This window comes from Nocardia sp. NPDC059229 (genome assembly GCF_042754165.1).
GTDB lineage: Bacteria > Actinomycetota > Actinomycetes > Mycobacteriales > Mycobacteriaceae > Nocardia.
Window position 1 is genome coordinate 111,351 of record NZ_JBHZAK010000013.1, and the last position, 54,203, is coordinate 165,553.

Here is a 54,203-nt window from a genome sequence, read left to right on the forward strand (position 1 = left end):
ATATATCCGGGCGCGACCGTCTCGACCCTTGCTTGGAGTGCACTCCAGCTGTTTAGGGTCGGAGAACATGAGCAAAGTGTGGTTCATCACCGGTGTATCAAGGGGTTTCGGGCGGGAATGGGCGCTCGCCGCACTGGAGCGGGGGGACCGGGTCGCGGGTACCGCGCGCGATCTGAGCACCCTCGACGAGCTGGTCGCCAAGTATCCGGAGACCTTCCTGGCGCTGCGGCTCGACGTGACCGACCGCGCGGCCGACTTCGCCGCCGTGCGGCAGGCGGCCGACCATTTCGGACGCCTCGACATCGTCGTGAACAATGCCGGCTACGGCCAGTTCGGCATGATCGAGGAACTCACCGAACAGGAGCTCCGGGATCAGCTGGAGACCAATGTGTTCGGCGCGGTGTGGGTGACCCAGGCCGCGCTGCCCATCCTGCGCGCGCAGGGCAGCGGGCACATCCTGCAGGTCTCCAGCATCGGCGGCATTTCCGCCTTCCAGAATCTGGGCGCTTACCACGCCTCGAAGTGGGCACTCGAGGGCCTGTCCCAGTCGCTGGCCCAGGAGGTCGCGCCCTTCGGCATTCATGTGACCCTCATCGAGCCGGGCGGCTTCGACACCGACTGGGCCGGTCCGTCCTCGCGGCACGCCACCCCGAATCCTGCCTATGACGGTTCCCGTGCGGCCCGCGCCGCCCAGCGTTCGTCGGTTCGCCGCGGTGACCCCGGCGCCACCGGTCAGGCCATTCTCGCCGTGGTCGACGCCGACGAGCCCCCGCTGCGCATCTTCCTCGGCGAGATTCCGCTGGCCATCGCCACCGCGGACTACGAATCGCGCTTGGAGACCTGGCGTAAGTGGCAGCCGATTTCGGTTGCCGCCCAGGGTAACTGAGTCGACGAACCCGACCCGGCCGGTCAGGCGGGCGGCCCCATCCTCCGGAGAGGCATCTTCGGCGGGGCCCGGCCGCTGACCGGCCGGCCTTGTCCAGCATGGCCCGAGCCTTCGCGATGCGATTCGTTGAACGGAGTCTCGCCGCCGGATAACTACAGTGAGTCCGATGACAGGTAAAGAGATGACGAGAAAGATCGCGACTCTTGCCGTGGCCCTCGCAGCGGTCGGCCTGCTCGGCGCTTGCAGTAGCAACAGCAGCGAGCCGATCCCGACCACCACCTCCGGTGCGGCGCCCACCTCGGCATCCGCGGCGGTCACGCCGGGCTCGCCCGCCGCCATGCTGGCCGCCACACCCTGGGAGACCACCTCCGCGACCGACGCCCACGGCGCCGCGGTCCCCCTCACCGACGACAATGTCAAGAACTACGTCGGCTTCGCCTACTTCAAGTCCGACGGCACCTTCACGATGTTCAACCTCGACGACACCCCGAAAATGCACGGCGACTGGTCCGTCTCCCCGGACGGCAAAACTCGCACCATCGTCGCGAAAAATGATGCGGGCCAAGAACAATTCACCCGCGTGGTCGACATCGTCACCTTGAACGACAAAGACTTCACCTACCGCGTCTATCCCACGGCCGACGACAAGACCGTCTACTTCGACATCATCCACACCCCGACGACCCACCCCGAGCCCGCCAGGTAATCCGCGCTCCGACAGCCGAATACCGCCCGCGTCCTCTCCTGATGGCGTGGGCGTTGCGGTCGATTCGCACCGCTGTGTGCCCTATCGGGACGTCGTTGCCGCCCAGCAATTCCCGTGCCCGGTCCGCCGGTTCAGGTCGGCGCGGAAGGATTCGATGACCGGGGCCAGCTCGGGAGCATTGGTGATCACGTCGACGTGTCCGCCCGCATGCAGGTGAACCGTCGCATGAGGCAGCAGGCATGCCATGAGACACGCATTGGCGACCGGGACGATGGGATCGTCGGTACCGGCCACGATCAGCGTGCGCTGACGGATGAGCGGCAGGGCGAACACACTGGTCCATACCGATCCCGCCAGCAGCTGATGCAGATAGCCGACGCGCGAACCCGCCATCAGCTGCCGGTCGAACAGCTGCGCGACCCGAGCGGAATCCGAGCGAGCGGTGCCGCCGTAGAGGTCGCCGGCGATCCGCGCAGCGTACTCGTGGTCGAGGAAGCGGTGCGGGGTGAGCATTTTCAGCAGCGTGCGCGGCCGGCCGGGGACCATGAGCACGCCGGTGCCGGTGGAGACCAGGATGAGGGCGCGGCACCGGCGCGGATGCTGGAAGGCGAACTGCTGGGCCAGCGCGCCACCCCAGGAGAGGCCGAGGACATCGACCTGCCCGTGGATGCCGAGTTTGCGCAGCAGCTCGCCCAGCACCGCGGCGAGATACGGAAATCCGTACGGCAGCGGCGAATCGGGCGAGCCGCCGGTGCCCGGCACATCGAACCGCACCACGGTGGTCCGGGGGTCGAGGGCGGCGACCAGCGGATCGAGCACCTCGAACGCGGCCCCGATCCCGTTGCACAGCACCAGCGGAACGCCCTCGCCCCAGTGCACGCGGACCCGAATCTGCTGTCCCAGTACGGGAATGAGCCGTTGCTCGACGTCGTCGGCGGGCATCGGCGTGCTCACGGGTAGAGCACCACGACGTCGGCGACGCAGGCGGGGCGGTTGCTGCCGTCGATCTCATAGGTGAGGCCGAACACCGCCTCCACGCCGGAGGTCTTCCGCTGGGCGGCATTCAGCGTCACCACCGCCCGAATCTTGGACCCCACCGGCACCGGCGCGGGGAAGCGGACCTTGTTCAGGCCGTAGTTCAGCGCCGCGGTGAGGTCGCGGATCTCGAGGACATCGGCGATCATCACCGGCGCCAGCGAGAGCGTGAGATAGCCGTGCGCGATGGTGCCGTGGAAGGGCCCGTCGGCGGCCCGCCGCGGATCGGTGTGGATCCATTGGTGATCGCCGGTGGCGTCGGCGAACAGCTGCACCTGCGGCTGGGTGATCTCGATCCATTCGGTGGTACCGAGCTGCTGTCCGGTCAGGCCGATCAGGTCGGCGGGTGAGTCGAGTCGTGTTGTCATGGTGTGCCTTTCAGTGAGTGAGTACGTAGGTGCCGGGGGCCGGGTCCTGTGCCGGCAGATCGGGGGCGCCGAGTGTCGCCGGTGCGTCCCTGTCCGGTCCGCTGCGTTCGGCGAGCCAGTGTGCGAAGTCGGGCCACCACGAATCGGCCTGCTGCGCAGTGTTGTCCACCCATGCGGCCGGATCGGCGTCGTCGGGCGCGCCGACGCGGTAGGCGGCCTTCGGATTTCCGGGCGGATTCACCAGCGCGGCGATATGGCCACTGGTGGACAACACGAATCGGCAATCCTTGCTGCCCAGCAGCCGGGCACTGCGATAGCAGGCCTGCCACGGCGAGATGTGGTCGGCGAGCCCGGCCACCACGTAGGTGTCCACGGTCACCCGCGACAGGTCCACGGGCGTGCCGAGCATGTGCACCCCTCCGGGGACGGTGAGCGAGTTGTGCACACCCATCAGCACCATGTCGCGGTGCAGGGCGGCGGTCATGCGGGTGGTGTCGGCATTCCAGAACAGCACGTCGAAGGGCGCGGGCGCGCGGCCCTGCAGATAGTTGTTGACCCAGTACCGCCAGACCAGATCGGTGGGCCGCAGCCAGGCGAACACCTCCGCCAGCGCGCGGCCGTCCAGGTAGCCCCGCCGCTGGGAGACCGCGATGGCCGTCTTGGCGGTCTCCTCGTCGATGGCGGCCGCGGCGAATCCGGCGCGGGCCTGGTCGAGGACGGTCACCATCAGGGTCAGCCCGGCCAGCCGGTGATCCTGCCCGATCTCGGTGAGGTGGGCCGCGGTCATGGCCGCCAGAATGCCGCCGGAGCACGACGCCTGCAGGTGGGTGCGCTCGGAACCGGTGATCGTCTCGACGGCGCCGAGCGCGTCGATGATGGCCTGGCCGTAGGTGTCGAAACCCCAATCCCGTTGCGCGGCGGAGGGATTGCGCCACGATATGGCGAACACCTGCTGGCCCTGCGACAGGAAGTACTCGATCATGCTGCGGTGCGGCGCGATATCCATGATGTAGTACTTGTTGATCACCGGCGGCACCATGAGCAAGGGGACCGTGTGCACCCGCGGGGTTTGCGGCGTGTACTGGATCAGCTCGAAGACCTCGGTGCGCAGCACCACCGAACCCGGCGTGACCGCGACGTTCTCGCCCACCGTGAAGGCGTTCGGCTCCACCATGGCGGGAACCCGGGGCGCTCGGGCCATATCGCCGGCGAAGCGCCGCAGCCCGCGCACCGCGCTCGCCCCGCCGGTGTCGACCAGCGCCTTCCAGCCCAGCGGATTGAGCAGCGGATTGTTGCTCGGCGACACCCCTTCGAGGACATTGTCGATCACGAAGCGCATCCACTGCTCGTCCTTCCAATCCAGATGCGCATCGGTGAGCAGTTCCTCGGCGGTGTCGCTGGCCGCCAGATACGCCTGCATGCTGCGCTTCAGGATCGGATTGCTCTGCCAGGCCGGATCGGCGAAGCGCTTGTCGGCCCTGGCCGGAGCCCGTTCGGACCGGCCGCGCGCGATATCCGTCAGTTCGTGCCGCAGCGCCGACACCCGCCCGCCCACCACACGGGGCCGCCGGGCCAGGTGCACGGCCAGCCGGCTCCAGGAATTGTTGGGCAGCATCCGACGGCCGATGCCGACTGCCGAGCCGGTCAGCAGTAGATCCAGCGGTGCGGCCAGTTCGTCGGCCTGTGCGGGTTCGGCGGCGTAGTCGGAATTGGTCACCATGAGTCACTCCTCGTGGAATTGGGGGAATTCATAGCGAGAAAGGTAGGCCGCCGGTGCGCCGCTGCCATTGTGTCGCGGAGACGAAGATGAGTCCCGGTCTTGTCCTCCGCGCGCGGCGGCCGCTCGCGATCTCAGCCCTGTGGGTGCAGCACGGCCGGGCCGTACCAGTGGCAGGCCAGCAGGGCGAGTTCGACATCGAGCCGATCGCCGGTGATCGGCCGGCCGCGGCGCTCGATGGCCCGGCCGACGCGGTACTTCACGGAATTGAAATGCAGATCCAGTTCACCGGCCGCGGCCTTGAAACTCGAACCGCTGCGCAGGAATACGCGCAGGGTCTCGCGCAGGCGTTCGTCATTGCCGGTGTCGCAGGCCAGATTTCCCAGCACCTCGCCCACCCACTCGCGGGTTTCGCCGAGATCGCCGCCCAGCAGCGCCGCCGCCGCGAGACCCGGTTCCCACGCGGCCAGCAGCGGATTCGGCAGTCCGCGGGCGACCGCTACGCCGTGGGCTCGCTCGGCCTGCCGATGGGACGCCCGGAAGCCGTCGAGGCCCGGCTGGGCCGGGCCGATTGCTATACCGGGCGGGCCGGACGAGGCGGAGACCCGGGCCCGAATGCACGCGACGGGATCGCCGGGATCCGCGCGATAGGGCAGCCAGGCCCACGCGCTGGCCGGATCGGTGGCGACGAACAGGGGATTCGCCTCCACGGTCAGCTCCTGCCCGAGCTCGCGGACGAACTGCTGCAGGCGGGGGATCTCGTCGTCCTCGGAGTCCGAATACCAGAGCACCAGCGCCACGTGATGCCAGCGCAGCGGATACCGGAGGGCGGTGGACACGGCGTCCGCGTCGATGGTCTTGCGGCTGGTCAGCAATTCGCGGACGCGTAGCGCGCGCAGGCTGTTCCGGCTCTCCAGCCACCGCTCGCGCTCGTCGTCGTAGATCAGCACGACCTGCTCGGTGATGCGGTCGATGTATTCGAACAGGATCGCCGTGATGCGCTCGATGGCGGTGACACGCTCGGCCGCCGGAATGTCCATGGTGTGCAGCTCGGTGAACACCATCTCGGTCATCCGGCGCTGCCCGAGCCGGTACGCACGCACCAGCGCATTGACCGGAATGCCTTGCTGTGCAAGACGTCTGGCGTACTCGACGGCCGCGCCGGGGGCCTGGATGCGGTCCACCGGAATGTCGTGGCGCATGGCCTGCAGCAGGGTGTCCACATTGGCCTCGACGCTCGCGCCGAGCAGGTCCACCGTGCGGATATCGCCACGCAGCACGACGATGTCGTCCTCCAGCGCGTCGCGAATGGCGGCACTCACCTGCGTCACCCTGGCGTTCAACCGGGTGGCGATCGCTTCCACATAGCGGCCCACCGCGACATCGCCGTCGCGCCGCGCAACCGTCACCCCTCCACGGTAGATCCGGGACCGCGCGGTGGCGGCGGATTCGCCGAGCGGGTTTGTCTCCCGGCGACAAATACGGCCCGGAACTTCGTTCACACACGACGGTGGCGCGGGGGCCGGCGATTTCTACCGTGGTGGCCATCACTTTTCCTCCCGCAAGGACATAACTCATGAACCTCCCGGCACTACCCGATCGCAGGGCCGCTGCCCGCCCGACCGCCCCCGCCCTCGCCGACGACTGGGCCGATCTCGACAACACCCGGTTCCTCGCGGCGGTGCAGCGGGCCGCCTCGACCCTGCGCGGCCACGGTGTCGGCGCCGGCGACGTGGTCGCGGTGCGGCTGCCCAATACCGCCGACCTGGTGGTGACGCTGTTCGCCGCGTGGCGGCTGGGCGCGGCGGTCACACCGGTGAATCCGGCGCTGGTCGCCGACGAGATCGCCTTCCAGGTGGCCGACGCCGGCGCGAAGGCGATGGTCACCGATGCGCCGTTCGATGGCCCCGGGTGCGCGGTTGTCCCCCTGGGCGAGCTGCTCGCGGGCCCTGGCATCGACGTCGAGCCGATCGACGCGGACCCCGGCGCGCTGGCCCTGCTCATCTACACCAGCGGCACCACCGGACGGCCCAAAGGGGTCATGCTCGACCACGCCAACCTGCTCGCCATGTGCGGAATGGTCATCGACGCGCTGGATCTCAACGAGAGCGACCACAGCCTGCTCGTCCTGCCGCTGTTCCATGTCAACGGGATCGTGGTGAGCGTGCTGTCCCCGCTGCTGGCGGGCGGCCGCACCACCGTCGCGGGCCGGTTCGACGCGGGCAGCTTCTTCGACCGGATCGAAAAGGCCAGGCCCACATACTTTTCCGCCGTGCCGACCATCTACGCCATGCTGGCCGATCGGCCCGCGGACGTCCGCCCGGACACCTCGTCGGTGCGCTTCGGCATCTGCGGGGCCGCCCCGGCGAGCATCGGGGTGCTGGCGAAATTCGAGGCCCGCTACGGCATCCCGGTCGTGGAGGGCTACGGCCTGTCCGAGGGCACGTGTGCCAGCACACTCAATCCGATTGCCGGACTACGTAAGCCGGGCACGGTCGGTCTGCCGCTGCCGGGCCAGCACATTCGCATCCTCGGTCTGGACGGTGACGACGCGCCGGTAGGGGAGGCCGGCGAGGTCCTGATCTCCGGCCCGAATGTCATGCGCGGCTATCTGAATCGGCCCGAGACCACCGCCGCCACCATCGTGGACGGCTGGCTGCACACCGGCGATATCGGGCGGCTGGACGAGGACGGCTATCTGGTCCTGGTGGACCGGGCCAAGGACATGATCATCCGCGGCGGCGAGAACATCTACCCCAAGGAGATCGAGACCGTCGTCTACCAGCTGCCCGAGATCGCCGAGGCGGCTGTCGTGGGCCGGCCAGACCCGGTCTACGGCGAACAGCCGATCCTGTTCGCCGCCCTCACCACCGGCGCTGCCCTGGACGCCGACGGCATTCGAGAACACGCCCGCCGGGGATTGGCGAAATACAAACTGCCGGTCTCCATCTCGATTCTCGACCAGCTGCCCAAAAACGCGGTCGGCAAGATCGACAAACCCGCGCTGCGCCGCCTCGACGCGCAAACGCTCTGATTCCCACCACTTTTCAGCAAGGAGCATCGTCATGGGATTCATCGAACCCGATCTGCCGGCCGTGGAGCCCGAGGACTTCCTGCGGCTGCCGCTCATGGAGCGCATGCGGATCCTGGCCGTCAACTGGGCCGAACACGGCTTCGGCTCACCGCGCATGGTGCACACGATCTACATCCTGAAGCTGATCGTGCTGTACGCCCTCGGCGGCATCGTCGTCGCCACCACCACCTCGCATCTGCCCGCGTTCTGGCACGTGAGCGAGTGGTGGAACCAGCCGATCGTCTACCAGAAGGTCATCCTGTGGACCGTCCTGCTGGAGAGCATCGGCATCGCCGGCTCGTGGGGGCCGTTGGCGGGCAAGGTGAAACCCATGACCGGCGGCATCCGGTTCTGGGCGCGGCCACGCACCATCCGGCTGCGACCGTGGACGTGGGTGCCGTTCACCGCGGGTGACCGGCGCGGCTGGTTCGACATCACGCTGTACATCGCGCTGCTGGTGAGCGTGGCAGTCGCGCTGTTCTCGCCTGGCGTGCACAGTGATTCGCTGTCGGCGGCGGTACCGGGCAACACCTCCGGCCTGGTGAATCCGGCGCTGCTCATCGCGCCGATCGTGCTGCTCGTCCTGAACGGGTTGCGGGACAAGACAATTTTCCTGGCCGCCCGTGGCGAACAGTATCTGCCCGCACTGTTCTTCTTCGCCGTGCTGCCCTTCGTCGACATGATCATCGCGCTGAAACTGCTCATCGTCGTCGTGTGGGTGGGCGCGGGTGTCTCCAAGTTCGGCAAGCACTTCTCGCAGGTGGTGCCGCCCATGGTGAGCAACAGCCCGTCGGTACCGTTCACCTGGTTCAAACGCGCGCACTACCGGGACTTCCCGCGCGATCTGCGCCCGTCCCGCATCGCCGATGTGATGGCGCACGTCGGCGGCACCACGGTCGAGGTGATCACGCCGCTGGTGCTGCTGTTCTCCACCAACCGCTGGCTCACGCTGGCGGCCGTCGCGGTGATGGTGATCTTCCACCTGTTCATCGTGTCGACCTTCCCGCTGGCGGTGCCGCTGGAATGGAACGTGCTCTTCGCCTACGCGACGGTGTTCCTGTTCCTGGGCTTCCCGAACTGGCACGGCTACGGCGTCTTCGACCTCTCCTCGCCGTGGCTGGCACTCGGGTTGATCGCCGGGCTGCTGGTCTTCCCGATCCTCGGCAATTTCCGGCCCGACAAGGTGTCGTTCCTGCCGTCCATGCGGCAGTACGCCGGCAACTGGGCCTCGGCGGTGTGGGCCTTCGCCCCCGGCGCGGAGGGCAAACTGGATAGGGTGACGCGCTCCGCCAAGAACCAGATCGACCAGTTCGTCGAATTCGGCTACGAGCCGGCGTGGGCCGAGGTGACCATGCAGCAGGTCGTCGCCTGGCGCACCATGCACAGCCAGGGTCGCGGCCTGTTCTCGGTGCTGCTGAAGAACCTGCCCGACATCGATGCCCGCACCGTGCGCGAGGGCGAATTCCTCTGCAACTCGGTGATCGGCTTCAACTTCGGCGACGGGCACCTGCACGATGCGGACTTCATCGCCGCCGTACAGCGCGAAGCCCGCTTCGAACCGGGCGAGGCGATCGTCGTCTGGGTGGAATCGCAGGCGTGGGGCAGCAAGGTGCAGCACTACCAGGTCATCGACGCCGCCCTCGGGGTGATCGAGCGGGGCACCTGGAAGGTCGCCGAGGCGGTGGCGGAACAGCCGTGGCTGCCCAACGGCCCGATCCCGCTGGCGGTCACCTGGACCCGGCCGCAGCCAGAAGTGGCCGGCCCGGCGGAGATTCGCGACCGGCAGCAGCACGGTCACGGAGCGCTGGCATGACCACCGCGACCGTCGTCGGCGGCGGGCCCAATGGACTCGCCGCCGCCGTGGCCCTCGCCCGGGCGGGCGTGCGGGTCACCGTCCTGGAGGCCGACCAGGAGATCGGGGGCGGCACCCGCACCGTCGAGGCCATCGTTCCCGGACTGCTGCACGATCACTGCTCGGCGGTCCACCCGATGGCCGCGGGCTCGCCGTTCCTGCGTGAACTCGGACTCGATCGATACGGATTGTCCTGGCGCACACCGGAGATCGACTGTGTACACCCCCTCGCCGACGGCCGGGCCGGCGTCCTGCACCGGTCGGTCGAGCGCACCGCCGCCGGACTCGGCCGCGACGGGCAGCGGTGGACGTCGTTGTTCGGCGCGCCCGCCGCCCGCTACGACGCCCTGGCCGAGGACATCCTGCAACCCCTGCTGCGGGTGCCCCGGCACCCGCTGACCCTGGCCCGCTTCGGCGCACCGACCCCGCTGCCCGCCTCGATGCTGGCCCGGTTCTTCCGGACCGAGGAGGCGCGAGCGCTGTTCGGAGGTGTTGCGGCGCATGCCTTCCGGCCGTTGCACCTGCCGATGACCTCGGCCATCGGCCTGGGCATCCTCACCGCGGGGCACCGCTACGGGTGGCCCGTGGCGGCCGGCGGCTCGCAGGCTATCGCCGATGCCCTGGCGGCCCTGCTCGCCGACCTCGGCGGCAAGATCGAGACCGGCGTCCGGATCGAGAGGGCCACCCAATTGCCGCAGGCCGACCTCACCATGTTCGATCTGGCCCCGGAATCGGTGGCCGAGATCCTCGGCGACCGGCTGCCGTCGCGAATCTCCCACGCGTACCGGCGATTCCGGCGCGGACCGGGTGCGTTCAAGGTCGACTTCGCGGTCGCGGAGGGCGTGCCCTGGACCAATCCGGACGCCCGCCGCGCTGGGACCGTCCATCTGGGCGGTCCGTTCGCCGAGGTCGCCGCCGCGGAGCGCGATATCCATGCCGGTCGGCTGCCCGAGCGACCGTTCGTCCTGGTGGGCCAGCAATATCTGGCCGACCCGCAACGCTCGGTGGGCGATGTCCACCCCGTGTGGGCTTACGCCCATGTCCCGCACGGCTATCCCGGCGACGCCACCGAGGCGATCATCGGGCGCATCGAGCAGTTCGCTCCCGGCTTCCGTGACCGCGTCATCGGCTACACCGTCAGCCCGACCGCCGAATTCGCCACCCACAACCCGAACTTCACGGGCGGCGACATCATGACCGGCTCCAAGGACATCCGCCAGCTCGTCTTCGGCCCGCGAATCACCTTGTCCCCGTATACGATCGGGATTCCCGGCATGTACATCTGCTCCGCCGCGACCCCGCCCGGCCCGGGTGCCCACGGCATGTGCGGCGCCAATGCCGCCGAGGCGGCCCTGGCTCATCTCGAATCCGTGTGAGGGCGGCGACTGCGCCGACTACCGGGAGTTCCGCGTCGAACCGTCGATGCGGGCGATGACCGCGTCGAGCGCCAGATCGATCGTGTAGTCGAATTCCGCCTGCTTGTCGAATCGCGCCAGGTAGGGAGCGGCTTCCGCGACGGCGGGCAGTCCCGACTGTTCGAGCGTCGCCCGGCGCGCGGCGATCCCGGCGATGTCGCTGGTCCCGTAGGTGGGGCCGGCATTGACTTCGCGCAGCAGGGTGCCGATGAGGGCGGCCACCATCGTCCGCATCAGATGGACTGCTTCCCGCGGATCGCAGCCTGCGGCGAGCAGTACTTCCAGGACGGCCTGGATCGGTGCCAGGCCCTCCGCCGATGCCAATTGCCGCGTAAGCACCAGCGCTGCTGCCGCGGGATGCAGCAGGGCCCGATCGCGGAACGCCTCCGCGATGGCCCGCAGGTCACCACGCAGATCGCCGCGACGGGCGGGCAGCTCGATCGAGCCCAGCAGATGCTCGGCCACCGCATCGAGCAGCCCGTCCTTGCCGTCCACGTAGTTGTACAGGCTCTTCGGGTCGACGCCGAGCTCGCGTGCGACCGCGCGCATGCCGACCGCGTCGATACCGTCGCCGTCGATCACCGTGAGGGTCGCAGCGACGATCCCCGCCCGGGTGAGCTGGCCGGACCCTTTCGGGGGCCGTCCCCGGCGCGTCGAGGCGGCTGGGCTGGTCATGCGGCCATTCTGCCGCACACCCTTGATCAAATCCACACTGTGGGTATATCGTCGCGACTCATAAAACCCACGCTGTGGATATTGGAGTCCGGCATGCGTTTTCCCCTGGGGCACTTCCGATGTGGTCACCGTCCATCAAGCCGACCCCCGCTTCCTGCAGTTCTTCCCGTCCAGCGAACTCACCGGCGCCTGGACCAACCCGGGTACCCACCCCACCTTCCACCACGGCCACCTCACTCATGGCCCTCAGCGTTGAGGAGAGACCAACCATGTCTTCACGATTCACCCTGCCGCCCGAAGCCGTGCTGCGCGCCCGGGAGAAGCTGGTCCTCGATCATTTCCACGACGAGGTGGCCCAGGACTGGGACGCCACGCTGTCGACGTTCCCGCACCCGCACTACGAGCTGATCGCACCGATGGTCGTCCATGACGGCGACACCGAGGTCCGCGACTACTACCGCGACACCCGCGTCGCGTTCCCCGACCAGGACCACGAGATCATCGCCCTGCGCCACAGCCACGACGCGGTGATCGTCGAATTCTGGCTGCTGGGAACCCATTTGGGGCCGCTGGGCAAAATACCGCCCACCGGATCGGCCCATCGGACCAGGATGACGGCCTATTTCGTGTTCGACGAGCATGAGCACCTGGCGATCGAGCGGATCTATTTCGACCAGCTCACCGTCCTCAAGCAACTGCTGGGCGGGCTGGACAAACACAAACCCCGCGACCTGCTCACCCTCGCGCGAGCCCTCGCCGGTGCCGCCGCCACCGGCGGCGAACCCGACTCGCGCCTGCTGAACACCACACCTCCGGACCTCGGCGACTGACTCCCGCTATGGACTCGAACGAACGCAAGGAGAAGACCACAATGCGTGCACTCATCGGCGGCAAGGGAACCGAATGGGCCCGTGAGGACCGCGAGCTGCCAGAGGAGTTGGGCGCCATCCGCATTCAGGTCATGGCCGCCGGTCTCAACCGTGCCGACCGCTACGCCCTCGACGGCAGCTACACCGCCAATTCGCAGGGCGATGGGCCCTTCGTCGCCGGCATGGAGGTCGCCGGAGTCGTCGAGACTTCCAGCCTGCTCGCACCGCACCTGCCTGTCGGTACCCGGGTCATGGGCATCACCGCCGGAGCCCCCACAGCCATGACGGCGATGCTCGAGGCACTGGGATGAAAGTCCACCACCTCAACTGCGGCACCATGCATCCCCCATGCACCCCCACAGGTTTGGTGTGTCACGTCCTGCTCCTGTAGACCGACACCGGCCTCGTGCTGGTGGACAGCGGGCTGGGTCTGCGCGATGCCGCCGACCCCGCAGCCCGATTCGGTCCAGCACGTTTCTACGTGCGCCCCAGGTTCGATGCGAACGAGTCTGCCATTCGGCAACTCGAGCGTCTCGGCTTCGACCCGCGTGATGTCCGCGATATCGTGCTGACCCACTTCGATGCCGACCACACCGGCGGAATCGCCGATTTCCCTTGGGCCAGAGTGCATCTCACCGCCGATGAAGCGAACGCCGCCCGGCAGCCGGCAGGTTTCGTCGAAAAGGCCCGCTACCTGCCCACCCACCGCGACCACCACCCGACGTTCGTGTGCCACACCCCCGGCGACGGCGATCCCTGGTTCGGCTTCGCCGCCGCCAAGGAACTCACCGAGATCACCCCCGGCCTCGTCATGATCAGCCTGCCCGGCCACACGCGCGGCCACGCCGCCATCGCCGTCGACACCGGCGAACGACGGATCTTCCACGCCGGCGACTCCTTCTACCACCACGGCCAGATCGACGGCCGCACCCCGGTGCCACGAGCCCTGACCGCAATGGAACGTTTTGTCGCGCACGACATGAACGCAGTTCGCGCCAACCACGAACGCCTCGCCGAGCTGTGGACCAGACAGTCCCCCGACCTGCTGCTGATCAACGCCCACGACCCTCTCCTGCTGCGCCGTGCCCAGCAGCTCGACACCGACGCCGGGCGATGACGTGCCGTAACCGACCACCTGGGCGACGCCCCCGTCATCGCGAAACAGAAACCCCCGCACCGGAGTAGAAGGAATGCGCTGACACACCGCCGTCATGCCGCTGCCGGCCTGACGGTGATGTCTGATTCTCGCCAGCTGCACGGGTGGGGTGTTCGTAGCGTCGGGAGCATGGAAACGGAACTGATTGCCGTTGAACGGGTTACGGGCCTGCGGACGCCGGTGGTGTGGTTCATGGCCGTCGCGGCGGCGTTGGGGACTGCCGGTATCTATCCGCTGCAGCCGGCCATCGCGGCGGTGGCCGGGTCGTTCGGGGCATCGCTCGCCGAGGTCGGGGGAGCGTTGGCGTGCGGGCCGGTGGGGTACATGGTGGGGCTCGCGCTGCTGGTGCCGCTGGTGGACCGGGTGGCGCCGCGGACTGTGGTGGCGGCGCAGTTCTGCGCGCTGGGGGTGGCGCTGGCCGGGGCGGCGGCGGTGGGGTCACCGTGGCTGCTCGGCCTCGCCATCGGCGTGATCGGGGCCGGCTCCTCGGTCGGGGCCCAATTGAGTTCGGTGGCAGGCCGATTCGCGGAACCGGCGCGGCGGGCGACCGTGCTGGGCGTGGTCACGGCGGGGATCTCGGCGGGAATTCTATTGGGGCGCATCGTGGGCGGCTGGCTGGCCGATGCCATCGGGTGGCGCGGCATGCTGCTTCTGCTGGCGGCGGCCTGCGCGGTGGTGGCGGTCGCGGCGCGCGCGGTGCTGCCCGCCGAAACCGGGAACGCCGGCACCAGCTACCTGGGGCTGCTGCGCGGATTGCCGGGGCTGTACGCGCGGTTCCCGGTGTTGCGGCTGGCTGCCGGGCGAGGTGCGTTGTGGTTCTTCGCCTTCTGTGTGGTGTGGGCCGGACTGGCGGTAGCCCTGTCGGAACCGCCGTTCTCGTATTCCGCCGAGCGCATCGGGCTCTACGCCTGCGCCGGACTGCTCGGCATCGTGGCGACGCGGGTCGCTGGGGCTTGGACCGATCGGGTCGGGGCGCGCCGGGTGATCCTGGCCGGGCTCGGGCTCGCGGCCGCCGCGACCGTGATTCTCGCGACGAGTCTGTCGAATACCGTGGTCACGCTGGCGTGCCTGGGCCTGTTCGATGCCGGATTGTTCGCCGCGCAGGTCGCCAATCAGAGCACCGTACTCGCCATCGATCCGGCCGCGACAGCTCGTTTCAACAGCGCGTACATGCTGGTGTACTTCGTCGGCGGCAGTGCGGGCACCGCGTTCGGCGCTGCCGCGGTGAGCTGGTTCGGCTGGGCGGCAACGGCTCTCATCGCCGTCGGCGCGATCGTGGGTGCGGCCGCGATCACCGTGTCGGTGCGCGCGGTCCGCTCCTGACGCTCCCTTCGACGCGGGTCAGGTGGCAGGCGTCGTCGGTGCAGGAGCGTTGCAGGCGTCCTCGTGAGATCGTCTGGATCAGGCCGATCGCCCAGCACATGGGACAGCCGCGCAGGGCCAGGACACCGATCGGCAGCAGTAGCAGACTCGGTACGCCGAAAACCGGTGCCAGGGCGACCGATCCGGCGAGCAGCCCGAATCCGATGACTCCTCGCGCCAGATGGGCAGGAATGGACTTGCTGGCGAAAGACCTTTCGCCGGAGGTGAGACGACTGTTCATTGCGCTGCCGCCTCCTTCCAGGCATCCAGCTCGGAGCGCACGGTGGTGCGGGCACGGTGCAGCCGAGACTTCATCGCCGCCGTGCTCAGCCCGACCGATTCGGCCACCACACTTCCCGGCAGCCCCTGAACATCACGCATGATCAGTACCCGGCGCTGATCGGCGGGCAATGCTGCGATGGCGGCGGCCACCCGCTCGATCTCCAGCCGGGCCAGCACATCGTCCTCGGCCGAGGCGGTGCACGCCTCGGCACTCGTTTCGGAGCGCCGGGCCATGTCCGCGACTCGCCGCAAGCATTCGTTGCGCACGATCCGAAACATCCAGGAGGCCAGCGCACCCGTGGCCCGCAGGGTTCCGATCTTGCGATACAGCACGATCATCGCCTCCTGCGCCGCATCCTCGGCATCCTGGCTGCTCGCGCACAGCGAATACGCGAACCGCCGCACATGCGGATGCGCACCGGAAACCAACGCCGCAATCGACGCCTCATCCCCGCCCTGGGCCGCCACCACAATGTCCGCCGCAGGCCACGAGGACGGCGTGCCCCTACCCACGCGACCGCTTCCGATTACGCAGGAACAGCACACAACTACAAACCGACACAGCCGCAACAACCACGGCAACGACCACTACGGTCATGAGAACCCTTCCTCCACGTGCCGACCTCGATGCCCGCACCCCCATAAGAGCAACCAACCGCGAAAAGGATTCACCACCCACCCGATTCGACCTATCCACGCCGAGGGGCCATGAGGCTCAGCGCCGCCGCCCCTCCCGCCGCTCCCGCTGGCTGTCCAGTCGTTGCTGGATCCGTGGCCATAATCTCGGGGTTAGGAAGCGTTGGAACCCTGCGACCAGTAGCCCGGCCAGTCCGCCCCACTCGTGTGCGGGGTTGCTGTCACTGTCGGCAGCGCCAGCGCTCAGTCCTCGATTCCGGGAGGGCCACAGCCGCCGCGACACAGTGATCACCGCAATGCCCAACAGCGCGATGAGTACCAGCTGCAACCACATTCGGCGCTCTTCTCGGAGGTATCGGTACAAGGCGGCGCTGTCCATTTTCACCGATGGCTATCGGCGGTTCAATCGCCCTGAAGCAGGAGCTGGGGCGGCGATGATGGCCTATGTGCCGGCGATGAAGAAGCTCACCCGTCGTATGCCTTGCCGAGCATGTGAGTTCGGTGGAAGGTAGCGACCAATCCATCGGATCCGTCGCGACGAATCAACCGCGCAGATGGCGACGAATCAACCAGTAGTTGCCCGACCAATCAACCAGCATGACCCAGCGGCCGCACGGCTCGTGGGCGGGTGCGAGCGGGCAGGCCTGATCTGTTATGGCGGGCTGCCAGGCTTCAGCGTCGGGGCATGTCAAAGATTCGTCAAACCGGGCCCGGAGGTATTGCCCGGGGTTGGTTGATGGGGTGATATCGCAGTTGTGACTGCAACTGTCGGCCTTCGTCGCGTCATGCGCGTGGCTGTCGACGTTGCCCGGTACCGAGTCGAGCGCATGCCGTCCGCTTTGGAGCTCTTCGGCTTCCAGAGTGAGGACGAGCCGCCGAGTCCGGCCTAACTGGTTCGTCATATTCCTTGCGGCGCAGCGTATCTGCGCCGAGGTGTCGCCAGTGTCAGTGCGACGTTCCACACCCTCCCGCGAGTGTCATCGCGAACCTCGCGTGTGCTTCCGCGCCTCGGCGCGGGCCACCCCCTCATGATCGGAGAGCTATGTCCGCAACCCTGTCCAGTGCCCGTACCGTCCTCGTGACCGGGGCCGATACGCGCCTCGGTTTCGCGACGGCGCAGCGGGTGATCGCCGACGGCGATACCGTCATCGCGCACATTCTGGACAAGAACCACGCCGACGAGACGATGCAGCGCCTGCAGGCCACGGCCGAGCCCGGCCAGGTGCGCATGGTGCAGGCCGATTTCACCCGCCTGGCCGAGGTCGACGAACTCGGCCGCACCCTGGCTGCGGAGTTCACTCGCCTGGACGCGCTGATCAATGTCGCGTCCATCGCGGCTCCCGATGCGCGCACTCACACCGAGGACGGGCACGAATTGACGCTCCAGGTCAACTATCTCGCGCCGCACCGCCTGACCATGGCGCTGATTCCCGCGCTCGAAGCGGCCCGGGGCCGGGTCGTCGCTGTCACGTCGAGGCTGCATGCCGCCGGGAATATCGACTACTCGGATCTGGACCGCAATCGCGGCATCTACACCCCATTCGCGATCTACGCGCAGTCGAAGCTGGCGCTGACCATGTTCAGCCGCTCCCTGGCCGAAACCGGGCCGGACGGACTGACCTCGGTCAGCGTGCATCCGGCCGACTTCGAGATCGACCTGCCGCGCCTGCGCAGCCACCGCACCGCGCCGCTCGACAGCGCCGCAGCCCTACTGGTGCGGCTGGCCACACCTGGCACGCCGGTCATGAACGGTGGCTATTACGAGGGCACGGTGCCGACGAAAGCTGCTGCGCTGGTCCGTAATTCGCGTGCCCGCACGCGGCTCGCCGCATGGAGCAACCAGCTCACCCACACCGCCTGATCCAGTCAGGGATCCGCTGGGAGGAATACGTATCCAAACGCGCCAGTAAGAAGCGCGCCCGCCGAAAGAAGAAGGCGAATCACGGCCACAAGCCCGGCCGGCGCTGACCGACCTCCGGCGTAGCCCGTCACCGGCATGTCACGGTGCGCCGAGGACAGGAGCCGCCGCGATCCCGAACGGGCCGCGGCGGCTTCGTCATCACGCCGTATAGATCTTGCAAAGAAGCAGGTCGACAGCGCCAAGGGTGCGTCAAAGCAGCTGTTGCCACTGCCCGGACGCGCCTATCTTCCATCTTCCGTCCGGAGGATTTCCGGGCAACGAGGAGATGGTTCGATTGGTCGGCGATCACGATGACCCGATGCTGCTGGACGAGCTGGCAACCCATTGCCATGTCGTCGAGATCCTCGACATGCTTTCCGAATCTGGTTGCAATACAGCACTTCTGCAGAGGTTTGTGCCGGCGCAGGGCGCGGATCTGGCGTCGGCTCTCCGCCTGATCGCGGCGCATGGACTCCTCGTCACCGATGACCACGGCAGTTGGGACGAGCCCCTGACGATTCCCGGGCCGCTGCGGCTGACCGACCGGGGCGAGGCGGTCGCACGAGCGCTGTCGAACACCGCCGCAAGCAGGACTCCTCACGATGGTGGCCGGCTCGCAGAGCATCGCTCGGTCTTGGGAAGAGCCGCCGGCCGAGTGCTGAGCTTGCGGCGCAGCAGGGCGGGAGGGCTTGCCGCGACGTCTCGAGCCTGACCGTGGCACCACGGTCGCGTTGGCCGACACCCGTTTCGGCCCTTGCAGTGGTCACCGCCGCGCTGGAATGAGGGCGTGTCGGACGTTGTGCCTACGAGCCGGTAACGTCCGGCACGATTCGCGGGCATCCGCACGGCCGCCCGCTCGGAGGAGGTACCACTGTGACCGAGCAGCGACCTACGGGGGCAACGGGTGACACCCCCGCGACGCAGTCGACACCGGGCATATCCGCCGCGCACGACACGGCCCGGCTGGCGGTCATCGTCGGTGCGCTCGGTGTGGTGTTCGGCGATATCGGCACCAGCCCGATCTACACCCTGCAAACGGTGTTCGACCCCGGTGACCCGCATCCGGTTCCGGTGAGCCGCGACAACGTGTTCGGTGTCGTGTCGCTGGTGTTCTGGTCGGTCATGATCATCGTCACCGTCACCTACGTCCTGCTGGCGATGCGCGCCGACAACGAGGGTGAGGGCGGCATCATGGCGCTCATCACGCTGCTGCGGCGCTGGGTCGCGCCGGGCGGGCGGCGCACCGCGCTCGCGCTGTCGGCGCTCGGAATCTTCGGTGCGTCACTGTTCTTCGGCGACAGCATGATCACCCCGGCGATCTCGGTGCTGTCGGCCGTCGAGGGTTTGAAGGTGGTGCAGCCCTCGCTCGCGGAGCTGGTCGTGCCGATCACGGCGGTGATCATCGTCGGGCTGTTCCTCGTGCAGCGGCGCGGCACCGCGGCGGTGGGCCGCATGTTCGGGCCTGTGATGATCGTGTGGTTCGTGACCATCGGCGCACTGGGCGTCACCGGCATCGCCGCGCATCCGGAAATCCTGAAGGCGCTCTCACCCACCTATGCGCTCGGATTCCTGTTCGGCCACTTCGGAATCGCGTTCTTCGCACTCGCCGCGATCGTGCTCGCGGTCACCGGCGCCGAGGCGCTCTACGCGGATATGGGGCATTTCGGCCGTCGCGCCATCACCCGTGGCTGGCTGTTCCTCGTCTTCCCGGCGTGCGCGCTCAGCTACCTGGGACAGGGGGCGCTGATCCTCGACGACCCCGCCAACGCCAGCGCCCCGTTCTTCCTGCTCGTCCCCGGCTGGGGACGACTGCCGATGGTCATCCTGGCCACCGCGGCCACGGTCATCGCCTCGCAGGCGGTGATCACCGGCGCGTATTCCGTTGCCGCCCAGGCCGCCCAGCTCGGCTACCTACCGCGGCTGCGGATCGCGCACACCTCCGAATCGACCATCGGGCAGATCTACGTGCCGTGGATCAACTGGCTGCTGATGGTGTCGGTCCTGACGCTGGTGTTCGCGTTCCGCAGCTCGGCCGCATTGGCCTTCGCCTTCGGTATGGCGGTGACCGGCACCATCACCATCACCACCCTGCTGTTCTTCTATGTCGCACGGGCGAAATGGCATACGCCCATGTGGCTGATCGCGCTCGCCGCGACCCCGCTGCTGATCGTCGACCTGCTGTTCGTCGCAGCGAACCTCACCAAGCTCGTGCACGGCGCCTGGCTGCCGCTGCTGATCGCCCTGACCGCGTTCACCATCATGACCACCTGGCAGCGCGGCCGCGAAATCGTCACCGCCGAACGCGAACAGCGCGAAGGATCACTGCGCGTGTTCATCGACCAGTTGCAGGACGGCGTACCGGCAACGGTCACCGTCCCCGGCACCGCGGTATTCCTCAACCGCGGCAAGGAAACCGCCCCATTGGCCATGCGCGCCAACGTCGAGCACAACCACGTACGGCACCAGCAGGTCGTATTCCTGTCGATCAAAACCGAACCGGTCCCGAGGGTTCCGGTCGACCAGCGCATCACCATCGACCACCTGGACTACCGCGAAGACGGCATCATCCACGTCACCGCCAGCTACGGCTACATGGAAACCCCCGACGTCCCAGCCGCACTCGCATTGCTCGACCCCGCCGAAACCGAAGGCCCGCTGGACTTGGCCCAGGCTTCGTATTTCCTGTCCACCATCGAACTCCGCCCCGGCCCCGAACCCACCATGGCCCGCTGGCGCAAACGCCTGTTCATCGCCACCAGCCACATCACCGCCGACGCGGCGGAGTACTTCGGACTGCCCAGGAACCGCACGGTCATCATGGGCTCACAGATCGAGGTGTAGGCGGCCCCACGTGCGTCACGCGGCCGGCCGCCCCGACCAATCATCGTGCTGCCCTTGATGTTCGATCAGATCCATCAGGGTGTCGACGGCGGCGAGGGAGGACCACTCATCGCGACCGGCGAGACCGGGATGCCGGTCGGACCGCGCGATGTACACCTCCTCCGTCGGCGACCACTGCACATGGAACGACGACAGGCAGACTTCCCCGCCGATGATGCCCATAACCTCGCCTCCAGCTTCGACATGGCCTGAGCTCCCATTGGATATCCAACCGGAAGGCGCCCCTCGGTCCTTGACGCTTCCATCACCGGCGCGCGCACGAAATTGTCGAGTTCTTAGCAGCGGCAGCGCAGTCGAGGCGAATCACGGTGCCCCGAGCCGTTCGTGGCGCAACAGGACGACTTGGTCGTCCAGCACCCGCGATCCGGTCAATCGCAGTACCGCCCCGACATTCACATCGGTGAAAACGGGCTTGCCGCCGCCGAACAGGACCGGGTGCACGAAAATGTGGTACTCGTCGATCAATCCGTCGCGAGTCAACGACGACGCGAGTTCGGACCCGCCACACAGGAGGAAGTTCCCCTGCTCACGAGCCGCCGCATCGGCCAGGGACCCGGAGTCGGAGAACACGCGAGTATTCCACGGCGCAGTGTCGAGCGTGCGTGATACGACGGCCTTCGGCTTGGCCAGCCAGACCGGCGCGAAGTCGGCATCGCCGGGATGGAAGGCGTATTGCCCGGCGCGGGGCCAGTACTCGGACATGAAGTCCCAGGTGACCCGGCCGTAGAGGAAGGTCCCCGCCGTGCCGGCGAGTCCGCGCCAATACGCATCGACGTCGGAATCCATGGTGGGCCAGTAGAATTCACCGTTCTGCCCTTCTATGTAGCCGTCCAGGGACTGGTGGACGACATGAACGATCTTCCCCATCGGGTTGCTCTCCCTTCAGACTGCGATGATCAGCTGCCGGTGTCGTCGCCCATGGCGCGCTCGATGGCGTCGACCAGCCGCTTCCGTTCGCGGTTGACCCACGCGTCCTCCTGGTAGTTCCGTGCGAACGTCTCGATGAATTCCACCGGGTCGTCGCCGACGACCTCCCGGATCGGGGTTCGATCCGCCGCACTCTGCTCGAAAAGGTCGGCGAGGTCCTCGAACATGGCAACGCTGCCGCCCGGCCCGTACACCATCAGGTACCGCTCGAACGCGTCGATCGCCGTGCGGTAGTTCGCCGGAAGCCGTCGGGCGCGCTCCTTGTACTGCCGCCACCGTCGCTTGTCGCCGAGGTCGCCGATCACCTTCGCGGTGAGTTTCGAGATATCCATGACTATTTGCCGCCTTCGTGAAGTTGTTCGAGCCGTTCGGAAAGGAAGTTCCAGCTTCTGCGGAACTCGTCGAGATAGTCCTGCCCCTGCGCGTTGAGGGTGAACACCTTGCGCGGCGGCCCCTTCTCCGAGGCGACCTTCTCGACGTCGACCAGGCCCTTCTTCTCGATCCTGATCAGCAGGGCGTAGATGGTGCCCTCGGCGATATCGGAGAACCCCTGGTCCCGCAGCCACGCCGTGATCTCGTACCCGTACGCCGACCGCACGGACAGGATCGCCAGCACAATGCCTTCCAACGTGCCCTTGAGCAGCTCCGTCATCTGCTTGCCCATGGATCACCTCCTCGTACTACTCAGTGTCGCTGACTACCAGTAGATAGTAACACTGAATAGTGAACCTGCAACGGTGATGTGGATGCTGCTCGTCAAAACATCACGATGACGCTGCTCGACGGAAAGCGGAAGCCGGTCAAGCGATTCCACTTCATGAAGGCATGGCCGTCGGCATGGAAGGGGCCGTCCCTGGAGGCCGGAAACAGCGGCCCGGCCGTCGAACAGGTGACAATCACCTACGAGGACTCGAAGGTCGAGAACATCTGAATTTGTCCCGAGCCCGACAGCCGCGATTTCCAACAGCCCTGAAACGACGACCGCCCGCGACCTCTGCCGAGGTCACGGGCGGTCGTTCGGGAGGGGAGCTGATGCGAACCTACCCGAATCGGCGCACCCTGGATGGTCAGGCGCACAGGGCGCGGGTGGACGGAACGACGTCACCGATCCAGCGGTGGAGTTGGGTATCGTCGGCGGACTCCGGCCAGTACACGAAGGTGTCGAAGCCGGTTTCCGTGGCGAGATCGGCCAGAATGCGGGCCCAACCCGCAGCGTCGGTGCGAATCGGTTCCTCGCCGCGGAGCGTGACCGGCCCCGGAATGTCGGTGATCGTTCCGACGAGCTGTGCCATCCGGGTGATGTCGGCCGGTTTACGTCCCGCGTCGATGGCGGCGGCAGAGATGATGTCCTGTGTCGCTTGCCATTTCTCGTACGGCAGGTAGTGCGGGATGGGCGCCGCCCAGCCGTCGGCGATGCGCCCGGTGAGCGCGTTGGCCTTGGGGCCGACGCTGCCGAACCAGATCCCGACCGGATGCGCGGGCGCGGGTCCGGACTGCACGCCCTTCACGGTGTAGTGCGTGCCTTCGACTTTCGCCTTCGTCCCCGGATGCCACATGGCCCGAATGATCGCGGTGGCCTCCTCGAGCGCCTGCAGCGCTTCGGGATTCGACCGCATCGGGCCGCCCATGGCGCCGATCGCCGGCCAGAAAGCGCCCGCGCCCAAGGCGAGTTCGAATCGTCCGCCGCTGAGGAGATCCAAGGTCGCAGCCTGCTTCCCGAGCATCGCGGGCCCGCGCAGTGGCAGGCTCGCCACATCCGGAAACACCCGCAGCCGTTCGGTTTCCGCCAACACGGTGGCGATCACCGCGAAGGTGTCGGCCAGCCCGCCGGAGTACGGGTGGTCCTGGATGCCGAGCAGATCCAGGTCTTCCCGGTCCGCCACCCTGGCCATCGCGCGCAGCTGAGGCAGCTCGGTCACCGTCGGCGCCAACTGAATACCGAATCGTAGGTCCACCCCGCGATCATGCCAGCCGTGTCAGTGGACGGTGACCCTCGTAGTGCGTGGACGTGTCGTTCGATTGAGGTTCTGGCCCGCAGGGTCGTCGAGTTTCCAGTCTCGGCAGGAGATGCCGGGGAAGTAGGGGGCAGGCTATTGGTCGCCGGGACGGACGGGCAGGAGCCGTTGGCGCTCGGATATCAGGTGGTCGTAGGAGTCTCGAACGTGACGGACGAAGCGGTCGCCGGGGTGACGGACCAGCGGCGGTGCGATGACGCCGTCGGATTCGGCCGCCAGGGCTACTTCCAGCGATGCGACGTGGGCACAGAAGTCACGGAGGGGGGTTGGGAGAGAGGGCTCCAGAAGGAGATCGGCGTGGTCGAGGATCAAGTCGCGCATGGCGCGGTTCGCGGGCATCAGGACGTGGTCGCGCCACCGGCGCCAGTCCGGGTTGTCCCGGTCGAAGCGGCGCTGAGCGCGAGGTGGCAGCTGGGACTCTCGCAGTGACTCCCAGACGTGTTCGTTGACGTCCACCAGGGTGCGTAGCGGAGCGTAGAGCTCGGCGAGTTGACTGCTGATGCGCAGCAGTCTGGCTTGCCGCCGCTCCTGACTGATCAAGCCTCGCTGGGCCAAGACGAAGGTCAAGCCCGCCGCGAAAATGCTCGCGCAGGCCGCGATCACCGCAGCCGGCATGTCAACTCCCCACCACCGTGATCGACAGGACGATGCCCGCCGGGTTGGAGGTCGGGAAGAACAGGTGCCCGTCCCGGTCCGACATCTTGAAGTGCGCGACGGAGGAACCCTCCAACATGTGTGCCTTGCACGCGAGCGCGATATCGACCTCCTGGCCCGCAGGCGTCTCGGGAATCGGAGTGAGTCGCGGGGTGGACACCTGGCCGACACCGCCGAGCGCGCCGATCCGCTTGAGATAGCGCTCATTCCAGTTCACGGTCCCGGCGTTCTGGATCCGCCACACCTTGGTGAACGTCTGCCCGGGCGACATCAACGTCCCATCCGGAATGGTGACATCCGCGATCCACTCGGTCCGGTCGCCCGGCAGTGGGTAGGCGGGTGCCGCCACGGCGGGCGTCCGGTAACTCGCGCGGCGCCGTCGCTCGCGCTGCTCGTAGCGGAGGTCCTCATAGTGCGCGTTGAGGATGTTGTTCGCGTCCAGCGCGGCGTCCCACACCTGTACCAGGGCCTCGCTCGGCACATGTTGCCCGCGCTCGGCCTGGCCGATCGTTGTCGCCGAACATCCTGCGGCCTCGGCCATCTCACCGACGGAGAACCCCTTGAGATGCCGGAGCTGGCGCAATCGGTTGGCGACGGCCGGGGCGGGGGCGAGAGCAACCTGGGCATGCGGTCGGAGATCACGCTGCTGATGGAGTTGCTGCACAGCGACCGCGAGGTGTGGCAGCGCAAACTGCTTCCGGTGGTGTTGCCCGGCCGATCCCCGGCCGAGATTCCCCTCTTCCTGCAGCCGCGCACCGCTGATCACTATGTGGTGCGGGACTTTACGGTCACCGGCGCGGAGGATCTGCTCCGCACGATCACCGCGCAGGAACCCTATCCACGGCCCGGTGTCAATCCCGTGGTTGTGCGACTGCGGCCGAGGAGCCGATGACATAACACGATGCTAATGACGGGTCGCCGACCATGGATCGGGCAATCGTGCAGTCTTTTTCGGCTCTTTCCAGTGCATTCCAGCCGGTATCGCACCACGCCCACGCCGCGTGGCTTCATGGGACGGTCCAGAAGGGAGTAGACAATGGCCGAGATTTGTCCACAGTGTTCCAAGCGGACCGGAATGGATGTCGGAGAGAAGGACAAGCAGGGCTGGCAGAAGTATGTGTGCCAGTGGTGCAAGTTCGAATGGAAGGCATTCGCGCCGTAACCGCCTGCCGGACACCGACTCAACCGTCGGTGTCCGGCAACGCTTCCAGTCGTGCGCGGATCTCGTCCTGCCGCTGCCGGTCGCGCAGCACGGTGTAGCCGGCCAGCGCCTCATTCCAGTGCATGCGCGCCGCGGGCCAATTGGCCTGGGCCGCGGCGATCTCACCCAGCCCGTCGTAACCGCGGGCCTGCTCCAGCATGCTCCCCGACCGTGTCGCGAGTTCAGTGGCGCGGGAGAACATTTCACCTGCCTGCTGCAAGGCGTCCAGCTGCCGGTAGGCGCGCCCGAGCACGTTGTAGGCCATCGCCTCGTCGACGTGCAGCTGCTGGGCGTGGAACACCTCGAGCGCCTCCCGCGCCATCGGCACCGCCGCCGCATACCGGCCCATGGCGATTTCGATCGTGGCGCTGTCGCGCAGCAGGATTGCCACATTCCTCGGCTTGCCGTGGGCGGTCAGATAGTCGAGAGCCATGGCGCTCTTGCGCCGAGCTTCCGCCGGCTCGCCCGCCACGAAATCCGCCCATGCCTCGTGCGCGAGTGCGATGTGCTCGCCATAGGCGTCGCCGATCTGTTCGAAACGGGCACGAGCCCGCCGGTACAGTGCCGCGGCGGCCGCCACATGACCGCCCGACAGCTCGGCGAGCCCGAGGTTGTTGCAGGTCACCGCCTCGGCATAGGCATCGGCCGACCGCTCGGCGGCGGCCAGCGCCAGCTCGTGGGTGCGCAGCCACAGGTCGATATCGTGCGTGATGAAGGCGAATTCGCGGATCCCGAACGCCAGCTGCCAGCACTGCTCGTCGCGGCCCAGCGCGTAGGCCGTGGTCGCGGCGGCCAGCAGGTTGTCCCGGTCGGCAGTCAATTGCGCTATCGCGAAACGGTATTCGCGCATCGGAGCCGCTGTGTCCCGCACCGACGGGGCCATGGCCGCACGATGCCGGGTGGGGGTGAGCAGGCGGTCCGCCGCGTCCGCGGTCGACAGGTAGTGATCCACCAGCCGCGCGCGGACCCGAGCGTGTTCGTCGCGGGTGAGCGTGGTGTGGGCGCGCTTGTGCGCGAAAGATTTGATGAGATCGTGGAATTCGTAACGGCCCGAGCGTGGGGACGCGAGCAGATTGACCTCGATCAGGTGCCGCACCGAGCGGCGCGCCACACCGCTGTCGACCTCGGCCATGGCGGCGACCGCCGCCAGGTCGAAGTCGGGACCGGGGTGCAGTCCGAGCAGGGTGAAAACACGTGCGAGCTCCGGAGCCAACCGCGCCACCGAGTACTCGAACAGTGCTGGGAGATCGCGGTCCCCGTCGTGGAAGACCTCGATCCCGTCATCGTCATCGGCGGTGCTCGGCCACGTCTCGGTGTGCACGACCGCCGCTGCGATCTTGATGGCGACCGGCAACCCGTGGCACCGGCGGGTCATCGCCACCAATTGATCCTCGGATGGCCGGCGGTCATCGGGCAGGTCCGCGATGAGCTCGCACGCCAATTCCGCCGAATCATTGACCGACAGCGGCGTTATCGGCACTCGGCGGGCATCATCGAGACCGTTGAGATTGCTGCGACTGGTGAGCAGCACCCGACTGTCACCGTGGGTGGGCAACAGCGGCCGCACGTGCGCGGCGTCGAGGACGTTGTCCAGTACCAGCAGCAGGCATTTGTCGGCCAGCAGCTCACGCAGGGCGACCAGCCGCTCTTCCTGGTGAGCCGGCACCGATTCCGGCGGCGCCTTCAACTGACGCAGGAGCTTGCCCGCCGCCTCGCCCGTCGACATGGCCGGGGTGTCGGCATATCCGCGCAGGTCGAGAAACAGGCACCCATCGGGAAACTCCTTCTCCAGGCTGCGGGCGGCCCGCACCGCCAGCGCGGTCTTGCCGACACCGCCGACACCGCACAGCACGCACACGGTGCTCGTCGCGAACTCCGCCTGCGCCGAGCTGGTAAGCACGCCGAGAATCTGCGCGAGTTCCGCCTTCCGGCCGTGCAATTTTCTTATATCCCTGGGTAATTCGCCGGCATACAGGCCTAGCGATGGTTGCTTCACACCGCCTTCGCGACGGGTTCGCCGCGCGATCTCGGCGGCGTCGCGCAGGGTCTGCAACTGCCCGATGGCGGCTCCGTCGAGTCGTAGTTCGAGGAGCATCGATTCCAGTACCGAGGCCGATGGCAGCGTCGTTCCCTTGAGATAGGCGTAGACGCTGCCGACCGAGATGTTCAGCCGCTTGGCCAGATTCCTGCGCTTCACGCTGGTGCCGAGCTGCTTCTCGGCGCGCAGCATCGCCTGGTTCAGTGCGGTGACGAAATCCTCCAGCGCGACATCCGGATCGACGGCTCGTCGCGATGTTCCGGCCATCGGTCACCTCCGCGCTCCTGTGGCGGCACCGTGCAGTTTATTCAAGCGGTTTCCAGATGTCCAGGAACTGCACCACCGCGCGTGATGCAGTTGTACGCAACAACATTCGCGACCGGAAGGAAGTCATCGTGAAGCGCGCCGCAGTTCTCGCCGCCCTATTGGCCACCGGATCACTCGCTCTCGGCGGCTGCTCCAACTCCCACGGTTCCGCCTCGACTCCGTCCGGTTCGATGCAGTCCGCCACGGGCGGCGAAACGACCTGCAAGGATTTCCTCGCCGCCGACAAAACGCGCAAGGAATCGATTATCGAATCCTATTTGCGCAGCACCGGACAGAGTGCGAGCCGGTCCTCGATCACCGCGACCCGGTTGTCCGCGGAGGCGTTCTGCCGCACCACCGGCAAGAACAAACTGGTCCGCGATATCACCACGGGTTGAGACACAGAGGGTGCTCAGGAGTTCATGATGGAAGCTTTGTTCGTACTTTTCGTTGTCGCGTTCGTCGCCGTACTGATACTCGGGTTCTTCCTCAGCGCCGGCGCTCGAAAGCAGGTCGACACCTATGCGAAAGTGCCCTACGCCCAAGTGATCGACGTGGTGCACGACCACTTCGGTTCGGTGTGGTGGCGCGCGGTCGACGGCCCGGGGGATATGAACTTTCGAGTGCGGGGGTTCGGGCTGAGTTCGGTGGGCAGTGACAAACCGGTCCTCTCGGTCAAGGTAACCGCGATGGACAACGGAAACATCAGCGTCGCCGCTTGGATGTCGTCGTGGTCGCAGCGAATGGGAATCGTGGGGTGTTGCGACCGCGTGTACTTCAAGCGGCGCACGCTGATTCAGAAGATCGAAGCACTCTAGCCCGAACCAGGCAGGACATTCCCATGGATCCACAGCCCCTGTCCGGGGACACCCGCCCCGACTGGAATTCGATAGCGCAGGACTACCTCGATCGCGGCGACGGATTCCAGGCGCATATGGCCGCGCGGGAGGCGACTCATCAACGGCCCGGCGACGCGGAGGCGTGGTACATCCGTGCCCAGGCCTCCCTCGAACTCGACAATGGCAATGACGCCCTGTTCGAGATCACGGAGGCGATCCGATTGCATTCCGGCGATCCGCGGTTCCACTGCGTACTCGGCGATATTCATTGCGGCGCCCGCGATTGGACGCGGGCCCGGGCCGCGTACGAGCGAGCACAGGCTCTCGATCCGAGCAGTCCGCTGTACGCCATCGGCATCGCGAACACCTATGCCGACAATCTGGAACTGGCTATTCCCATCTACGAGAAGGCCGTTCGCGAATACCCGGGTAACGCGTACTTCCGGGAGCACCTCGCCGCCGCGCTTGCCGACTCGATCACCGACCGGTGGAGCGAATTCGCCGACGGTGGCCGCTGCATCACCAATCAGGCGCAGCTCGACTCCTCCTGGAAGGTGCTCGAGCGGATCGCGGACCTCGATCTCCGGGCTGCGGAATTCTCGGAGGTGCGCACGCACATCGCGGAGATCCGGCGGTTGGTGGAACGTGCAGCGCAGGTCAGGTGGTACGGATCGGATCACATCGTGGCGTATCTGGTCGCGACCGCAGTGTGTGTGCTCACCTTTCTGATCGCGGCCGGCGCGGGCGACGGGGGACTGGGAGTGCTCGGCCTGCTGGGCGGGGTCGCCATTGTCACCGGCTACGTCCTGCGGCATCGCATGCCGGAGTGGAAATGGACCCGGCGCAGCGTTTCTCAGAGTGTCCGGCGTACCGGTCAGCAAGATCCCGACCGTTAGGTATTGAGAAACCAACGGCAATACCGTAATTAAGCGGACAAATCAGACGCGACTGAAAAATGAGGGGTTTCCAATGGGTCACCGTGGCGTACGCTACGTCCGTACTACCGGTGATAGGCGTTGAGGGCGGACACAATGGGTGGTGGAGAACGGTTTTCATCCGAGTCCCATGGCGAGTCGCCGAGAGTGTTCGTGACGTATTCGCACGATACGAAGGAACACAAGGAACTGGTGCGGCAATTCGCGACCTTTCTCCGTGAAGACGCCGGTATCGACGTGCACCTGGATCTCTGGTACGACACCGAGCGACGCGATTGGTCCAGCTGGGCGATCGATCAACTCACCAGGGCGGACTTCATTCTCGTCATTGCCTCGCCCGAGTACAAAAGGCGGGCAGAGGGTTCGGCCGCACCGGACGAGGGCCGCGGCGCTCAGTTCGAGGCCGCGATACTCCGCAATGAGCTCACCAGAAATCTCTTCGAACAGACCAGGCGGATTCTTCCCGTGGTCCTGCCCGGGCGCTCGATCGATGAAATCCCCATCTTCCTGACGGGGTACTCCGCTACCCGCTACGTGATCGAAGAATTCACCGTCGACGGCATCACCGACCTGCTCGTCGCGTTCACCGGAGAAGGGGAGCATCCCCTGCCGACCCGCGGCGACTGGATCGGCTCCCCATTCGCCAGAAGATCGCGCGCGACACCGGTATCCGGACCGGTACGCCGCAAGGCCAGGCTATTGACCACGGTGCTGGATCCGTCGAACATCGGTCCCGACTTGATATTCGGCGGCGCGGATCTGGATGCCGAACACTATGGCAACAGCATCGTGCACCGCTGCAACGCCTTCTGCGGTGATCCGAGGAGCGCCGTCGAATACACGCTGGGCCGCCGGTACCACGAGTTCGAAACCGTGGTCGGCATTCTCGACAATGCCAAGGACGCCAACCAGATCGGATACTTCCAAGTCTTCCTCGACAACGAGCCGCAGCCACAGGTCCGCGCGACCCTCGGCGAACCGATCCGACTCCATTACAACGTGGAGCGAGTACTGCGAATACGCTTGGTCGCCTACCGTCCGGATACGGTGGAGAATCCGATAGTGGCAGGTATGGCTTCCGCCGTCGGTCGCCCGATTCGACTCCCCGAACTCGCATGGGGTGATCCGACGCTGTTCGAATGAGCAACTGACACAATAAAACTGGATCGCCACGATCGAACGTAAGGCCCGGAGTATGGACGAAACCCGTCAGCCGCGGATCGGAACAGTCGAACGCGAGCGCGCGTTCGAAGCCCTCAAACAACACCTCGCCGCGGACCGCATCAATCTCGCCGAATTCGACGAGCGGGCGGCGCGCATTCACGCCGCTGCGACGCAGCCCCAGATCGACTCGGTCTTCGCCGACCTACCCGCGCTGTCGAAGGGTCCGGGCCGCTGGAAACGATTCGCGGTACCCGCCGCCCTCGGCGGCGCAGTGCTGGTACTGGTCGGCGCCGTCGCGATCGTCGCGGTGGACCGCTCGCACCCGCAGGCCACCCGCACGGTAGTCGTCACCACCGTCGTCGGGCCGGCCGCGAGCCTCCCCGCCACGACTGCGCTGACGACATCGACCACGGTGACCTCGACGTCGCCGATCACCCGCACCTCCACCACGCCCACCAGCGGAGCCTCGGTTATCCCGGTCCCCGGGGTGCAGTACCTGATGGACCTGCGAAAGCTGGACGGCGCAACCTATCTCAACTTCAACACCGGCCCCGCCGAGGTGTCGGGCACCAGCTACACCCGTTCGATCATGCTCGATCCGGACGGCCGCCATCTGGCCTTCGTCGAATACGACCTCGCCCGGAAGTACGCGCACCTCGACGGTGTCCTGGGCGTCCGTGACGACGCGACCCCGTCCGGCATGGCCATGCGTTTCCAGATCTATGCCGACGAGGTCCTCGTCACCGACTCCACCGTCAAACTCGGCGACACCGCCCCCATCCACATCGACTTCGACCGCCCACTCCGCCTGCGCCTCCAGGTCACCAACCTGAACCCGGGCGGCGACGCTTACGCCATCTTCGGAGACCTCCGAGCAACCGCTAATTGACCCGGTCGACTACACCATCCCGAGCCGCAGCGTCTCGCCACGTTGAACGCAAAGGAGGCCGCTCCCATTGGGAGCGGCCTCCTCGATGTGGAGCTAAGGGGAATCGAACGCCTGACCTTCTCGATGCGAACGATGATCTTGTCTGTTTTGCCCGGTTTGGGTGGTGTTGGGTGTGCTGGCACCATAGCTCTGGCCAGGCATTCGGACGTTGGTGGCATCGGGTCGGATTGGCGGTCAGCGAAGCTACTGCGGACGTCCTGCGGACGAACTCCCTCGATCCTTCATTTCAATTGCCCTGTGGCGCTTCCTTCTTCGGCGCCCGAAAGACTGGACGGGCCACGGTTGCGGGGCCGGCGTCGCCCCGCGCTGGCCGGTTCGGTCAGCGCGGTATGCGGCAATGTAGGACGTCGGGTGCCGAGTAGTCGACCGCCGGGTGATCCCACCGTTATGGTCCTTCTCGGTACCCATCCACATCGCATCATGGCGTGCACTCTCACCTCTCCATGAATAGAAGAATGGCCCTGACCATATGAAACGGCCAGGGCCATTCTTGTGTCTCAACCACACAGTCGGGGTGACAGGATCGGAACCTGTGGTGAGTCGATGATGGGGTCGCCGCCGGAGCAGCCCGTCCAGGCCAGTCTCGGCACATCGTCCCGACGCTACCTGCCGGACGAGGCGCGGGCACGGACCCGCGGGGTCAGTTGTTGTTCTGGAAAAGCAGCCTTCCGATCATGTCGCCGATGGCGTGGCCGGAGCCGGCGGCGCTACCCGAGCCGTACCCGCTGATGTCGGAGTTCTGCTGGGTGCCGTTGTTGATCGGCTGCAGCTGCACATCGGCACCTGCGGTGCCAGCGTTGGTCACGATGGCGGCGGCGATAGCGGCCGTCCCCAGCGTCATGCGGACGAGTGTGTTCCTGACGTTCATGGTTACCTTTCCGTGCCGCCCGTGGGCGGCGAAAAACGATCTTGAAGTCAGCGTTAGTGACGTTGGTCAGCAAGGCGACGCGTGGAACTGCTGCGGACACTCTGCGAACTGTCGAAAGCCCTGACAAGCCAGGGCTTTCGACAGGGTGTTACTACTTCTGAGCCGAAAGGCTGCTGAGGAGACCGCCGATCACCGGAATGGAACTCGCGCTACCGGTTCCCGTGCCGGTGGGCTGGGTGCAATTCGACCCGGCCGGAGCGGACTGCACCACGGTGACTGCCAATGGCCCTCCAAAGGGGGTGCCGTAGCCGCCCTGGCTGTATGGGGCCATCATGAGCTGCCACTGCCCTGCCGCAGGTGGCGTCCACTGCACAGTCACGTCCTGGCCGGCGACGTACTTCACCGGGGCGGAGACGGTTGTCGACAGTCCGCTGCCGGCAGACGGTGTTTCCACCAGTGCCCACTCGTTCAGAGCGGTCTCGACGGCAGGCATTTGCGCCCACAGTGCCGCAGCATCTGCCGCAGGCAGCGTGACAGCATAGGTGGTGCCAACGCAATACGCTTGCGACGGTGTAATGGTCATGTCTGCTGATGCGGTCGTAGCCGAGACGATGGTGGCCACCCCCATCGCCACTCCTGCGGCGATACCGACGGTCGAACGAGCAAGGACCGACATTTTCATACTTCACTCCCCAGTTGTCGAAAGTCCCCATGTACCAAGGGGACTGGCGCAGCCTATCGGAAGTGACTGACATCTATTTCAGAGTGATGTTGCACGGGGTGGGGGATGCGAAACCAGCCGTCCGCGCCAGGCGTGAGCTCCCTCGATCCTTCCTTTCCGATCATCCTCACTGGACCGCGATGCCGGAGTTGTTCCTCGGCGCGGAGGGCTCTGCCGCCGGCGCGCACGACGTTGACGGTTGCGGCCTTGCGGTGGCGCGGCGAGGCTGTGTGGCCGCGGCAGTGGCACCCGCGACTGAGCCGACAAGCTGAAACGCGCACAAACCCGGCAAGCGCTCAGCCGTGCAGGGGACCGATGTAGGTGCCCGGGTGGGTCGCGCCTTGGGGCCATACCGTGATCGAGCCCAGGGCGGTGGGCCAGGCGGCATGCAGTTGGGTGGTGGAATCGGGTGGGGTGACGATGATTTCGGTGGGGGTATCGGTGCCGGTTACGTAGGTCAGGGTGCTCTTGGCCTGACCGCCCCCGGGCAGGTGGACCGGTTGGCCCTGTTCGGTGGTTCGGGGCAGCGAGGCGCGGCCATTGTCGCCCACCGCAGCCAGGTCGACTCCCGGGAAGCCTTGCAGAACACAGGATTCCTGGGACAGGTTCGTCAGCACGATACTTGCGGTGCGCTGACTGCCGGTGGGCTGTCCGAGCTCGGGCTGCACGGTGAGGCCCAGCCGTGAGGCCCCGCACCACGGCTCTTCCGCCTGCGCCTGTCCCGCCGCCATGCAGGGGACTACCGCCCCGGCCACCACCAGCACTGCCGAAGCCACTGCCCTGAAACGCATTTGCCGATCCTTCCGCGTCATCGTGATCGACAGTGATCTTGCGGAAGGAACCTTATGGACGACTAATGATCCGTTGAACGCTGCCCTCCTCGGTGGAGGCGGCGCCCGACTCCGCTCAGATCACCGACCGGATGTCGCCGCCGCTCACCCGGATGGTCGCGCCACTGATGTAGTCGGCGTAGCCGCTGGCCAGATAGGCCACGGCACCGGCGATTTCCGCGGGTCAGCCGAACGGCCGGCGTCATTGGGTACGAGTTGCCGCCGCGTCGGCGCGCCAACTCCGCACCGACGCCGCCGAACGCCTCGGGCGGACGCCGCGCTCAGGTAGCGCGGCCGGGCGAAGTCACCACCGCCGCCGAAAGTCGCAGAGCCGCATGCGGTTCTGCGGTTCTGTGGAGCTAAGGGGAATCGAACCCCTGACCTTCTCGGTACCGCCGAGGGTGACTACCGTGCCCTACCGCCGACTGTCAACGACAAGCCAGAAAGGTGTGATGATCAGGTACTACGTCAACTCTTGACGATCTTCGGCAACCGAACATGGATTCGATTGTTCAAGGCGCTCACCTGATTTGATGTGACTTAGTTGGACGCTCTGATAGCTCCTTTGTCCGGCGTGTTGTCATGCAGACACGCCGGGTGGGGAATCCGGATAGTGATCATCTGGCTATCGGGTGGAAGGGCGGATTCCCGGCTTGGCTGGGCTGTCGGAGCAGCCGATGGCCGTTGCCGTTGCCGTCGCCGAGCTGGCCGCTGAACTCGACCGGGTCGACGGAGGATGCGGACCGGCTTCCCTTGCGGGGGAGACATTTTCGGTGCGGTGACCGGCTGATCTGGCGCCGGGGAGTGGTTGCGGCTGCCAGTCATCTTTTTCGTCGGATTGCGGGTATGCGTCCTCTACAGGTGTGTAGCCTCCCTGGCGGAGGGAGTGCAAATGATGAGTAAAGTCGCATCTTCTTGTGGCGCAGGGGGTTCAGCGGTCGGCCGTCGGCAACTGCGCTCGGTTCTGATCGCGGCAACGGCCGCACTGTGCCTCACCGGCACCCCGGCAGCGGTTGGCAATGCGGATCCGATCCCGATTCCGCAGAACGACCCGTTCTACACCCCGCCGTCGGGCTGGGAATCGACGGCGCCGGGCACCATCCTGAATTCGCGGCCGGTCGAGGTGGCCTCGATGCGGCCGGAGGCGGAGGACGCCGATGCCTGGCAGTTGCTGTATCGAACGACAGATAACGCGGGCCGGCCCATGACGACCGTGACGACGGTGCTGCGCCCGCGAACCGGGCAGGTCAAGGGCTTGATCACCTATCAGGCTGCCGAGGATGCCTCAGCCCCGCAGTGCGCTCCCTCGTACGCGCTCCGGCAGGGAGCGGTCCCGCTGGACCACAAGTACGACGCCTCCTTGGATTTCTTGCAGATCGACCAGATGTTGTCGTCCGGTCACGCGATTTCCGTACCCGACTGGGAGGGGTCGAACGGGGCGACGATCGTCCCGAAGCAGCCGGGTTACACCGCGCTCGACGGCGTGCGCGCGGCCGAGGCATTCACGCCGCTCGGCCTGTCCGGGACCGATACTCCGGTTGCTGCGGCGGGCTATTCCGGCGGGTCGTTGGCCAGCGTTTGGATCTCGCAGCTGCAGCCGACCTACGCTCCCGAAGTACGACTGGTCGGTGTTGCCCGGGGCGGTGGGGCGGGTGGGCCGTCAGAGCCTGTCGGCCCTTATCTGCAGTCGCTCGACGGCGGTCCGTTCTCCGGTTTCCTGCTGTCGCTCCTGCCGGGCATGATGCGCGCCGATCCACGTCTGGCGGCAGCTTTCGACACGTATCTGACGCCTGCCGGGAAAGCGTTGATGGCCGCGGGTGACAACGAATGCTCGGTGCCGCTCGTGGAGAAGTATCCGTTCCTGCACATGGACGACTACCTGACGATCCCCTTCTCGCAAGTGTTCGAGCAGGTACAGGCGTTCTTCGACGAGACGGACTACGGCATCACGGCGCCGACCGTGCCGACATTCCTCTATCACGCCGTGAACGACGAGATCGTCCGCATCGCATGGGTCGACCAGGCGGTGGCGAATTGGTGCGCATCGGGGGCGCCGATCACCTATATGCGGGACCAGATGAGCGAGCACCCCAGTCTCGAAGTCGCTGCGACTGCTGCGGCCCTGCGGTGGATCGATGACCGTCTGGCGGGGCAGCCCGCGCCGGACGACTGCTCGATACGCACGGTGCCGTCGATGGCGCTCGGCGGCGCGTAGCGCGCGACGCTCCTGCCGATCCGGGCTCGGCAGCGCGGCCTACTTTGTGCTGCGCGGCTGACCGGTTGCCTGGGGAGCGCCGGCCGTAGGGGCGAGCGGCAGACTGGTGGAATGCACACGCTGGCCGAGTATCTGAAGACGCGACGTGGGGCGATCGGGCCCGGGGAGGTCGGGTTGCCGGTCGGGCCGGGGTTGCGGCGGACGCCGGGGTTGCGGCGGGAGGAGTTGGCGGCGCTGGCGGGGATGAGGTCTTCGTTACACACTCCTTAGCTCCGCCTGGGCCCGCCGGGCAGTATTGGTCAAGAGTAAGCGCCGGTCTGCTGTGGGCTCGCGGCTCTTCGGTGGCACACTGGCTCCGGTGAAAGATGATGTGGCAGTGGCGCTAACGGCGTGCAGGCATCTTGCTCGAACCTTTTAGGCATTGTTTTCGAGTTTTCCTGAGTACCAACAGTTTTCACTTGTTGGTTCCGAAGGAGTCGAGGCAATGCCCCGTTCGAAAAGTTCCCTGGAATACCCGCTCGAGACAGCGCCCGAGGGTGCGGCGCTGGTGACCGTCGGCAAGGCATCGGCCTTCCACCGGCGATTCGATGACGGCGAGCAGGTCGTGATCGTGCACTTCGGAAACGACGTGCATGTACATGTGCCCCACTGCGAAGACATTGCATTGCAAGCTGACCTGAATGAGGCGCTCGCCGAGTTCGTTTCGGGCGACGGCGCGGCGGTGGCGTCATGAACGACCCCCGCAAGATTTGATCGCGCCGACGCGATCCAGGTGTTGTGGCCCATGGGCGGCCCATATACGGCCGATTCGATCGTGTCCGCTGCGGCTGCTATCGGCGACCTGTGGCGATTCCTGCGTCAGCTTCGTGAGGTGCGGAGGTGGATGCGCTCGCCCTGTTTTCCGAAGAGGCTGAGTATTTCGACGCTGCCGCCTCCGGTGGCGCCGAACCAGTGCGGGATCTGACAGTCGAATTCGGCTGCTTCGCCGGCTCCCATGGTGAAGTCGTGATCGCCCAGTTTCACGCGGAGTTGTCCGCGGAGCACGTAGAGCCATTCGTAGCCTGCGTGGGTCCGCAGGTGGGGCTGTTTGTCGTGCGTGGGGATGGTCATCTTGTAGGCGCGTGGTTCTCCCTGATGTCGCGACAACGGGATCAGGACTCGGCCACCTGTCCTCGTGGGCTGCTGCGGCACGCGCGGATCGAGTATCCGCGGTGCTGAGACGATCTCGTCAAGGGGGATGCCGAGCGCTGCGGTGATCGGCAGGAGGAGTTCGAGGCTCGGCTTGCGCTGAGCTGATTCCAGACGCGACAGCGTGCTGGTCGAGATGCCAGTGGCTCTCGCGAGGTCGGCCAGACTGACGCCCTTCTTCTCGCGGGCGTGCCGCAGGCGAGGAGCGATCTGTTCGATCACGGCACCGACGCTGGGTTGCTCGTCCATGGGATGCAGTCAACCAAATCTGTCCCGGAATCAGCAACGTTGTTTGTCGATATCGATCGAATTCTCGATCCTGTCAGTGGAGGTGATCCGAATGGACGCAACAACAGATCCAACCAATGGATCAGTGTCAGAGGTGCTTTGGGACACGATCATCGTCGGTGGCGGGGCCGCCGGATTGTCGGCCGGGGTTGTACTCGCGAGGGCGCAGTTCGCGACCTTGGCCGTTGATAGCGGTGCGCCCCGGAACGAGCACGTCGACCACATGCACGGGTACTTGACCCGGGACGGCATGGCGCCGAGAGAGTTCGTCGCGACCGGGCAAGCCGAGCTGACCCGTTACGGCGGGAGGCTCATGCGGGCGTCGGTGACCGACGCGCGGCACGCGTCGGACGGCGCCTTCGAGCTGCAGCTCGATGACGACCGCACCCTGCGCGCTCGGTCGGTGCTGGTCGCAACCGGACTGACCGACGAGCTACCGGACATCCCGGGCCTGTCCGAGCGGTGGCCATCCGAGGTATATCACTGCCCCCACTGCCATGGCTACGAAGTGCGGGGACGGACCATCGCCGTGATCGGCAGCGAGATGGGAGCAGTATCGACACATCTTGCCTCGCTGATACGCCGCTACAGTTCGTCGGTGACGTTCTGCGTCAATGGCATCGAGGTCGGTGCCGCAGAGCGGCAGCGCCTCACAGCGTACGGCGTACGCCTGATCGACGCACTCGTTACGCGCGTCGTGACGAGTGCCGACACCGCGTCCGGGAACTCGATGGCGATCGAGCTCGACAACGGCGAGAAGGTCGGGTGTTCGGCCATCTTCGTGGCACCTCGGCCAGTGCCCCACGACACGATCCTGACCACGCTGGGCGCGGCCAAGGACCCGGTGAGCGGACTTGTTGCCGTCGACTCCCAAGGCGCCACGAGTTGCGCCGGGGTCTGGGCGGCCGGGAACGTGGTCAACCCCCGAGCTCGAGTCATCGCCGCCGCGGGCGCGGGCTCGACTGCCGCAATTGGAATGACCAGCTGGTTGCTCGACCAGGAGCTGTCCGCTGCCGTCGCGGCTGAACTGCTCGATGTCGGGGGCGCGAGCTGATGGTCGACACCGACACAGAGAGGTCTCGAACCAGTCGCTCCGAACGGCTGCCCATCGGTGTGTACTTGCTGGGTTTCAGCCTGTTCGCGATGGGAAGCGCGGAGTTCTTATTGGCCGGCGTACTACCTGCGATCGCCGCCGATCTGGACACCACGCTCTCCTCAGCCGGGCTTCTGATCACCGCGTTTGCGCTGGGTGTGGTGCTCGGCGGGCCGCCGTTGGCTGTGCTCGGTCTGCACTGGCCTCGCCGGACCGCGTTGGTGATAACCCAGAGTGTCTTTGCAGCCAGTATTGTCATCGGACTATTCGGAAACTACCCAGTTTTGCTGCTCACCAGGGTGATTTCGGGTATCGCCTATGCGGGCTTCTTCGCTGTCGCGTCGGTGACTGCGATCAGCCTGGTGACGCCGGACCTGAATGCCCGCGCTTCTGGAGTCGTGGTCAGCGGACTCAGCGTGGCAATGGTCGCCGGCGGTCCCGCAGGCACACTGCTCAGCCACTTCACCGAATGGCGCGGCGGCTTCTGGGCCGTGGTGGCCCTCACGGTCGCCGGGATCATCGGCTGTCGCCTCGGACTCCCCGCAGTCGACTCGAACACCAACCCGACCACCGGGCCGAGCGTGGCACGCGAGCTCGCCACGATGCGGAAACCGATCCTGTGGGGCATCTACGCGATCACGATCCTGACCACGGCGGCATACATGATCACATTCAACTACCTGGCAGCCATGCTTGCTGATATCACCGCCGTCCCCGAGGTTTGGATTCCGGCGATCCTCGCGCTGTTCGGGGTCGGAGCGTTCGTCGGTCTGTCCATCGGCGGCCGCATCTCCGATCAGCGCCCTCACCTCGCGCTGCTCACCGGAGCACCGGCCATCGTGGTCCTGTCTGTGGTGATGACTATCGCAATCCGGCAAGTCTGGGCGGTGGTACCTACGGTATTCCTGATCGGCATCGCAGCGTTCGTGCTGAACCCCGCCGTATACGGACGCGTCTTCGCAATCGCAGCCGATGCCCCGACCCTCGCCGGCGCCACCACCGTGTCAGCATTCCAACTGGGCATCAGCATCACCCCCGTTCTAGCAGCCGCTTCACTGACACAAGGGGCCACTCTCACATCGGTGTGCGTGATCGGAGCCGCTCTCGCCGCGACCGCTATACCCCTCATTCTCCTTGACCGGGCCCAGCAGGTCCGCTGAACGAAACGCATGGCGGCCGACACAACCTCAGCCGCCATGCTTTCGACGCACAGCGGGCCGCCATGGCCCTCATCGAAAATCCTGCCGGTGATCGAGGCGTCCCGGACTCGCCACGACCTCGGTGACGCGCCGATGGTCGCCGCCGCGGACGCGGGTATGTTGTCCGCCGGTAATTTGAAAGAACTCGACGAGGCCGGGGTGAAGTTCATCGTGGGGTCGCGCACGGTGAAGCGCCAGCGGATCTGGCGTCGCATTTTCGTTGGCACGGTGACTGTTTCACCGACGGGCAGATCATCGATACCGTCACCCCGAGGAACACGAAGAGTGTGGCCAACGACCGAGGATCAGCGTCGAGCCCCAGGACCCGCCATAGAGCAGCCAGCGGTCGATGCCGAGGTGGGCGCGAAGCCGCTCGATATCGGCGATCAGGTGCTCGGTGGTGTTCACGGCCATGTCCGTGCGGGGGTCAGCGGCGCTCGGAATGCTCTGCCCGCAACCGCGTTGGTCGAACTGCACGATCCGAAATACCTTCGGATCGAACGACTTCCGCTGCCGCGGGCTGCTTCCGCTGCCCGGCCCGCCGTGCACCACCAGCGCCGGCTGGCCCGCAGGGTTGCCGCTGGTGCACCAGTACACCTGGTTTCCGTCGCCGACCTCGAGCAGGCCGTCTGCGTACGGGTCGATAGGGTAGCCGTCGTCGAGTTCGGTGACGGTGGAGATTTCGTCGGCCAGCGTTTCGCGGGCGAGGAACGCTCGATGGTGCTGGACCGCGCCGCGTGCCTGACCAATAGCGGCGATGGTCACTGTGATTCGGTCGGAGATGTCGAATCCGGCGTCGCGGCGTGCTTTCTGGACCACGCGCACGACGTCACGGGCGATTCCCTCGGCGATCAGTTCCGGCGTGATCCGGGTGTCGAGGGCGATGGTGATATCGCGCTGAGTGTCGACAAGCCCTTGCACCGAACTCGGTGTCGATCATGCCGAATCTGGTGTGTCCTCAAGCGAATTCGCCAACGGTGTCCATTTTGGGTCCAGTGCCTCGAATCCGTGGGGCGTTGAAGTCGTGGATCACTTGCCGCACATAGGCTTCCGACGCCTGCATCAGGCGCCCTGGCATTCATCGGCCATGCCGACCTGCGGCAGTTCGGGGCCGTGGCCGCCATCGCCACGACGAGCGCGTGGGCAATCGGGTACGCGGTCGCACGGCATCGCGCGTACCGCACGGACCTCGCCCGGCACAAGCGCCGGCTGGTGCACGCCGAGTTCGTCGAACAGCGGCCCGAGATCGCCCGTGAACTGCACGACGTCATCGCCCACAGCATGAGCGTGGTCTCCATCCAATCCGGGTACGGGCTCTACGTGCTCGATCGAGACCCGGCGAAGGCGCGCTCGGCCCTCGACTCGATCCAGGCCACGAGCCAGGCCTCGATCCGCGAGCTGCGGAACCTGCTCGCCGTGCTGCGCGCGGGGTCCGGCGACGGCGGCCCCGACGGCCTGGTCCCCACGCCCCGGCTCGCGGACCTCGACACCGTGATCGGCCGAGCATCGTGCCCGCGGCTACCTCACCCATGTTCAGGTCGAGCACTTGACCCGTGAGGTTACCGAGATGTCCACGGTCATACGGTTTCTGGCCTATACCGGGCTGCGGTGGGGCGAGATGGCCGCGCTCAGAGTGTCTGACTTCGACATGCTCCGCCGCCGTGTGAACATCCGCGAGGCCGTCGCCGAAGTAAAGGGGAGAGCGGTGTGGTCCACGACCAAGACCCACGCGCGCCGCTCGGTCCCATTTCCGAAGTTCCTGGCCGACGAACTTGCCGCTCTAATGCGCGGCAAGGGTCGAGACGCTCTCGTATTCGCCTCTCCGCAGGGCGCGGTGTCCGGGTGTCCACATATCGGAAGCGCGTATTCCGGCCCGCGGTCACCCGCCTGCGAGATCCGAAGAGAAAGGGGTGCGCGGCGAATCCCGAGGCGCCGCAATTCCCGTACGTCTCGCCGCACGATCTCCGGCACACCGCGGTGTCACTGGCGATCAGCGCTGGCGCGAACGTGAAGGCCGTCCAAACCATGCTCGGTCACAAGTCTGCGGCCATGACTCTGGACACGTACGCCGATCTCTTCCCGGACGATCTCGAATCCGTCGCCGAGGCTCTCGACGCCGCTGCTCGGTCAGCTATCGCGGCCGCTGCGGACGGGTACTGATAACCAAGATCACACGTAGTTCCGAAAACGAAAACCGCCCATGATCTCTGCCGAGGTCACGGGCGGTTCTCTGTGTTGTGGGCCTGACGCTCCACAACCCGAACACCCTGACCGCCGACGGACCGGAGATCCGGATCAAGCCGGTGGGTACCCGTCGCGTGGCCGTGGGTGGTGATCGGTAATGGCCACCGACTACCGGGATCAGCAGGGCCGCGGGTTGTGGGTGCAGTGCGCGTGCGTGGCGTTGGTGTGCCTGGGCGCGGCTTACGTCTCATACCGGCACGGGCGCATGTTCGCGCTGCGGTTCGGGGCAGATGAGGCCACAGCCCGGATCTGGCCGCTGATCGTGGACGGCATGATGACCGTCGCCACGATCGAACTCTGGCAGACCCGAGCCGGTCGACATCGGCGGGTTGCATGGCTGGCGTTCCTGTTTGGGGTCGGATTGTCGTTGTGCGCGAACCTCGACAGCGCGCCGCTAGTGAGTGGGCTCGGATTGGTAGTGGCGGGGTGCCCGCCGCTGGCGTTGCTGCTGTCAGTCGAACTGCTCAACCGAGCCCTCCTCCAGCGCCGCGCCGAGAGCGGCTGCGAGACGAGACCCGCATCCGAGACTCGAGACCACGGCCGTCCAGAATCGACCGATACCGCGTCTCGCTCGGGAGTTACCTTGACCGCCGAGCAGAAGATGTGGGCCTACTACCAGGAGCAGCTAGCGAACGGCCGGACTCCCTCGGGTGCGGAATTGGATCGCATTGCTGGAACGAACAATTACGGACGGCGAGTCCTGCGACGGTGGCGCACGTTGAGTGCGAGACCTCCAGCCGATGAAAACCCTTCGAGTAACTGACACCAACGAGAGCCCCAGCGCACGGCGCGACGGGGCCTCTCCGTATCTCGCTTTAGTGGTTACAGATCGTTGTCCACCTTGCCTTCAACTAGCCAAGTCTTCAATGTGATGAGAAATTCGTAGTCGTCTTCTTTCACCGATCCTCCATGAAACAACTCATTCCTAATTACGTTTAGCTTCTGCAACCATTTAGTCCGATCTTTCCACGATCCACGAGACCGCTCATCACCCGGTTTCGTGTACCGCTTCTCAAACAAACTCACCCACCTGGCATGATCATTTGTAAGAATCTTCTGGTAGTCCAGAAGGTACAGGCAATCCCAGGCCTCTACCGCATCTTCGGTGCCCCGTTCCAGATTCTTCTCGACGGCCATTTTTCCAGCCTCGCTCTGAACGGCCCTCGGCACCCCTCGTTTGAACCACTCATTGCCGAATTCATCTTCAAGGCGGCCCCTAATGTCACTCTTTAGGAAATGCTCAAGCTCCCTCACCATGTCGGAAGATTCATTATTGAACTGCTTCGTTTCATCCTTGATGTACTCGGCAAGCCCGGGAGGGTTGAATTCTGGAACTTCAGCATTAATGGCGATCTGCAATCGGCGCCAATAGCGAGTGCTGCCACCTGAACCGTACTGCTTCCGATACTCCGATCGCTCTTCGGGAGAAAGGCCTTGAAGATGGCTAATCATTGGATCGAGCAGGAATTTTATTTCTTCGAATACCTTCGAGGGATGACTTGATACTTGCGTAGTATCGCGGTCCCCAATTATATGGTCAACCGCGTCACTGAATATCCTCAGCAGCGACTCAACTCCAATGTTTATGAATACGAACCCACCCTCCGCGCTGCCAAGATCCCATTGACTCCTAAGCCCGCCCTTGATGTAATCAAAACAAAGTTCAAGAAACTCAACCAATCGCGCAACGGTTTCTTCATTTGTCCCGACATAGAAAGTCCCAACATGAACCACGTCGGATCTTCCGAAGACACCGAGATAATTTGCGCGTTCGATACCGCGTTTGATTGCATCTATGGTTATGCATCGAATCGGCGACCGAACGCTCTCGCCAACTAGAACTCGCCCGTATAGTGGCGACGGTTTTGTTTCGCCGAGTTGTTGAGCCACTTGTAGCACGAGTGAGCGAACTTTGTCTCGAAGATTCGGAGAATCAGATAGAAGGTCAGCATTCAGAGTGTTGCGGAGATTCTTCGGCACTGCCTGCTGATGCTCGTTGATCTGCATAAATATCCTCACCTGCTCTGCGCGGTCGAGGTCCACAAAAGCCACGACTGGAATGAGATCCGATCCAGCTCGCTTCGAATTGGCGTATCCGTACAGCCGATGTTGGCCATCAATAACGTATGCCGCACGATATGTTTGTGGCAGGTATAACGTCCCCGTGCGGCTCTTAGAATCAGGTACTTGGCCCCCATGTATATCGAACCGCACGCCGCCCCGCCTGCCGGAATCAATATTCAAGATCAGGCAGTTGGGAAAGAATCCGCCACCTTCGACGAATTTTGATACGGCCGCGAGGCGCGGCCGACGGATTAGCCTCTGATAGGTTGGCATCAAGCCTTGATTCGCCTTGGTTCGATGGAGGATATACGCTATTTTCAGTAGCCTTTCCGGCTCGATTACGAACGAGTAGTAGGTATGTCCACCCATGCGTGCTTCTATCGCGGAGACACGCGGTTCAAGTTCAGGAATCTTCTGATTCGCGAATAGACTGCCGAGCAATTGATACTTGGCAGCCTTACCGAGATGCCCTGTGAGGTCTCTGTAGTATTCGAGAATGTCCTCATCCATATAGGAAATCTGAGCGTTTTCAAGTGTCGTCAACGTCTGAGCCGATACGTCGCAGTTTCCGGCAGCCAAGATGAACCTGATCTTGCGGCCAGGGAACTCGGTCCTTATACGGCTGATGATCCTATTGCGTTGGGCTTGCAGGAAATCAATGTCAGCCCTAAAGCTCTGGGTCTTACCTTCGTCGAAATAGCGGCAGAGGATGACAAGCGCGACCTCGTCATCTGCCGCAAATATATCGAGGTCCCGCGGACTGTTGTCCGCCAGCCATGTACCACCCAAAGAATTACTCATGTAGGTGAAGCCCAGCTTGGCAAATGTTGCCCAGGTGCGGTCAACAAAGCGCTCGCATGCGGTCTTTGGCTTTCTCATCTTGACCGCGGTCTTCATTGATTTTTCTTTTAGCCAACCATCACTTTCGAGATCGGCGACGGCGGAAGCTGGGACGGATTTTATGTGATACTGCGCGAACCTGCGACGTACCTCCGCAGGTATGTTCTTGAAAGGAATCAGGTACTTCTGCACGTCGTTTCGACTACTGGAATCGCCTTTAGTCATGCCCGCCCCACGTTGGTGAACAGGTATTCTGATGCATATCCCCTCGCGGATGATGCTCCACCAACAGCATTCTTCCGCTGTGTTACAACCCGCTGGTCACCTTTTTCAAATAGTTCGGCTATCGAATCATGTGCAGCGTTGGATAATATATAGTAGGCGTTTGCACTCTTGATTTTATCTATCAGGTTACTGAGTCGACATTGATCGGCCCATGAGAATAGTTTCTGGTTGTACTTCACGAAACCATTATTATTGTGAGCAACCGTATAGGGGGGATCCAAGAACACGAGATCGCCAGGCTCGACATTCTCAATACAGTGCTCAAAATCGCGGGCCTCGAGCTTCGCGTGCTGAAGGCGCGCTGAAATAGATTTCAAGGTGTCCAGCGCAGGAAGATTAATACTCTTTCGGCTACCGTACGGGACGTTATAAGTCCCCGAAAGGTTTACTCTATAGATACCGTTAAACGATGTATGGTTCAGGTAGATGAACCTAGCGGCGCGCTCAATCGGCGCATCCGGCACCTCGCTCCGAGTTTGATAGTAATGCTCAGGGGTATTTACGTGACCTTCCAGTATGTCAAACACACTTTCGTAATCGTCTCGGATGCACTCGTATACTTCGATCAACTCCGCGTTGATATCGGAAAGAAACGCCTCGCCCGAATACGAGGTCCCCAGAAATACTGCAGCACCGCCAAGAAAAGGCTCGTGATAATTGTTTACAACGATATTCCCCAGAACGGATTTAATGGTAGGCAGTAGCCAGCGCTTTCCTCCAGCCCAACGCAGGATCGGTTCACTGTACGCAGACTGGTGCACGCTGCCCCCTCATCTCTAGTCAGCTCGAATCTCACTGACGCCATCTCGACCTCTATGGCCATACCGTGTTCAAACGGTAGCAAGAAAACTGAAGTCAGGAAGTGTCTGCACAGTGATTGGCACTAGTCGTCAGTCGCTTGGCTATTCAAGGTATGGCCACACACATCCTGGATGTGCCCATACCGCCCGCTATCTAGCGGCATCAGAAGCCCTTATGTAAATACCTAGCAGTCGGTTTTATTTTATGGAACGATAATTCCCTGGCGAACTATGACGCCGTAGCTCAGAAGTATCCTCCCATGTTCCACCGCGACCAGGACGCGGTGAACGCGTCGAAGGGTTTCTGTCTAACCTTTGACCGTCTGTGTTGCTCTCAATTCGGTGACCTTCTTCTGCCCTGAGCGGCCCGACGCGAGAGCATGCGCCCCGCTCCTGGCGCGCGGACGATGAATGCAGATCAGTTCGGTGGTGGCGTTAGGCAGCTGTCGCCGAATCGTGCATGCCGAGAACCTCGGGGTCGGCCCCGCCTCGCAGAGACGGCGGGTACAGGGGAGCTGCGTCAGACGTGAGAGACCGGCCCCCTCTTCGACATCTCGATCGAAGTGGGGCCAGCGGTTGTTCAATGCTCCGGGGATGCTCGAAATCAGTTGGGGCGGTCGAATTCTCCGACTTTGACGCCAGCGGTGAAGGCGTCCCACTCGCCGGGTGTGAAGGTCAGCGCCGGGCCGGCCGGATTCTTCGAGTCACGGATACCGACCGCCTCGGCGTTCAGCCACGCGACCTCTACGCACTCCTGCCCTCCGGAGCTGTGGCTCGACTTGAACCATTCGGCTCCCGTCAGATCAGCGGTCATTCTCATGCTCCCTTGCTATCTCTCGCAACAGATCTCGGGTCGGACGCACTTCCAAGGCCGCCTTCAGGACTTCCTGAAACGCGTCGCGGAACCTTCCTACATCGGCGACCCGCTCAAAGTACATGGCACCGGTATAGCTCTCGGCGAACACCACCGAAGGCTCGAGTAGCTTCCCGCGCTGGTCACGACCGAAATCCAGGATCGTGAACGACGGCAACGGCATCCCCAACGGAAACCCCGCCCGGTACGGCAGCAGCCGCACTTGGATGTTCGCTTCGGTGCCGAGATCAGCCAATCGACGAAGTTGCGCGGCCATGATGTGACCATCGCCGACCCGCGTCCGTACGGCCGACTCGTGCAGGACCGAGATCAGGTTGGCGGGCCGACGCTTACGCAGAATGACATGCTGGCGTTGCCTCCGCAGTTCGACACGGCGGTCCAACTCTGTATCGGTCTCGTTGGGGAAGAACCTGTGATCCAGCGTCCGGGCGTAGTCGGCGGTCTGGAGAATCCCGGGCACGATCAGGGGCTGGTAGTACGTGAGTTCCCTTGCGCTGGCTTCTAATCCGACGAACAGGTTGACGTTCGCCGGAATCAGGTCCCCGTAGGCATGCCACCATGACCGCACCGGAGCCTGCTGGGCAAGCCCCTTGAGCGCGGCCATCTTCTCTTCGCTCACCCCGTACAACTCGCCTAGGCCGATCACCTCACGAACTCGCACCCGCTCCGACTGCCCCTTCTCCAACCGTCCCAGCGTCGACTTCCCCCACTCCATCAACCGGGATGCCTCCTCCAACGACATCCCCGACGCCTCGCGCGCCTCGCGCAGCATCCGGCCCAACTGTCGACGCGGCAGGGTGCTACTGGCGGTGTCGTCGGTCTGGCTGTGTTGGCCCGCAATGGCATCCGACATGATGGTCCGTCCTCCCTGTCCGGCCGCCATGATTTCCCATTCTGGGACAACAATACGGCCCAAAATCGACCGCACGCTGCGGTTTCACGCCAATTCCGCAGGATCACCGCTGGTGCCATCCCGACGTCGGCAGCGGGTTCATCGTTTCCCCATGACCACAACCACCCGACTCGATCAAGCACAGGTCGCGGTCCTGGCTTCGCTCGCGCCCGGCGGGATCCTCGGCATCGAATCGATCGCGCAATCAGCGCAACTCACCATGTGGCGGACCCGGCACGCGGTGTCGAAGTTGACATCGCGCGGGCTGATCGTGGGAAGGCGACGCGGCGGGCGCGGTGCCTGGGAGATCACCGACCGCGGCCGACGCACGCTCTCGACACGCGGCCGTTACTTCCAATAGCTGGACCGAAACATGTTCCATATCACCGAGATCGGCGATCTATCAGCCAATTGGCTACTCGTCGACGACCGTATCGTCATGGTGTCGTTCACCGACAAGGCGTCTATCCGACGGGCCGCATACCAGGTTCGCACGGACGGATCGATTGCCGATTTCCCCGGCGGCGCGCCCGGCACTGTCTACTTCAGCGAAGGCACACCGCAACCGGACCTGGCACAGGTACGCGAATGGTTCCCTGGGCATTTCTCCCTGTGGGACGCGGTACGTGCTGAGTACTGGGATGCGGTCTTGCCGCTGAACCACCCGCGATTGAAAGGACTGGGCGAACTGGCCGCCCAACCGTACCGGTGGTGAGCGAACATCCGGAATGGATCGCCAATCCGATTATTCGCCACCACCGGCAAGGAAACGCAGTCCAGCCTCAGCATCGAAGATATTGAGTTTGAGGAGTTTACATGAACGCACTGGCCGACCTCGTGGTGGTAGTACTGGCTTGTGTCGTTGTCGAAGTCGCCGTTAGTTGGGGTATCTCCGATAATCCGTCGAAAGTGACTTCAGTGCATGATGAAACGTTGCTGATCGCGGACGGTCGCGTGTTCCACCGAGTACCGGTGGGTAATCTGCAACGTCTGCATGGACGGCATCGCGCATAGGCAGGGGGTATTCGACGATTCCATGCTCGCGACAAGTGGCTGCCCGACAACAAGGACTGTCTACAGGAGGCGTTCCCTCAATCCTTGGCAAGAAGCTTGACGAGTTTCTCAAGAGACGTCGTATATGTCCAAGTGTCTTGTGTCCGTTCGACCGAGCTCAACTCTCTCTGAGCAGACTCCAGCAGGGCATCCTTGAAACGGCCAGCGTCCTGCGGCTTCTCCTTGTTCACATCCATTCCGCCGTTGGCGTCCACCACATAGCGCCAGTCCTCAAGGTCACCAGGCATGAGCCCATACCCGATGGCGGCATCGAAGAGCCGATCGAAGACCGAGCCCGATACCCACCACTCATTCTCCGACCCAAAACGAACCGATAGCATCAGAATCCCATCCTAATGATCTTTTGTTGTGATGACGGCGGCAGTGAATCGACGTAACCCCGAACCTCTGCGATTTGCTCAGGAGTATACCCCGTCATATCGATCACAGTGAAATCGTTCCCCTGTTTCACTAGATGGTGATCAATTGAATCTTTGAATTTCTCGAAGTTGTGGAATTCCGACTTGTCTCCACGTCCCAGGGCGTCATACTTGCGCCCGAGGTCGTCATACCAATCGTAGCCGGGGTCTGGAGGCGGAGGGGATTCGAAAGTTCGCCCAGCGAATCGCGGGTCGTCCGCTAGACGCTTAGCCGTCTCCAATTCGTTCGGCCGCAGATACTTCTCCATAGTACTGCCGAGCTTGGCCTTCGCGCGTTCAGCTGCTTGCTTGAGGTCATTAACTCGCTTACTCAGGAGATCAGCGATACGTTGCAGTTCCGCTCGAGTCTGTTCAGTCTCTTTCTCAACATGGACAGCCTTGTCGATCTTTCTTAGATCGAGCACCTTACGAAGAAGTTTGGCGAACTTCTCCAGGCACTTAGCAGTTCTCGCGACCCCTACAGCAGCACCGAGGCCGAAAGTAACGAAGGACAATGCAACACTGACAGCAGCATTGATTGCGAGTTCTTTGATTAGTTCGTCGCGGAAGTCTTCGAGGGTATGTTTCAGATCTTCCCGAAGATTGTCGTGCGCGGTCTTCTGATCCTGGCAGGCTTTGGCGATATCTTTACACGTAGAGACCACATCGCCAGCAGCATCCTTCATCGAACGGATGTCGCCGCTGATGAATTCGACTTCTGGTGCGGTCACTGTCTGAAACAGCGCCGCGGCCCGTTCGAGTTCACTGGAGAGTTTGACGGCCGCGTCCGAGGCGGCCATCTCCGTCCAAGCGCCCGCAGCTTTGAGTAGCTTGCCGGTGTCGCCGTCGGGAACTGGAACGCCGATCTTGGACACTAGATCGAGTCCGTCATCGATGAGTCCGTTGCCCTTGCCACCGGCCGAGGCTGGCATCAGAGGGCATACCGACATCGCTGGTGGCGGAGCCGCGGGTTTCGTTGGTGCGAGCCCACCACTGTCAGGCGGGTAGTCGGCCACAGCGTGGTTGTAACCAGCGTCAATAAGGATCGTCGTGTAGCTGTCGATCGCGGCAAGTAGGTTCGAGATCAGGCCATAGGCGCTGTCAGCCTTCTGATCGTAGGATTTCCCCCAGTCCGCGCAGTCGCCGACGGTGCCGGACATCTCCTTGGTATCTTGGAGAACTCCGAGCTGGGTTTGAAATACCGTGAAGTAGGCTGCGCCCGCCTTATTAATGATTGTCGCGGCGTCGTAGTAGACGCTGGGATCCACATTGATTGTTGCGGTCGGAGCTGTCATTTTCTGCCCAACATATTCAGATTCGCCTCGATCGCCGAGGTGTAACGGCCGTGCGCTGCCATGGCGGCCTGACGCATTTTCTCGATACCGTCGGAGACGTCCGCGGTTCCCGTCAACCATTTCTTGAATGCATCGGAATGCTCGGTTGCGGCCGAGCCGGTCCACGTCACATGCAATGCAGTAATACGCTGCTCGAGGCCAGTCAGGCTGTCAGACAGAAAACCAACGAACCCCTTTAGGCGATTGGCAATGTCATCTAACTCGGTAAGATTCACTTGATATGACGAGTCATCGTCGCTCATGGGAGTTCCTTCGGTCAGACTGGCGGGAGATTCAGCAACGACCCGAATCCACTGGCATTGCCTTGATCCATGTCGGCGAACACTGTCCCACTCACTCCCAGCAACTCGGCCATGTCTTTCAGTGCCTGGAGCACCTCGGTCGCGCCTTTGTGAACTTCCGTCCAGCCGTCGCTGTAATCAGTGGCCGAGCGTCCCCGCCATGTTTTCAGCAGATCAGCCACTTCGTTGTCCAACGACCGCATTCCGTTGATCAATTCTTCGGCTGTCATTTGCATGAATTGGCCCGCGTCGGTGACCTCGGCAGGCACCACTTGGAATATTTCGGTGGAGTTCTCCGATTCCGATGTCACATATCCCCCTTAACGGCTACGTATCCAACGCGAGGTAACCCTACCTGTGGGGAAGGTGCCGCGCGAACTCGGCTGAGGATCCGCTGCTTCCGGTCATCGAAGAGCATCGGCCGCGATTCGTCACCAGTTCGTAGAGTTCCGGATGGGCGAGCTTAAACGCTGCTCTCGCTGCCAATCGTCGTACTCCACCGCATCCACGTAGCTGGACCTACTACCGCCGGTTTCGTGAGACGCCGGACCGCTTGGACCAGAATGAGGTTCGTTTGCGCCTACCCCTCCGATTCCCGCGCGGACTGCGTCGTACGCTGCGGCACGGGCTTGTCCGATCAGCTCGATTACCGTGGCCACAACCCGTTCGGGATCGGTGCTACGCACCCGATCGGTAACGACCCATCGGTGGACCTTGCCGTCGGCACCCACAGCGACCGAGACCGAGCCGTCTGGCGACGCCGCAACGGCAACCTCTTTCGCCAACATGGCCCGAACTGCTTCGACATCCGCGCCTGAAACTCTCGGCGAACCACCGGCTGCTGCTTTCCTGTTGCCTCGCATGAGCCCCCGATTCGAACGCTGGTATGTGGGTGAGAGTCCCACCCTGACACGGACTTTCACACCCTACATCGCAAACGATGGGCGCTTCGTGCCGAATCCGACCAGCATCACGAATGCCTCGTCCGAGTGTCTCTTCCCTCGTCTCGTCCTCCCTCGTCTCGACCGACACGGGGTCGGCCGTGTCCTCGGATCCCGGAGGGCGCTCGGTCACGATTCGGTAGCCGTGTCGGATTTTGCGGCCTTGAGATGCCAGTACAGGGCATGAGGGAGATCCGTAGTTCGGGTGTGTGGCCTCGCCGACGGGAACGACACTTCGCGCGGGGTCCGGCCTGTCCTGTGCTCCTGTTCTGTTCGTGTGCGGGTCTTCTTGGTCGGCCGTCCCCCTCCCGATCTATCGCCTTTCCAGGGCACCGGTCGCGGGGAGCCAGCCCGGTCGCTTTGCTCCACGGATTCGATCGCGGGCAGAAGTCGCAAACGGGGGTAGCAGAGGCATCTATCAGGTGAGAGGAGATTGCCAGATGTCCGGAAACGGTTCGGTCTCCATCGAGGAGGTGATCGCGGTTTTCGTCCACGGGCAGTGCAGTGCTCCAGCGCCGAGGGTGACTGATCAATTCAATGTCCGTCGCGGAGAAAGCCTGCGATGGTCGCGTCGAAATACGGGGTGCTGGAGACATGTGCTGGGGGTGAAGGGAGAGCTCTGGACGGACCGCGGAATGCGTCGAGGAGGTGGTGTTGATTTCGGCCGCGATCACCGGAGTCGTTCGGTAGGACAGGCACCCGCCTGCCCGGATCAATTCGCATGGAGGCACGCATGAGCATCGAGACCATTCCCAAGCTTGGGGCGTTCATCGCCAACGCCCCGGCCGCGCTCGGCCACACCGCATACGCACAGCGGCCGCTGCTGGCTGCGGTCACCGTGGCCGTGTTCCTGGCCCGGTTGGTGGCGGGCTGGTACAGACGCCGCTGCCGGTCACGGGAAGCCGCGCAGGCGGTGTGGTTGCAGATCACCCCGCCCGCCGCGCTGCCCCGGGATGCCGGGGTGGACTTCGCGCGATCACTGGCCGGCCTGCTGGGCCGGACACGCCGCCGGCCCTGGGCTGCAAGGTCAGTCGCGTTGGAGTTCGTGGCCACCGACGCCGGAACCCGCATCGGCGTGTTCGTGCCGCCCGGTCTGTCTGTGCGGGCGATCACCGACATGATCGTCGGGGCCTGGCCCGGCGCAACCGTCGAACCCACCACCCCACCCGAGCTGGCGGGCCGGGGCGGGGTCTGCGCACACGAGATCATGCCCCGCGCCGGAGCCTGGTCACCGCTGCTGGACCCGGGCCGCCGTACCCACGGTCCGCTGGCCACCATCGACACCCCCGACCCGCTCGGGCACATGCTGACCGTGCTGGCCGAACGCTCGCCGGGACAGACCGCGCTGGTGCAGGTGATCGTGTCCGCGCAACGCGACACCGGCACCACCCGCCCGGTGAGCGCCCGCCTGACACTCGCCTTCTGTGGGCTGGCGTGGTCGCTGCTGAAAGACCTCACGGGGATCCTCCTGCCGGGCCACAGCAGCGCCAGCCCCGGCCAGCAGACCGGCGCGGACCTCGATCCGGTGACCGCGGCGTGGCAGCGGGAGGTGGTGGCGAAGAAGGCCGCCCGACCGCACCTGCGGGTCAGCGTGCGGGTGGCGATCTGCGGGTCGGTGCCTGCCCGCTACCTGCGTGGGCAGGTCGAGCGAATCACCAACGGATTCGACCCGGTCCTCACCGCCGGGGACGGGTTGCTCACCCGCCGCGCCCGACATGCCCGCGCCGCGACCACCACAAGGACACCCGGGGCGGTGTTCGTGGCGACCGCGCCCGAACTGGCCGCACTGTGGCACCTGCCCGCCCACGGCGGTGTCTACGGGGTCCCGGTTAACCCGGCCCGCGCCCGCACCGCACAACCGATCGTGGCCCGCCGGCCCCACCCCACCTCCA

Annotated in this window: 59 protein-coding genes and 3 pseudogenes (1 of these 62 only partly in view); 32 read left to right on the forward strand and 30 right to left on the reverse strand. The window is 64.8% G+C overall.

Annotation, left to right across the window (positions count from 1 at the left end):
• Positions 1–67 precede the first annotated feature (67 nt).
• Entirely contained in the window at positions 68–886 is an 819-nt protein-coding gene (locus ACFXHE_RS27495) for an SDR family oxidoreductase (RefSeq protein WP_379387341.1), read from the forward strand.
• A 166-nt stretch (positions 887–1,052) separates the two neighbouring features.
• Positions 1,053–1,592, forward strand: coding sequence for a DUF4822 domain-containing protein (locus tag ACFXHE_RS27500; protein ID WP_379387342.1), 540 nt, complete (start codon positions 1,053–1,055; stop codon positions 1,590–1,592).
• An 81-nt stretch (positions 1,593–1,673) separates the two neighbouring features.
• On the opposite strand, the gene ACFXHE_RS27505 is transcribed toward ACFXHE_RS27500, so the two are convergent.
• The 4 genes from ACFXHE_RS27505 to ACFXHE_RS27520 form a co-directional block, all read right to left on the reverse strand.
• Positions 1,674–2,534: an alpha/beta fold hydrolase gene (locus ACFXHE_RS27505; protein WP_379387506.1), complete on the reverse strand. Its 861-nt coding sequence runs from the start codon at positions 2,532–2,534 to the stop codon at positions 1,674–1,676.
• An 8-nt stretch (positions 2,535–2,542) separates the two neighbouring features.
• A complete protein-coding gene (locus tag ACFXHE_RS27510) occupies positions 2,543–2,995 on the reverse strand; it encodes a MaoC family dehydratase (protein ID WP_379387343.1) in 453 nt (150 codons plus the stop codon).
• A gap of 10 nt (positions 2,996–3,005) precedes the next feature.
• The gene (locus ACFXHE_RS27515) at positions 3,006–4,715 is read right to left on the reverse strand and encodes a PHA/PHB synthase family protein (protein ID WP_379387344.1); all 1,710 of its coding nucleotides are present in this window, start codon (positions 4,713–4,715) and stop codon (positions 3,006–3,008) included.
• Between the two features lie 131 nt (positions 4,716–4,846).
• Positions 4,847–6,121: a PucR family transcriptional regulator gene (locus ACFXHE_RS27520; protein WP_379387345.1), complete on the reverse strand. Its 1,275-nt coding sequence runs from the start codon at positions 6,119–6,121 to the stop codon at positions 4,847–4,849.
• Between the two features lie 167 nt (positions 6,122–6,288).
• On the opposite strand from ACFXHE_RS27520, the gene ACFXHE_RS27525 reads away from it, so the two are divergent.
• From ACFXHE_RS27525 to ACFXHE_RS27535, 3 genes are read left to right on the forward strand one after another with little or no spacing between them, the layout of a single operon-like run.
• A complete protein-coding gene (locus ACFXHE_RS27525; RefSeq protein WP_379387346.1) occupies positions 6,289–7,746 on the forward strand; it encodes a class I adenylate-forming enzyme family protein in 1,458 nt (485 codons plus the stop codon).
• Positions 7,747–7,777: 31 nt separating this feature from the next.
• Positions 7,778–9,598, forward strand: coding sequence for a DUF3556 domain-containing protein (locus ACFXHE_RS27530; protein WP_379387347.1), 1,821 nt, complete (start codon positions 7,778–7,780; stop codon positions 9,596–9,598).
• The gene (locus tag ACFXHE_RS27535; protein ID WP_379387348.1) at positions 9,595–11,013 is read left to right on the forward strand and encodes a phytoene desaturase family protein; all 1,419 of its coding nucleotides are present in this window, start codon (positions 9,595–9,597) and stop codon (positions 11,011–11,013) included. Before ACFXHE_RS27530 ends, ACFXHE_RS27535 begins: the two co-directional genes overlap by 4 nt.
• 18 nt (positions 11,014–11,031) lie before the next feature.
• Here the strand turns inward: ACFXHE_RS27535 and ACFXHE_RS27540 are convergent, their stop codons facing one another.
• A complete protein-coding gene (locus tag ACFXHE_RS27540) occupies positions 11,032–11,727 on the reverse strand; it encodes a TetR/AcrR family transcriptional regulator (protein ID WP_379387349.1) in 696 nt (231 codons plus the stop codon).
• Between the two features lie 269 nt (positions 11,728–11,996).
• Here ACFXHE_RS27540 and ACFXHE_RS27545 point away from each other — a divergent pair, with 269 nt between their 5' ends.
• The 4 genes from ACFXHE_RS27545 (at position 11,997) to ACFXHE_RS27560 (ending at position 15,075) form a co-directional block, all read left to right on the forward strand.
• The gene (locus ACFXHE_RS27545; RefSeq protein WP_379387350.1) at positions 11,997–12,557 is read left to right on the forward strand and encodes an ester cyclase; all 561 of its coding nucleotides are present in this window, start codon (positions 11,997–11,999) and stop codon (positions 12,555–12,557) included.
• A gap of 41 nt (positions 12,558–12,598) precedes the next feature.
• Positions 12,599–12,907 (forward strand): alcohol dehydrogenase catalytic domain-containing protein, encoded by a 309-nt coding sequence (locus tag ACFXHE_RS27550; protein WP_379387351.1) that lies wholly within the window; start codon positions 12,599–12,601, stop codon positions 12,905–12,907.
• A 95-nt stretch (positions 12,908–13,002) separates the two neighbouring features.
• Positions 13,003–13,713, forward strand: coding sequence for an MBL fold metallo-hydrolase (locus ACFXHE_RS27555; RefSeq protein ID WP_379387352.1), 711 nt, complete (start codon positions 13,003–13,005; stop codon positions 13,711–13,713).
• Positions 13,714–13,881: 168 nt separating this feature from the next.
• Positions 13,882–15,075: an MFS transporter gene (locus ACFXHE_RS27560; protein ID WP_379387353.1), complete on the forward strand. Its 1,194-nt coding sequence runs from the start codon at positions 13,882–13,884 to the stop codon at positions 15,073–15,075.
• On the opposite strand, the gene ACFXHE_RS27565 is transcribed toward ACFXHE_RS27560, so the two are convergent.
• The 3 genes from ACFXHE_RS27565 to ACFXHE_RS27575 all read right to left on the reverse strand — a co-directional run bounded on the left by ACFXHE_RS27565 (position 15,044) and on the right by ACFXHE_RS27575 (position 16,934).
• Positions 15,044–15,355, reverse strand: coding sequence for a hypothetical protein (locus tag ACFXHE_RS27565; RefSeq protein WP_379387354.1), 312 nt, complete (start codon positions 15,353–15,355; stop codon positions 15,044–15,046). The two genes, ACFXHE_RS27560 and ACFXHE_RS27565, sit on opposite strands and share 32 nt — an antisense overlap.
• A complete protein-coding gene (locus ACFXHE_RS27570) occupies positions 15,352–15,909 on the reverse strand; it encodes an RNA polymerase sigma factor (protein ID WP_379387355.1) in 558 nt (185 codons plus the stop codon). Before ACFXHE_RS27570 ends, ACFXHE_RS27565 begins: the two co-directional genes overlap by 4 nt.
• A gap of 665 nt (positions 15,910–16,574) precedes the next feature.
• Positions 16,575–16,934, reverse strand: a complete 360-nt coding sequence (locus tag ACFXHE_RS27575; protein WP_379387356.1) for a hypothetical protein — start codon at positions 16,932–16,934, stop codon at positions 16,575–16,577.
• 140 nt (positions 16,935–17,074) lie between these two features.
• Here ACFXHE_RS27575 and ACFXHE_RS27580 point away from each other — a divergent pair, with 140 nt between their 5' ends.
• The 4 genes from ACFXHE_RS27580 to ACFXHE_RS27595 all read left to right on the forward strand — a co-directional run bounded on the left by ACFXHE_RS27580 (position 17,075) and on the right by ACFXHE_RS27595 (position 20,773).
• Positions 17,075–17,893, forward strand: a complete 819-nt coding sequence (locus tag ACFXHE_RS27580; protein WP_379387357.1) for an SDR family NAD(P)-dependent oxidoreductase — start codon at positions 17,075–17,077, stop codon at positions 17,891–17,893.
• Complete coding sequence (locus ACFXHE_RS27585) at positions 17,863–18,000, forward strand: 50S ribosomal protein bL37 (RefSeq protein WP_379387358.1); 138 nt, start codon at positions 17,863–17,865, stop codon at positions 17,998–18,000. Before ACFXHE_RS27580 ends, ACFXHE_RS27585 begins: the two co-directional genes overlap by 31 nt.
• A 218-nt stretch (positions 18,001–18,218) precedes the next feature.
• Positions 18,219–18,644: a hypothetical protein gene (locus ACFXHE_RS27590; RefSeq protein WP_379387359.1), complete on the forward strand. Its 426-nt coding sequence runs from the start codon at positions 18,219–18,221 to the stop codon at positions 18,642–18,644.
• Between the two features lie 224 nt (positions 18,645–18,868).
• Positions 18,869–20,773 (forward strand): potassium transporter Kup, encoded by a 1,905-nt coding sequence (locus ACFXHE_RS27595; RefSeq protein WP_379387507.1) that lies wholly within the window; start codon positions 18,869–18,871, stop codon positions 20,771–20,773.
• A gap of 15 nt (positions 20,774–20,788) precedes the next feature.
• Here the strand turns inward: ACFXHE_RS27595 and ACFXHE_RS27600 are convergent, their stop codons facing one another.
• The 4 genes from ACFXHE_RS27600 to ACFXHE_RS27615 all read right to left on the reverse strand — a co-directional run bounded on the left by ACFXHE_RS27600 (position 20,789) and on the right by ACFXHE_RS27615 (position 22,424).
• Complete coding sequence (locus ACFXHE_RS27600; RefSeq protein ID WP_379387360.1) at positions 20,789–20,995, reverse strand: hypothetical protein; 207 nt, start codon at positions 20,993–20,995, stop codon at positions 20,789–20,791.
• A 141-nt stretch (positions 20,996–21,136) separates the two neighbouring features.
• Positions 21,137–21,700, reverse strand: coding sequence for a dihydrofolate reductase family protein (locus ACFXHE_RS27605; protein ID WP_379387361.1), 564 nt, complete (start codon positions 21,698–21,700; stop codon positions 21,137–21,139).
• 29 nt (positions 21,701–21,729) lie between these two features.
• On the reverse strand, positions 21,730–22,092 hold the full coding sequence (locus tag ACFXHE_RS27610; protein ID WP_364614538.1) for a DUF1048 domain-containing protein: 363 nt from the start codon (positions 22,090–22,092) through the stop codon (positions 21,730–21,732).
• A 2-nt stretch (positions 22,093–22,094) separates the two neighbouring features.
• Positions 22,095–22,424, reverse strand: coding sequence for a PadR family transcriptional regulator (locus ACFXHE_RS27615; RefSeq protein WP_379387362.1), 330 nt, complete (start codon positions 22,422–22,424; stop codon positions 22,095–22,097).
• A 78-nt stretch (positions 22,425–22,502) separates the two neighbouring features.
• Here ACFXHE_RS27615 and ACFXHE_RS27620 point away from each other — a divergent pair, with 78 nt between their 5' ends.
• Entirely contained in the window at positions 22,503–22,691 is a 189-nt protein-coding gene (locus ACFXHE_RS27620) for a phage tail protein (RefSeq protein WP_379387363.1), read from the forward strand.
• Positions 22,692–22,827: 136 nt separating this feature from the next.
• Here ACFXHE_RS27620 and ACFXHE_RS27625 read toward each other — a convergent pair whose 3' ends face one another.
• The 3 genes from ACFXHE_RS27625 to ACFXHE_RS27635 all read right to left on the reverse strand — a co-directional run bounded on the left by ACFXHE_RS27625 (position 22,828) and on the right by ACFXHE_RS27635 (position 24,970).
• Positions 22,828–23,679 (reverse strand): LLM class flavin-dependent oxidoreductase, encoded by an 852-nt coding sequence (locus ACFXHE_RS27625; protein ID WP_379387364.1) that lies wholly within the window; start codon positions 23,677–23,679, stop codon positions 22,828–22,830.
• 171 nt (positions 23,680–23,850) lie between these two features.
• A complete protein-coding gene (locus tag ACFXHE_RS27630) occupies positions 23,851–24,390 on the reverse strand; it encodes a hypothetical protein (RefSeq protein WP_379387365.1) in 540 nt (179 codons plus the stop codon).
• A gap of 1 nt (position 24,391) precedes the next feature.
• Positions 24,392–24,970 (reverse strand): NBR1-Ig-like domain-containing protein, encoded by a 579-nt coding sequence (locus ACFXHE_RS27635; protein WP_379387366.1) that lies wholly within the window; start codon positions 24,968–24,970, stop codon positions 24,392–24,394.
• A gap of 24 nt (positions 24,971–24,994) precedes the next feature.
• Here ACFXHE_RS27635 and ACFXHE_RS27640 point away from each other — a divergent pair, with 24 nt between their 5' ends.
• Entirely contained in the window at positions 24,995–25,321 is a 327-nt protein-coding gene (locus ACFXHE_RS27640; RefSeq protein ID WP_379387367.1) for a hypothetical protein, read from the forward strand.
• 289 nt (positions 25,322–25,610) lie between these two features.
• On the opposite strand, the gene ACFXHE_RS27645 is transcribed toward ACFXHE_RS27640, so the two are convergent.
• On the reverse strand, positions 25,611–27,935 hold the full coding sequence (locus tag ACFXHE_RS27645; protein WP_379387368.1) for a tetratricopeptide repeat protein: 2,325 nt from the start codon (positions 27,933–27,935) through the stop codon (positions 25,611–25,613).
• Here ACFXHE_RS27645 and ACFXHE_RS27650 point away from each other — a divergent pair.
• The 5 genes from ACFXHE_RS27650 (at position 27,923) to ACFXHE_RS27670 (ending at position 31,801) form a co-directional block, all read left to right on the forward strand.
• Positions 27,923–28,372, forward strand: coding sequence for a hypothetical protein (locus tag ACFXHE_RS27650; protein WP_379387369.1), 450 nt, complete (start codon positions 27,923–27,925; stop codon positions 28,370–28,372). The two genes, ACFXHE_RS27645 and ACFXHE_RS27650, sit on opposite strands and share 13 nt — an antisense overlap.
• A gap of 27 nt (positions 28,373–28,399) precedes the next feature.
• Positions 28,400–28,792: a hypothetical protein gene (locus tag ACFXHE_RS27655; RefSeq protein WP_379387370.1), complete on the forward strand. Its 393-nt coding sequence runs from the start codon at positions 28,400–28,402 to the stop codon at positions 28,790–28,792.
• 23 nt (positions 28,793–28,815) lie between these two features.
• Entirely contained in the window at positions 28,816–29,709 is an 894-nt protein-coding gene (locus ACFXHE_RS27660) for a tetratricopeptide repeat protein (RefSeq protein WP_379387371.1), read from the forward strand.
• Positions 29,710–29,901: 192 nt separating this feature from the next.
• Positions 29,902–30,891 (forward strand): SEFIR domain-containing protein, encoded by a 990-nt coding sequence (locus tag ACFXHE_RS27665; RefSeq protein WP_379387372.1) that lies wholly within the window; start codon positions 29,902–29,904, stop codon positions 30,889–30,891.
• Positions 30,892–30,943: 52 nt separating this feature from the next.
• Positions 30,944–31,801 (forward strand): DUF1707 domain-containing protein, encoded by an 858-nt coding sequence (locus ACFXHE_RS27670; RefSeq protein WP_379387373.1) that lies wholly within the window; start codon positions 30,944–30,946, stop codon positions 31,799–31,801.
• Between the two features lie 700 nt (positions 31,802–32,501).
• Here ACFXHE_RS27670 and ACFXHE_RS27675 read toward each other — a convergent pair.
• From ACFXHE_RS27675 to ACFXHE_RS27685, 3 genes are all read right to left on the reverse strand, one after another.
• On the reverse strand, positions 32,502–32,702 hold the full coding sequence (locus ACFXHE_RS27675; RefSeq protein WP_379387374.1) for a hypothetical protein: 201 nt from the start codon (positions 32,700–32,702) through the stop codon (positions 32,502–32,504).
• A gap of 178 nt (positions 32,703–32,880) precedes the next feature.
• A complete protein-coding gene (locus tag ACFXHE_RS27680; RefSeq protein ID WP_379387375.1) occupies positions 32,881–33,411 on the reverse strand; it encodes a hypothetical protein in 531 nt (176 codons plus the stop codon).
• A gap of 335 nt (positions 33,412–33,746) precedes the next feature.
• On the reverse strand, positions 33,747–34,241 hold the full coding sequence (locus ACFXHE_RS27685; protein WP_379387376.1) for a DUF4232 domain-containing protein: 495 nt from the start codon (positions 34,239–34,241) through the stop codon (positions 33,747–33,749).
• Between the two features lie 931 nt (positions 34,242–35,172).
• Here ACFXHE_RS27685 and ACFXHE_RS27690 point away from each other — a divergent pair.
• Complete coding sequence (locus ACFXHE_RS27690) at positions 35,173–36,495, forward strand: lipase family protein (protein WP_379387377.1); 1,323 nt, start codon at positions 35,173–35,175, stop codon at positions 36,493–36,495.
• A gap of 484 nt (positions 36,496–36,979) precedes the next feature.
• Entirely contained in the window at positions 36,980–37,228 is a 249-nt protein-coding gene (locus ACFXHE_RS27695; RefSeq protein WP_379387378.1) for a hypothetical protein, read from the forward strand.
• Positions 37,229–37,353: 125 nt separating this feature from the next.
• Here the strand turns inward: ACFXHE_RS27695 and ACFXHE_RS27700 are convergent, their stop codons facing one another.
• Positions 37,354–37,932: a helix-turn-helix domain-containing protein gene (locus tag ACFXHE_RS27700; RefSeq protein ID WP_379387379.1), complete on the reverse strand. Its 579-nt coding sequence runs from the start codon at positions 37,930–37,932 to the stop codon at positions 37,354–37,356.
• 43 nt (positions 37,933–37,975) lie between these two features.
• Between ACFXHE_RS27700 and ACFXHE_RS27705 the strand changes: the two genes are divergently transcribed.
• Both ACFXHE_RS27705 and ACFXHE_RS27710 read left to right on the forward strand, forming a co-directional pair.
• The gene (locus ACFXHE_RS27705) at positions 37,976–39,025 is read left to right on the forward strand and encodes an NAD(P)/FAD-dependent oxidoreductase (protein ID WP_379387380.1); all 1,050 of its coding nucleotides are present in this window, start codon (positions 37,976–37,978) and stop codon (positions 39,023–39,025) included.
• Positions 39,025–40,224 carry an MFS transporter gene (locus tag ACFXHE_RS27710; RefSeq protein WP_379387381.1) on the forward strand — a complete coding sequence of 400 codons (1,200 nt, stop codon included), beginning with the start codon at positions 39,025–39,027 and terminating at the stop codon, positions 40,222–40,224. The genes ACFXHE_RS27705 and ACFXHE_RS27710 overlap by 1 nt, the downstream gene beginning before the upstream one ends.
• Positions 40,225–40,563: 339 nt before the next feature.
• On the opposite strand, the pseudogene ACFXHE_RS27715 reads toward ACFXHE_RS27710, so the two are convergent.
• Both ACFXHE_RS27715 and ACFXHE_RS27720 read right to left on the reverse strand, forming a co-directional pair.
• A pseudogene (locus tag ACFXHE_RS27715) lies at positions 40,564–40,944 on the reverse strand (alpha/beta fold hydrolase); the annotation flags it as partial.
• Positions 40,939–41,184, reverse strand: a pseudogene (locus ACFXHE_RS27720) (DUF5915 domain-containing protein); the annotation flags it as partial. The pseudogenes ACFXHE_RS27715 and ACFXHE_RS27720, both read right to left, overlap by 6 nt.
• A gap of 192 nt (positions 41,185–41,376) precedes the next feature.
• Here ACFXHE_RS27720 and ACFXHE_RS27725 point away from each other — a divergent pair.
• From ACFXHE_RS27725 to ACFXHE_RS27740, 4 genes and pseudogenes are all read left to right on the forward strand, one after another.
• Entirely contained in the window at positions 41,377–41,820 is a 444-nt protein-coding gene (locus ACFXHE_RS27725) for a histidine kinase (protein ID WP_379387382.1), read from the forward strand.
• Between the two features lie 10 nt (positions 41,821–41,830).
• A pseudogene (locus tag ACFXHE_RS27730) lies at positions 41,831–42,028 on the forward strand (tyrosine-type recombinase/integrase); the annotation flags it as partial.
• 77 nt (positions 42,029–42,105) lie between these two features.
• Positions 42,106–42,423, forward strand: a complete 318-nt coding sequence (locus ACFXHE_RS27735; protein WP_379387383.1) for a tyrosine-type recombinase/integrase — start codon at positions 42,106–42,108, stop codon at positions 42,421–42,423.
• A gap of 181 nt (positions 42,424–42,604) precedes the next feature.
• Complete coding sequence (locus ACFXHE_RS27740; RefSeq protein WP_379387384.1) at positions 42,605–43,270, forward strand: DUF2637 domain-containing protein; 666 nt, start codon at positions 42,605–42,607, stop codon at positions 43,268–43,270.
• A 59-nt stretch (positions 43,271–43,329) separates the two neighbouring features.
• Here ACFXHE_RS27740 and ACFXHE_RS27745 read toward each other — a convergent pair whose 3' ends face one another.
• The 4 genes from ACFXHE_RS27745 to ACFXHE_RS27760 form a co-directional block, all read right to left on the reverse strand.
• Positions 43,330–45,603, reverse strand: a complete 2,274-nt coding sequence (locus ACFXHE_RS27745) for a DGQHR domain-containing protein (RefSeq protein WP_379387385.1) — start codon at positions 45,601–45,603, stop codon at positions 43,330–43,332.
• A 29-nt stretch (positions 45,604–45,632) separates the two neighbouring features.
• Positions 45,633–46,457, reverse strand: coding sequence for a DNA adenine methylase (locus tag ACFXHE_RS27750; RefSeq protein ID WP_379387386.1), 825 nt, complete (start codon positions 46,455–46,457; stop codon positions 45,633–45,635).
• A 643-nt stretch (positions 46,458–47,100) separates the two neighbouring features.
• Positions 47,101–47,310, reverse strand: a complete 210-nt coding sequence (locus tag ACFXHE_RS27755) for a DUF397 domain-containing protein (RefSeq protein ID WP_379387387.1) — start codon at positions 47,308–47,310, stop codon at positions 47,101–47,103.
• Positions 47,300–48,253 carry a helix-turn-helix domain-containing protein gene (locus tag ACFXHE_RS27760; RefSeq protein WP_379387388.1) on the reverse strand — a complete coding sequence of 318 codons (954 nt, stop codon included), beginning with the start codon at positions 48,251–48,253 and terminating at the stop codon, positions 47,300–47,302. Before ACFXHE_RS27760 ends, ACFXHE_RS27755 begins: the two co-directional genes overlap by 11 nt.
• Positions 48,254–48,374: 121 nt before the next feature.
• On the opposite strand from ACFXHE_RS27760, the gene ACFXHE_RS27765 reads away from it, so the two are divergent.
• The 3 genes from ACFXHE_RS27765 (at position 48,375) to ACFXHE_RS27775 (ending at position 49,276) form a co-directional block, all read left to right on the forward strand.
• Positions 48,375–48,623: a hypothetical protein gene (locus tag ACFXHE_RS27765; protein WP_379387389.1), complete on the forward strand. Its 249-nt coding sequence runs from the start codon at positions 48,375–48,377 to the stop codon at positions 48,621–48,623.
• Between the two features lie 12 nt (positions 48,624–48,635).
• On the forward strand, positions 48,636–48,977 hold the full coding sequence (locus ACFXHE_RS27770) for a hypothetical protein (protein ID WP_379387390.1): 342 nt from the start codon (positions 48,636–48,638) through the stop codon (positions 48,975–48,977).
• A gap of 101 nt (positions 48,978–49,078) precedes the next feature.
• Entirely contained in the window at positions 49,079–49,276 is a 198-nt protein-coding gene (locus tag ACFXHE_RS27775) for a hypothetical protein (protein ID WP_379387391.1), read from the forward strand.
• 77 nt (positions 49,277–49,353) lie between these two features.
• On the opposite strand, the gene ACFXHE_RS27780 is transcribed toward ACFXHE_RS27775, so the two are convergent.
• Genes ACFXHE_RS27780 through ACFXHE_RS27795 form a run of 4 tightly spaced genes read right to left on the reverse strand, consistent with a single transcriptional unit; the run spans position 49,354 to position 51,681 of the window.
• Positions 49,354–49,656, reverse strand: a complete 303-nt coding sequence (locus ACFXHE_RS27780; RefSeq protein ID WP_379387392.1) for a hypothetical protein — start codon at positions 49,654–49,656, stop codon at positions 49,354–49,356.
• The gene (locus tag ACFXHE_RS27785) at positions 49,656–51,029 is read right to left on the reverse strand and encodes a hypothetical protein (RefSeq protein ID WP_379387393.1); all 1,374 of its coding nucleotides are present in this window, start codon (positions 51,027–51,029) and stop codon (positions 49,656–49,658) included. The genes ACFXHE_RS27780 and ACFXHE_RS27785 overlap by 1 nt, the downstream gene beginning before the upstream one ends.
• Entirely contained in the window at positions 51,026–51,331 is a 306-nt protein-coding gene (locus ACFXHE_RS27790; RefSeq protein ID WP_379387394.1) for a WXG100 family type VII secretion target, read from the reverse strand. The genes ACFXHE_RS27785 and ACFXHE_RS27790 overlap by 4 nt, the downstream gene beginning before the upstream one ends.
• Before the next feature lie 14 nt (positions 51,332–51,345).
• Positions 51,346–51,681: a WXG100 family type VII secretion target gene (locus ACFXHE_RS27795; protein ID WP_379387395.1), complete on the reverse strand. Its 336-nt coding sequence runs from the start codon at positions 51,679–51,681 to the stop codon at positions 51,346–51,348.
• A 1,363-nt stretch (positions 51,682–53,044) separates the two neighbouring features.
• Here ACFXHE_RS27795 and ACFXHE_RS27800 point away from each other — a divergent pair.
• Positions 53,045–54,203 carry the 5' portion of a hypothetical protein gene (locus ACFXHE_RS27800; protein ID WP_379387396.1) on the forward strand. It continues 185 nt past the right edge of the window, so the window shows 1,159 of its 1,344 coding nt (coding positions 1–1,159); its start codon is at positions 53,045–53,047; its stop codon lies off the right edge, out of view.

Excerpts from the sequence above, each read along its gene's own strand:
- ACFXHE_RS27615 (WP_379387362.1), bottom strand. The coding sequence starts at position 22,424 with ATGGGCAAGCAGATGACGGAGCTGCTCAAGGGCACGTTGGAAGGCATT.
- ACFXHE_RS27755 (WP_379387387.1), bottom strand. The coding sequence starts at position 47,310 with ATGACCGCTGATCTGACGGGAGCCGAATGGTTCAAGTCGAGCCACAGC.
- ACFXHE_RS27785 (WP_379387393.1), bottom strand. The coding sequence starts at position 51,029 with ATGACAGCTCCGACCGCAACAATCAATGTGGATCCCAGCGTCTACTAC.
- ACFXHE_RS27700 (WP_379387379.1), bottom strand. The coding sequence starts at position 37,932 with ATGGACGAGCAACCCAGCGTCGGTGCCGTGATCGAACAGATCGCTCCT.
- ACFXHE_RS27585 (WP_379387358.1), top strand. The coding sequence starts at position 17,863 with ATGGAGCAACCAGCTCACCCACACCGCCTGATCCAGTCAGGGATCCGC.
- ACFXHE_RS27685 (WP_379387376.1), bottom strand. The coding sequence starts at position 34,241 with ATGCGTTTCAGGGCAGTGGCTTCGGCAGTGCTGGTGGTGGCCGGGGCG.
- ACFXHE_RS27770 (WP_379387390.1), top strand. The coding sequence starts at position 48,636 with ATGTTCCATATCACCGAGATCGGCGATCTATCAGCCAATTGGCTACTC.
- ACFXHE_RS27605 (WP_379387361.1), bottom strand. The coding sequence starts at position 21,700 with ATGGGGAAGATCGTTCATGTCGTCCACCAGTCCCTGGACGGCTACATA.
- ACFXHE_RS27645 (WP_379387368.1), bottom strand. The coding sequence starts at position 27,935 with ATGGCCGGAACATCGCGACGAGCCGTCGATCCGGATGTCGCGCTGGAG.
- ACFXHE_RS27515 (WP_379387344.1), bottom strand. The coding sequence starts at position 4,715 with ATGGTGACCAATTCCGACTACGCCGCCGAACCCGCACAGGCCGACGAA.
- ACFXHE_RS27695 (WP_379387378.1), top strand. The coding sequence starts at position 36,980 with ATGCCCCGTTCGAAAAGTTCCCTGGAATACCCGCTCGAGACAGCGCCC.
- ACFXHE_RS27640 (WP_379387367.1), top strand. The coding sequence starts at position 24,995 with ATGCCGGAGCTGGCGCAATCGGTTGGCGACGGCCGGGGCGGGGGCGAG.
- ACFXHE_RS27575 (WP_379387356.1), bottom strand. The coding sequence starts at position 16,934 with ATGACGAACCAGTTAGGCCGGACTCGGCGGCTCGTCCTCACTCTGGAA.
- ACFXHE_RS27670 (WP_379387373.1), top strand. The coding sequence starts at position 30,944 with ATGGACGAAACCCGTCAGCCGCGGATCGGAACAGTCGAACGCGAGCGC.
- ACFXHE_RS27635 (WP_379387366.1), bottom strand. The coding sequence starts at position 24,970 with ATGGCCGAGGCCGCAGGATGTTCGGCGACAACGATCGGCCAGGCCGAG.
- ACFXHE_RS27680 (WP_379387375.1), bottom strand. The coding sequence starts at position 33,411 with ATGAAAATGTCGGTCCTTGCTCGTTCGACCGTCGGTATCGCCGCAGGA.
- ACFXHE_RS27495 (WP_379387341.1), top strand. The coding sequence starts at position 68 with ATGAGCAAAGTGTGGTTCATCACCGGTGTATCAAGGGGTTTCGGGCGG.
- ACFXHE_RS27530 (WP_379387347.1), top strand. The coding sequence starts at position 7,778 with ATGGGATTCATCGAACCCGATCTGCCGGCCGTGGAGCCCGAGGACTTC.
- ACFXHE_RS27660 (WP_379387371.1), top strand. The coding sequence starts at position 28,816 with ATGGATCCACAGCCCCTGTCCGGGGACACCCGCCCCGACTGGAATTCG.
- ACFXHE_RS27790 (WP_379387394.1), bottom strand. The coding sequence starts at position 51,331 with ATGAGCGACGATGACTCGTCATATCAAGTGAATCTTACCGAGTTAGAT.
- ACFXHE_RS27500 (WP_379387342.1), top strand. The coding sequence starts at position 1,053 with ATGACAGGTAAAGAGATGACGAGAAAGATCGCGACTCTTGCCGTGGCC.
- ACFXHE_RS27545 (WP_379387350.1), top strand. The coding sequence starts at position 11,997 with ATGTCTTCACGATTCACCCTGCCGCCCGAAGCCGTGCTGCGCGCCCGG.
- ACFXHE_RS27505 (WP_379387506.1), bottom strand. The coding sequence starts at position 2,534 with ATGCCCGCCGACGACGTCGAGCAACGGCTCATTCCCGTACTGGGACAG.
- ACFXHE_RS27550 (WP_379387351.1), top strand. The coding sequence starts at position 12,599 with ATGCGTGCACTCATCGGCGGCAAGGGAACCGAATGGGCCCGTGAGGAC.
- ACFXHE_RS27510 (WP_379387343.1), bottom strand. The coding sequence starts at position 2,995 with ATGACAACACGACTCGACTCACCCGCCGACCTGATCGGCCTGACCGGA.
- ACFXHE_RS27535 (WP_379387348.1), top strand. The coding sequence starts at position 9,595 with ATGACCACCGCGACCGTCGTCGGCGGCGGGCCCAATGGACTCGCCGCC.
- ACFXHE_RS27610 (WP_364614538.1), bottom strand. The coding sequence starts at position 22,092 with ATGGATATCTCGAAACTCACCGCGAAGGTGATCGGCGACCTCGGCGAC.
- ACFXHE_RS27590 (WP_379387359.1), top strand. The coding sequence starts at position 18,219 with ATGGTTCGATTGGTCGGCGATCACGATGACCCGATGCTGCTGGACGAG.
- ACFXHE_RS27655 (WP_379387370.1), top strand. The coding sequence starts at position 28,400 with ATGGAAGCTTTGTTCGTACTTTTCGTTGTCGCGTTCGTCGCCGTACTG.
- ACFXHE_RS27580 (WP_379387357.1), top strand. The coding sequence starts at position 17,075 with ATGTCCGCAACCCTGTCCAGTGCCCGTACCGTCCTCGTGACCGGGGCC.
- ACFXHE_RS27765 (WP_379387389.1), top strand. The coding sequence starts at position 48,375 with ATGACCACAACCACCCGACTCGATCAAGCACAGGTCGCGGTCCTGGCT.
- ACFXHE_RS27525 (WP_379387346.1), top strand. The coding sequence starts at position 6,289 with ATGAACCTCCCGGCACTACCCGATCGCAGGGCCGCTGCCCGCCCGACC.
- ACFXHE_RS27775 (WP_379387391.1), top strand. The coding sequence starts at position 49,079 with ATGAACGCACTGGCCGACCTCGTGGTGGTAGTACTGGCTTGTGTCGTT.
- ACFXHE_RS27675 (WP_379387374.1), bottom strand. The coding sequence starts at position 32,702 with ATGACGCTGGGGACGGCCGCTATCGCCGCCGCCATCGTGACCAACGCT.
- ACFXHE_RS27740 (WP_379387384.1), top strand. The coding sequence starts at position 42,605 with ATGGCCACCGACTACCGGGATCAGCAGGGCCGCGGGTTGTGGGTGCAG.
- ACFXHE_RS27780 (WP_379387392.1), bottom strand. The coding sequence starts at position 49,656 with ATGCTATCGGTTCGTTTTGGGTCGGAGAATGAGTGGTGGGTATCGGGC.
- ACFXHE_RS27540 (WP_379387349.1), bottom strand. The coding sequence starts at position 11,727 with ATGACCAGCCCAGCCGCCTCGACGCGCCGGGGACGGCCCCCGAAAGGG.
- ACFXHE_RS27690 (WP_379387377.1), top strand. The coding sequence starts at position 35,173 with ATGATGAGTAAAGTCGCATCTTCTTGTGGCGCAGGGGGTTCAGCGGTC.
- ACFXHE_RS27560 (WP_379387353.1), top strand. The coding sequence starts at position 13,882 with ATGGAAACGGAACTGATTGCCGTTGAACGGGTTACGGGCCTGCGGACG.
- ACFXHE_RS27760 (WP_379387388.1), bottom strand. The coding sequence starts at position 48,253 with ATGGCGGCCGGACAGGGAGGACGGACCATCATGTCGGATGCCATTGCG.
- ACFXHE_RS27630 (WP_379387365.1), bottom strand. The coding sequence starts at position 24,390 with ATGCCGGCTGCGGTGATCGCGGCCTGCGCGAGCATTTTCGCGGCGGGC.
- ACFXHE_RS27650 (WP_379387369.1), top strand. The coding sequence starts at position 27,923 with ATGTTCCGGCCATCGGTCACCTCCGCGCTCCTGTGGCGGCACCGTGCA.
- ACFXHE_RS27565 (WP_379387354.1), bottom strand. The coding sequence starts at position 15,355 with ATGAACAGTCGTCTCACCTCCGGCGAAAGGTCTTTCGCCAGCAAGTCC.
- ACFXHE_RS27600 (WP_379387360.1), bottom strand. The coding sequence starts at position 20,995 with ATGGGCATCATCGGCGGGGAAGTCTGCCTGTCGTCGTTCCATGTGCAG.
- ACFXHE_RS27710 (WP_379387381.1), top strand. The coding sequence starts at position 39,025 with ATGGTCGACACCGACACAGAGAGGTCTCGAACCAGTCGCTCCGAACGG.